The organism is Kribbella sindirgiensis (genome assembly GCF_004331435.1).
GTDB lineage: Bacteria > Actinomycetota > Actinomycetes > Propionibacteriales > Kribbellaceae > Kribbella > Kribbella sindirgiensis.
In genome coordinates, this window is sequence record NZ_SJKA01000016.1 from 57672 (window position 1) to 115342 (window position 57671).

Annotated in this window: 48 protein-coding genes (2 of these 48 cut by a window edge); 28 read left to right on the forward strand and 20 right to left on the reverse strand. The window is 69.6% G+C overall.

From position 1 onward, the window contains the following. Positions 1-1101 carry the start of an error-prone DNA polymerase gene (locus tag E0H50_RS33365; RefSeq protein WP_131294986.1) on the reverse strand. Its footprint begins 2322 nt before the window's first position, so the window shows 1101 of its 3423 coding nt (coding positions 1-1101); its start codon is at positions 1099-1101; its stop codon lies off the left edge, out of view. A 596-nt stretch (positions 1102-1697) separates the two neighbouring features. On the opposite strand from E0H50_RS33365, the gene E0H50_RS33370 reads away from it, so the two are divergent. The 3 genes from E0H50_RS33370 (at position 1698) to E0H50_RS33380 (ending at position 3105) form a co-directional block, all read left to right on the forward strand. Further along, the gene (locus E0H50_RS33370) at positions 1698-2474 is read left to right on the forward strand and encodes a GNAT family N-acetyltransferase (RefSeq protein WP_131294987.1); all 777 of its coding nucleotides are present in this window, start codon (positions 1698-1700) and stop codon (positions 2472-2474) included. 1 nt (position 2475) lies between these two features. Beyond that, on the forward strand, positions 2476-2700 hold the full coding sequence (gene infA / locus E0H50_RS33375; protein ID WP_131294988.1) for a translation initiation factor IF-1: 225 nt from the start codon (positions 2476-2478) through the stop codon (positions 2698-2700). A 69-nt stretch (positions 2701-2769) separates the two neighbouring features. Next, a complete protein-coding gene (locus E0H50_RS33380) occupies positions 2770-3105 on the forward strand; it encodes a hypothetical protein (RefSeq protein ID WP_131294989.1) in 336 nt (111 codons plus the stop codon). Between the two features lie 213 nt (positions 3106-3318). Here the strand turns inward: E0H50_RS33380 and E0H50_RS33385 are convergent, their stop codons facing one another. Together E0H50_RS33385 and E0H50_RS33390 are read right to left on the reverse strand one after the other, a co-directional pair. Beyond that, entirely contained in the window at positions 3319-5445 is a 2127-nt protein-coding gene (locus E0H50_RS33385; protein WP_131294990.1) for a transglycosylase domain-containing protein, read from the reverse strand. A gap of 21 nt (positions 5446-5466) precedes the next feature. Continuing rightward, on the reverse strand, positions 5467-10974 hold the full coding sequence (locus E0H50_RS33390; protein ID WP_131294991.1) for an ATP-binding protein: 5508 nt from the start codon (positions 10972-10974) through the stop codon (positions 5467-5469). A gap of 194 nt (positions 10975-11168) precedes the next feature. Between E0H50_RS33390 and E0H50_RS33395 the strand changes: the two genes are divergently transcribed. After that, positions 11169-12548: an FAD-binding oxidoreductase gene (locus E0H50_RS33395; protein WP_238151542.1), complete on the forward strand. Its 1380-nt coding sequence runs from the start codon at positions 11169-11171 to the stop codon at positions 12546-12548. Here the strand turns inward: E0H50_RS33395 and E0H50_RS33400 are convergent. After that, positions 12491-13366: an NAD-dependent epimerase/dehydratase family protein gene (locus tag E0H50_RS33400; protein WP_131294993.1), complete on the reverse strand. Its 876-nt coding sequence runs from the start codon at positions 13364-13366 to the stop codon at positions 12491-12493. The genes E0H50_RS33395 and E0H50_RS33400 overlap by 58 nt on opposite strands. Positions 13367-13398: 32 nt before the next feature. Between E0H50_RS33400 and E0H50_RS33405 the strand changes: the two genes are divergently transcribed. Both E0H50_RS33405 and E0H50_RS33410 read left to right on the forward strand, forming a co-directional pair. Further along, complete coding sequence (locus tag E0H50_RS33405; protein WP_202868443.1) at positions 13399-14562, forward strand: pyridoxal phosphate-dependent aminotransferase; 1164 nt, start codon at positions 13399-13401, stop codon at positions 14560-14562. Further along, positions 14559-15290 (forward strand): alanyl-tRNA editing protein, encoded by a 732-nt coding sequence (locus E0H50_RS33410; RefSeq protein ID WP_131294994.1) that lies wholly within the window; start codon positions 14559-14561, stop codon positions 15288-15290. The genes E0H50_RS33405 and E0H50_RS33410 overlap by 4 nt, the downstream gene beginning before the upstream one ends. Before the next feature lie 3 nt (positions 15291-15293). On the opposite strand, the gene E0H50_RS33415 is transcribed toward E0H50_RS33410, so the two are convergent. Next, positions 15294-15680 (reverse strand): DUF5997 family protein, encoded by a 387-nt coding sequence (locus tag E0H50_RS33415; protein ID WP_131294995.1) that lies wholly within the window; start codon positions 15678-15680, stop codon positions 15294-15296. 33 nt (positions 15681-15713) lie between these two features. On the opposite strand from E0H50_RS33415, the gene E0H50_RS33420 reads away from it, so the two are divergent. Both E0H50_RS33420 and E0H50_RS33425 read left to right on the forward strand, forming a co-directional pair. Further along, positions 15714-16376: a LysR family substrate-binding domain-containing protein gene (locus E0H50_RS33420; protein WP_131294996.1), complete on the forward strand. Its 663-nt coding sequence runs from the start codon at positions 15714-15716 to the stop codon at positions 16374-16376. Positions 16377-16701: 325 nt separating this feature from the next. Further along, a complete protein-coding gene (locus E0H50_RS33425; RefSeq protein ID WP_131294997.1) occupies positions 16702-17217 on the forward strand; it encodes a VOC family protein in 516 nt (171 codons plus the stop codon). A gap of 196 nt (positions 17218-17413) precedes the next feature. On the opposite strand, the gene E0H50_RS33430 is transcribed toward E0H50_RS33425, so the two are convergent. Next, on the reverse strand, positions 17414-19360 hold the full coding sequence (locus E0H50_RS33430) for a GMC family oxidoreductase (protein ID WP_202868444.1): 1947 nt from the start codon (positions 19358-19360) through the stop codon (positions 17414-17416). Between the two features lie 66 nt (positions 19361-19426). Between E0H50_RS33430 and E0H50_RS33435 the strand changes: the two genes are divergently transcribed. After that, positions 19427-20524 (forward strand): aldo/keto reductase, encoded by a 1098-nt coding sequence (locus tag E0H50_RS33435; RefSeq protein ID WP_131294999.1) that lies wholly within the window; start codon positions 19427-19429, stop codon positions 20522-20524. On the opposite strand, the gene E0H50_RS33440 is transcribed toward E0H50_RS33435, so the two are convergent. The 4 genes from E0H50_RS33440 to E0H50_RS33455 form a co-directional block, all read right to left on the reverse strand. After that, on the reverse strand, positions 20511-21095 hold the full coding sequence (locus E0H50_RS33440; protein WP_131295000.1) for a TetR/AcrR family transcriptional regulator: 585 nt from the start codon (positions 21093-21095) through the stop codon (positions 20511-20513). The genes E0H50_RS33435 and E0H50_RS33440 overlap by 14 nt on opposite strands. Positions 21096-21117: 22 nt before the next feature. Then, entirely contained in the window at positions 21118-21492 is a 375-nt protein-coding gene (locus tag E0H50_RS33445) for a DoxX family protein (RefSeq protein WP_131295001.1), read from the reverse strand. An 82-nt stretch (positions 21493-21574) separates the two neighbouring features. Then, a complete protein-coding gene (gene cpt / locus E0H50_RS33450; RefSeq protein WP_202868445.1) occupies positions 21575-22102 on the reverse strand; it encodes a chloramphenicol phosphotransferase CPT in 528 nt (175 codons plus the stop codon). After that, complete coding sequence (locus tag E0H50_RS33455) at positions 22099-23346, reverse strand: MFS transporter (RefSeq protein ID WP_131295002.1); 1248 nt, start codon at positions 23344-23346, stop codon at positions 22099-22101. The genes cpt and E0H50_RS33455 overlap by 4 nt, the downstream gene beginning before the upstream one ends. A gap of 76 nt (positions 23347-23422) precedes the next feature. Between E0H50_RS33455 and E0H50_RS33460 the strand changes: the two genes are divergently transcribed. From E0H50_RS33460 to E0H50_RS33475, 4 genes are read left to right on the forward strand one after another with little or no spacing between them, the layout of a single operon-like run. Beyond that, positions 23423-25396 carry a potassium transporter Kup gene (locus tag E0H50_RS33460; RefSeq protein ID WP_131295003.1) on the forward strand — a complete coding sequence of 658 codons (1974 nt, stop codon included), beginning with the start codon at positions 23423-23425 and terminating at the stop codon, positions 25394-25396. Continuing rightward, positions 25396-26244, forward strand: coding sequence for a helix-turn-helix domain-containing protein (locus tag E0H50_RS33465; RefSeq protein WP_131295004.1), 849 nt, complete (start codon positions 25396-25398; stop codon positions 26242-26244). Before E0H50_RS33460 ends, E0H50_RS33465 begins: the two co-directional genes overlap by 1 nt. Further along, complete coding sequence (locus tag E0H50_RS33470; protein WP_131295005.1) at positions 26225-27445, forward strand: FAD-binding oxidoreductase; 1221 nt, start codon at positions 26225-26227, stop codon at positions 27443-27445. The genes E0H50_RS33465 and E0H50_RS33470 overlap by 20 nt, the downstream gene beginning before the upstream one ends. Further along, a complete protein-coding gene (locus tag E0H50_RS33475; RefSeq protein WP_131295006.1) occupies positions 27442-27996 on the forward strand; it encodes a dihydrofolate reductase family protein in 555 nt (184 codons plus the stop codon). Before E0H50_RS33470 ends, E0H50_RS33475 begins: the two co-directional genes overlap by 4 nt. A 182-nt stretch (positions 27997-28178) precedes the next feature. Here the strand turns inward: E0H50_RS33475 and E0H50_RS33480 are convergent, their stop codons facing one another. Then, entirely contained in the window at positions 28179-28793 is a 615-nt protein-coding gene (locus tag E0H50_RS33480) for a maleylpyruvate isomerase family mycothiol-dependent enzyme (RefSeq protein WP_131295007.1), read from the reverse strand. A gap of 85 nt (positions 28794-28878) precedes the next feature. On the opposite strand from E0H50_RS33480, the gene E0H50_RS33485 reads away from it, so the two are divergent. From E0H50_RS33485 to E0H50_RS33510, 6 genes are all read left to right on the forward strand, one after another. After that, positions 28879-30093: a helix-turn-helix domain-containing protein gene (locus E0H50_RS33485; protein WP_131295008.1), complete on the forward strand. Its 1215-nt coding sequence runs from the start codon at positions 28879-28881 to the stop codon at positions 30091-30093. Positions 30094-30238: 145 nt separating this feature from the next. Further along, positions 30239-32119, forward strand: a complete 1881-nt coding sequence (locus E0H50_RS33490; protein WP_131295009.1) for an outer membrane protein assembly factor BamB family protein — start codon at positions 30239-30241, stop codon at positions 32117-32119. Further along, complete coding sequence (locus tag E0H50_RS33495) at positions 32116-34062, forward strand: NHL repeat-containing protein (RefSeq protein WP_131295010.1); 1947 nt, start codon at positions 32116-32118, stop codon at positions 34060-34062. Before E0H50_RS33490 ends, E0H50_RS33495 begins: the two co-directional genes overlap by 4 nt. A 14-nt stretch (positions 34063-34076) precedes the next feature. Then, positions 34077-35309, forward strand: a complete 1233-nt coding sequence (locus tag E0H50_RS33500; RefSeq protein WP_131295011.1) for a DegT/DnrJ/EryC1/StrS family aminotransferase — start codon at positions 34077-34079, stop codon at positions 35307-35309. After that, positions 35306-36034 carry an amidohydrolase family protein gene (locus E0H50_RS33505; RefSeq protein ID WP_131295012.1) on the forward strand — a complete coding sequence of 243 codons (729 nt, stop codon included), beginning with the start codon at positions 35306-35308 and terminating at the stop codon, positions 36032-36034. Before E0H50_RS33500 ends, E0H50_RS33505 begins: the two co-directional genes overlap by 4 nt. Next, the gene (locus E0H50_RS33510; RefSeq protein WP_131295013.1) at positions 36028-36759 is read left to right on the forward strand and encodes an amidohydrolase family protein; all 732 of its coding nucleotides are present in this window, start codon (positions 36028-36030) and stop codon (positions 36757-36759) included. The genes E0H50_RS33505 and E0H50_RS33510 overlap by 7 nt, the downstream gene beginning before the upstream one ends. Before the next feature lie 16 nt (positions 36760-36775). On the opposite strand, the gene E0H50_RS33515 is transcribed toward E0H50_RS33510, so the two are convergent. The 5 genes from E0H50_RS33515 to E0H50_RS33535 all read right to left on the reverse strand — a co-directional run bounded on the left by E0H50_RS33515 (position 36776) and on the right by E0H50_RS33535 (position 40501). Then, a complete protein-coding gene (locus tag E0H50_RS33515; protein WP_131295014.1) occupies positions 36776-37297 on the reverse strand; it encodes a GNAT family N-acetyltransferase in 522 nt (173 codons plus the stop codon). A gap of 47 nt (positions 37298-37344) precedes the next feature. Continuing rightward, positions 37345-37698, reverse strand: a complete 354-nt coding sequence (locus E0H50_RS33520; RefSeq protein WP_131295015.1) for a hypothetical protein — start codon at positions 37696-37698, stop codon at positions 37345-37347. A gap of 70 nt (positions 37699-37768) precedes the next feature. After that, positions 37769-38557: a CPBP family intramembrane glutamic endopeptidase gene (locus E0H50_RS33525; RefSeq protein ID WP_131295016.1), complete on the reverse strand. Its 789-nt coding sequence runs from the start codon at positions 38555-38557 to the stop codon at positions 37769-37771. A 22-nt stretch (positions 38558-38579) separates the two neighbouring features. Then, positions 38580-39896 (reverse strand): DUF1266 domain-containing protein, encoded by a 1317-nt coding sequence (locus E0H50_RS33530; protein WP_131295017.1) that lies wholly within the window; start codon positions 39894-39896, stop codon positions 38580-38582. Positions 39897-39922: 26 nt separating this feature from the next. Continuing rightward, on the reverse strand, positions 39923-40501 hold the full coding sequence (locus tag E0H50_RS33535) for a TetR/AcrR family transcriptional regulator (protein WP_131295018.1): 579 nt from the start codon (positions 40499-40501) through the stop codon (positions 39923-39925). 46 nt (positions 40502-40547) lie between these two features. On the opposite strand from E0H50_RS33535, the gene E0H50_RS33540 reads away from it, so the two are divergent. Further along, entirely contained in the window at positions 40548-42962 is a 2415-nt protein-coding gene (locus E0H50_RS33540; protein ID WP_131295019.1) for a beta-glucosidase H, read from the forward strand. Positions 42963-42980: 18 nt separating this feature from the next. Here E0H50_RS33540 and E0H50_RS33545 read toward each other — a convergent pair whose 3' ends face one another. Beyond that, positions 42981-43952 carry an ArsR/SmtB family transcription factor gene (locus E0H50_RS33545; RefSeq protein WP_131295020.1) on the reverse strand — a complete coding sequence of 324 codons (972 nt, stop codon included), beginning with the start codon at positions 43950-43952 and terminating at the stop codon, positions 42981-42983. Positions 43953-44011: 59 nt separating this feature from the next. Here E0H50_RS33545 and E0H50_RS33550 point away from each other — a divergent pair, with 59 nt between their 5' ends. The 3 genes from E0H50_RS33550 to E0H50_RS33560 are packed head-to-tail and all read left to right on the forward strand — an operon-like array spanning position 44012 to position 46645. Then, complete coding sequence (locus E0H50_RS33550) at positions 44012-45238, forward strand: MFS transporter (protein WP_165547390.1); 1227 nt, start codon at positions 44012-44014, stop codon at positions 45236-45238. After that, positions 45177-45992, forward strand: coding sequence for an ABC transporter ATP-binding protein (locus E0H50_RS33555; RefSeq protein WP_131295022.1), 816 nt, complete (start codon positions 45177-45179; stop codon positions 45990-45992). The genes E0H50_RS33550 and E0H50_RS33555 overlap by 62 nt, the downstream gene beginning before the upstream one ends. After that, entirely contained in the window at positions 45989-46645 is a 657-nt protein-coding gene (locus E0H50_RS33560) for a hypothetical protein (protein ID WP_131295023.1), read from the forward strand. Before E0H50_RS33555 ends, E0H50_RS33560 begins: the two co-directional genes overlap by 4 nt. Positions 46646-46663: 18 nt before the next feature. Here the strand turns inward: E0H50_RS33560 and E0H50_RS33565 are convergent, their stop codons facing one another. Continuing rightward, positions 46664-47722 (reverse strand): LacI family DNA-binding transcriptional regulator, encoded by a 1059-nt coding sequence (locus E0H50_RS33565; RefSeq protein ID WP_131295024.1) that lies wholly within the window; start codon positions 47720-47722, stop codon positions 46664-46666. Positions 47723-47729: 7 nt separating this feature from the next. Then, on the reverse strand, positions 47730-50087 hold the full coding sequence (locus E0H50_RS33570; RefSeq protein ID WP_238151543.1) for a glycoside hydrolase family 3 N-terminal domain-containing protein: 2358 nt from the start codon (positions 50085-50087) through the stop codon (positions 47730-47732). A gap of 267 nt (positions 50088-50354) precedes the next feature. On the opposite strand from E0H50_RS33570, the gene E0H50_RS33575 reads away from it, so the two are divergent. From E0H50_RS33575 to E0H50_RS33590, 4 genes are all read left to right on the forward strand, one after another. After that, positions 50355-51716: an extracellular solute-binding protein gene (locus E0H50_RS33575; protein ID WP_131295025.1), complete on the forward strand. Its 1362-nt coding sequence runs from the start codon at positions 50355-50357 to the stop codon at positions 51714-51716. Beyond that, entirely contained in the window at positions 51713-52639 is a 927-nt protein-coding gene (locus E0H50_RS33580) for a carbohydrate ABC transporter permease (RefSeq protein WP_238151544.1), read from the forward strand. Before E0H50_RS33575 ends, E0H50_RS33580 begins: the two co-directional genes overlap by 4 nt. 1 nt (position 52640) lies before the next feature. Then, positions 52641-53543 carry a carbohydrate ABC transporter permease gene (locus E0H50_RS33585; RefSeq protein WP_131295026.1) on the forward strand — a complete coding sequence of 301 codons (903 nt, stop codon included), beginning with the start codon at positions 52641-52643 and terminating at the stop codon, positions 53541-53543. A 425-nt stretch (positions 53544-53968) separates the two neighbouring features. Beyond that, positions 53969-56173 (forward strand): HelD family protein, encoded by a 2205-nt coding sequence (locus E0H50_RS33590; protein ID WP_131295070.1) that lies wholly within the window; start codon positions 53969-53971, stop codon positions 56171-56173. Here the strand turns inward: E0H50_RS33590 and E0H50_RS33595 are convergent. Further along, entirely contained in the window at positions 56157-56627 is a 471-nt protein-coding gene (locus E0H50_RS33595) for a hypothetical protein (protein WP_131295027.1), read from the reverse strand. The genes E0H50_RS33590 and E0H50_RS33595 overlap by 17 nt on opposite strands. Before the next feature lie 204 nt (positions 56628-56831). On the opposite strand from E0H50_RS33595, the gene E0H50_RS33600 reads away from it, so the two are divergent. Beyond that, on the forward strand, positions 56832-57671 hold the start of the coding sequence (locus E0H50_RS33600; RefSeq protein ID WP_131295028.1) for a transglycosylase domain-containing protein. Its footprint extends 1566 nt past the window's final position; only the first 840 of its 2406 coding nucleotides appear in the window; the start codon lies at positions 56832-56834; its stop codon lies off the right edge, out of view.

Genomic DNA, 57671 nt, shown 5'->3' on the forward strand with positions numbered 1-57671 from the left:
GGCGCCCTCGAAGGTCAGGTGCCGCAACCACGACATCGGGGTGTGCCCGTCGGGTACGTCGCGCAACGGCAGCTTCGGTTTCGCGCGGGCGAGGTCGAACGCGAGCTGGTCCGCCAGCGTCACCGAGCGCGCCACCGCCCCGTCGTACCGCTGGAAGCGGGCGGTCATCTCCGCGCCGGAGCGCACGAACGCCATCCCGCTCGACGGCAGCCAGCCGTCCATCGCGTCCAGGTCGCGACGGGCCCGTACGGCGGCCAGCGCGGCCGCCAGCTTGTGCTGGGCCGGGGTCGCGTAATGAACGTTGTTCGTGGCAACTACCGGGAGGCCGCGGTCGGCGGCCAGGCCGGCCAGGACCCGGTTCCGCGTGGTGTCGGCGGGGACGTGGTGGTCGATCAGCTCGACCACCACCCGGTCCTTGCCGAACAGCGCGGTCAGCCGGTCCAGCTCGCGGCCGGCCGCCGCCGGACCGTCGGCATGCCCGCCGAGCTCCAGCGCCTGCCGGACCAGCCCCTTGCGGCAACCGGTCAGGATCACCCAGTCGCGACCGACCGAGGCCAACTCCTCCAAGACGTAGACCGGCTTCCCCTTTTCTCCGCCGGCAAGCTGCGCCTCGGTGATGGCGCCGGCCAAGGCGTGATACCCCTCCTGCCCCTCGGCCAGCACCAGCAGGTGACTGCCCTCAGGGTCGGCCACCCCGTTCTGCGGACCGGTCAGCCCCAGCGACAGCTCCGCCCCGAACACGGTCGGCATCGAGTACGCCGCGGCGGCCTCGGCGAACCGCGCCGCGCCGTAGAACCCGTCGTGATCGGTCAGCGCCAGCGCGTGCAGCCCTTGCCGGACAGCGGCCTCGACCAGATCCTCCGGCTGCGAGGCGCCGTCCAGGAAGGAGAAGTTCGAGTGGACGTGGAGCTCGGCGTACGGCACCGAATGCTCCGGCCGGGCAGCCTTCGAAGCCACATACGGCCCCCGATGCTGCGACCACGCCGGACTGTCCCCACCGTCCCCCGTCACCGGCCGCCCACCGTGACTACCCGGCCGCGACCGATCCGAGAGCCGACGCTCCAACTCGGACCACTTGATCGGCGGGTTGTTGTACCCCATGACCACATATTAGAACAAGTGTTCGACGGCCGCAAAACCTGAGGCCTGACACTCCACCCCACTCCATCCACTCCAACCTCCGAGCAGAAGACCGGCTCTCCCCTCATGGGGGTTCTCTGCTCATACACGAGGGGAGAACCCTGTACGCGAGGGGTTACCCGGCTCTCCTGCTCGATGTGTGGGCGGTGGCTGGTATGCGGAGGGCAGGGTCGGGGTTCGCGGGGGCTTGAACAGGTTATTGGGTATCTCCTGTCACCAGTTCCTGTCCGTGGCCACCAGTTCCTGTCTCCCCTGATCGGGCTGTGTTCTGAACGGGCGGAAACCCTCCCCACACACCTCAGCCCGCTCCACCCCACACACGGCAACCGCTCAGAAACCCACGACTCGCCGGACACCGGCACCTGCGGTACCCCGTAAATGCCTGGGCGGGCCGGCAACCGGACTGATACCGTGCCGTGGTCCGTGACATTCGCGCTTGGAGGTGAGGCCCCGATGAACGCTGTAGCGCTGTGGGTGCTCCCCTCCCCGTGGTCACGGGCGGGCGATTGACGTAGGTGTCGTCGGGAGCGCCACGAGACTCCCGAAAGGAAACACCTATGCACACTGTGCGTTTCACGATCTCTCGTGTTGCCGACAACCAATGGCACGCGATCGAGAACGATCTGGTCGTCGGCCGCGGTCATGCGACGCGGCGGCTCGACGGGCGGACCTTCCTCAGCATCGACACCTGGCGTGATGCCGTCTTCCACCGGCTCGCCGCCGCCATGGTGGCCGACCAGCCCCACGACCAGGTCCAGTACACAGTGGTCGACGAGACCGACCGTGACCTGCTGACCAATTGGGTACTCGCGGGATTCGCGACCTGGCGCCGTGAAGCCGAGTTCGCCGTACCCACCGGACCTTCCCGTGCGACTGTGCGATCGGGGCCGTCGGGGGTGGTCATCACGACCGCCGACGAGGCACCGCTGCGTGAGCTGGACCGGGCGATTCGCGGCGAGGTCGAAGCCGCTGCCGGCTGGCACACGATGCCCCCGGAGGTGCTGCCCTGGCAGGGCGGCACGAGACCGATCGATCCGTCGCAGTACACGATCGCCGTCCGGGATGGCCGGTACGTCGGACTGGTCCGGGTCGCCACGATGACCCGGCGCCCACGCATCGGGCTGGTCGCCGTACTCGCGGCCGAGCAACGGCACGGCATCGGCCGAGCGCTGCTCGATCACGTGCTGGACGGTCTGCACGGCTGCGGATTCGAAGCCGCCACGGCGGAGGTCGACGAGACCAACACTGCCGCGCTGGCGCTGTTCGAGGGGCTCGGCGCGCGCCGTACGGGCACCACTCTGGAATTGATCCGCCGGCCGGGAAAGGCGGTCTGACATGCCCAGAGCAGCAGGCGGTATCGAGGTCGAGGGCATCGTCGTCGAGTGTCTCCGGAACGCCAGCTTCCGGGTCGAACTCAGCAACGGCCACAAGGTCCTCGCCCACATCAGCGGCAAGATCCGCAAGAACTACATCAAGATCGTCCTCGAGGACCGCGTCCTGGTCGAACTCAGCCCGTACGACCTGGACCGGGGCCGGATCATCTTCCGCTACCGGAACTGACTCGTCGCACACACCACCTCACCCGATCAAGACTAGAACATCTGTTCGAAGACGCGGTAATCTGAACCCATGCTTGGTCGGTTCACGGTTCGCCCGTCCGACGACGGATCCAACAGGTTCGGCGTCTGGGACGGTGCGGTCAACGGGTGGCGCGCAACAGGTATCGACGACGAGCGGAAGGCCCGGGAGCTGGCAGCCGATCTCGACGTGCAGTACGACGCCCACGGGCCGCGTGCGGCGGACGCCGTACGGCACGTCGATCCTTCCCAGCGGGTGCAGCGCGCGACCTGGTCGACCGGTGAGCTGGACGTCTGGATCCGCGACAACGGCGTCTGGCTGGGCCGGTTCCGGGACCAGGACGGCGAGATCGTCTGGGTCCCGGGATCGGACCTCAGACCCCTCTAGCGTCGTGCGCCGCGAGTTCGCGTCGTAAGTCGATCCTGATGCGATCGCAGCTCAACCAACAGCCTCCGCAGCCCCCCAAACCGGTTTGGGGAGGTCCGTGGACGGAACCGGGGAGTGCTACAGCCCATTTCGGGAGGGTAAACCTCCCCAAAGCACCTCGCACAGTCTTTGCTTCGGGCGTGGGCTCAGCACACGAACGTCCGGCTCGGGACACTAACGGGGCTTGGGCTTGGGCTTCGGATCGGGTTTCTTCTCGGGGTCGGCCGGCTTCGGGTTCGGGTCGCCGATCAGCTTCTTCGGCGGTGCGACGAACCGTTCGACCGGGAGGCCGCGGAGGGCGCCCTGCATCGCGGTCTGCCAGAGCGGGCCGGCGGTACCGGAGCCGGTCGGGTCGGCGATGTCCTTACCGTCCAGGGTGTGCCGGTACATCAGGTTGGTGTACGGCAGGTTCGCGTCCGCGACCACCGAGGCCGCGGCCAGGTTCGGCGTGTAACCGGCGTACCAGACGGCCAGGTTGTCCTGGATCGTTCCGGTCTTGCCGGCCATGTCGCGGGTGCCGAAGCGCAGCCGGCCGCCGGTCCCGCCCGGCATCATCACCGCGCTCAGCACCCGGTTCACGCCGTCCGCGACCGCCCGCGGGAGGACCTGCTTGCAGTTGAAGCCGGGACCGGGGATCGGACGCCCCGCCTTGTCCCGCACCGATGTGACGACCAGCGTCTCGCAGTACTTCCCGCGCGCCGCGAACGTCGCGTAGGCGTTCGACAGCATCAGCGGCGTCACGTACCCGACCCCGAGCGTCATCGAGATCACCTGGTCGAGCGGCTTCAGCGTCTGCGCGTTGTACATCCCGAGCTTGGCCGCGATCGTCGCGATCGAGCACAGCCCGGTCCGCTGCGACAGCTGCAGGAAGTAGGTGTTGGTCGAGTACCGCGCGGCCTCGACCATCGTCACGTTGCCGCCGCGCGTCGAGTTCTGCGGCTGGTACGTCGGGTCGCGCGTCCAGCCCTTGCAGGTCCGGAACTTCTTGGTGCGCAGGTCGATCTGCTCCGGCGAGTTGATCCGGGTGTCCATCGGGATGCCCTTGGACAGCGCGGCCGCGATCGTGAACGCCTTCATCGTCGAGCCGTTCTGGAACCCGCCGTACCCGCCGGCGTACGACTTCTCGACGTTGTAGTTGTAGTTCGTGTGGAAGCTCCCGTTGCCGTACGGGCGGCTCTGCACCATCGCCTTCACCAGGCCGGTGCCGGGCTCGACGATGCTGATCGCGGCGATCGCGGAGTCGGTGCGCTTGGTGTGCGCGTCGATCGACGCCTGCGCCGCGGCCTGGATCTTCGGGTCGATCGAGGTCCGGATCAGCAGGCCGCCGGTCTTCAGGTAGTGGTCGCGGTCCTTGACGGTCGCACCGAGTGCCGGGTTGGCGAGCAGCTTGGAGACCACGTAGTCGCAGTAGAACGGGTACCGCGAGTTGGCGCACCCGTTCGGCACCGGCTCGACCTTCGCCAGGTCGATCACCGGCGTCCGCAGCGCCCGGTTCGCCTGTCCCACCGTGATCACGCCGAGTTCGAGCATCCGCTTGATCACCACGTCCCGGCGGGCCTTGGAACGGGTGAGGTCGTTGGTCGGGTCGTAGCCCGACGGGTTCTTCACCAGTCCGGCCAGCAGCGCGGCCTGCGGGAGCGTGAGCTTGTCGGCGGTGGTCCGGAAGTAGTGCTGGGCCGCGGTCTGGATGCCGTACGTGCCGTCGCCGAAGTTCGCCAGGTTCAGGTACCGCTCGAGGATCTCGTCCTTGGACAGCTCGCTCTCGACCGCGATCGCGTACCGCAGCTCGGCGATTTTGCGTTCGTACGAGACCTCGGTGGCCTGCTGCCGCTCGGCCGCGGTCCGCGCCTTCTCGACCAGGCTCATCTTCACGTACTGCTGGGTGATGCTCGACCCGCCCTGCTGCACCTCACCCTCGGTCTGGTTGCGCACCATCGCGCGCAGCGTGCCCTTCAGGTCGAGCGCGCCGTGGTCGTAGAACCGGGAGTCCTCGATCGCCACGATCGCCTTGCGCATGATCGGGCTGACCGTGGACAACGGCACCGGCACCCGGTTCTGCTCGTACAGGGTCGCGAGCAGGGTGCCGTCCGCGGCCAGGATGCGGCTGCGAACGGCCACCGGATCGATCTCGAGTTCCCGCGGCAAGCTCTGAACGGAGTCCGCGACCTCAGCTGCGCCACGCCCGGCGAAGCCGGCGAACGGGACCGCGAGCCCCGCCGCCAGCGCACCAGAAAGCGCGCTCACGCCGATGAACGTGATCAACGACCGAGCCCAACTGCGACCGCCCCTGTCGGTACGCACCCGTCCAGGGTAGGCGAGAGATCAAACTCCCGGTACCCCGGAATTGATTGCCTCGATCAACTTCGGCCGCAGTTCCCGGGCATTGATCACGGCGTCGACGGACCCGACCTCGCGGGCCCGCTCGATACTGTGCACCCGGTCGAACTCGGTCGCGACCTCGCCCAGTTTCTCTGCCCGTACGACGGTTCGGACGTCCGCGAGCTCCGTGGCCAGTGCCGCCCGCTCCGCGCCGGCGGCCTCGCCGACCCGCTCGGCCAGTGCCGCGACCCGCGGGTCCGCGGCGGTCCGCGCGTCCACTTCGGCCGCGAACACCACCGCGGCGGCCGGCGCGCCGCCGAGCACCGAGGCGAACGATCCCTCCACCGCGAGCACCGTCATCGACGGGTTCAGCGACTTCGAGAACACCACGAACGCGCCGCCGTGGTACCGCGAGACGACGCAGAACACGATCGGCCCGCGGAAGTTCACGATCGCGCGCCCGATCTCGGCGCCGTACTCGAGTTGCAGGTTCCGCATCGAGTCCGGTGATCCGTCGAACCCGGACAGGTTCGCCAGCACGACCAGCGGCCGGTTCCCGCTGGCCGAGTTGATCGCCCGCGCGACCTTCTTCGACGACCGCGGGAACAGCGTGCCCGCGGTGTACGTGTCCGGACCGTCGGTGGGCGGGAAACCGCGCCGCGGCACCGAGCGCGACTCGATCCCGACCAGGCAGACCGGGAACCCGCCGAGCCGCGCGTCCTGCACGACCGCGGTGTCGGCGTCGGCCATCCCGGCCCAGCGCTCCAGCACCGGGTGGTCCTGGTCGGTGACGGCCCGCATCAACGTGCGGATGTCGAACGCCTTCTTCCGGTCCGGGTTCGTCGCCGCCGAGAAGATCTCGCCGATCGTCTTGAAGTCGCTGCCCTCGACGTCGTGCGGGTACGGCGTCACGTCCCGGTCGGCCGGGTCGTTCGTGACCGCCCGCCGGGGACCGCTCTCCCCCGCCGCGACGTACGTGTGGTCGTAGTGCGTCATCAGCACGTCGCGGGCGCCCTTCAGGTCCGGGGCCCAGTACTGCGCCTGCCCGTTCGGGCCCATCACCCGGTCGTAACCGCCGATGCCGAAGTTGTCCTCGGCCGAGACGCTGCCGGAGAAGTCCAGCGTCTGCTTGCCGGTCAGCACCATCGCGCTGTCCGGCGTCATCACCAGGATGCCCTTGGTGTGCATCAGCATGGTCGCCTCGGCGTTCCAGTACGGCTGCGCGCCGACGTTGATGCCCGCGACCACGACGTTGATCTCGCCGCCGGCCTGGGTGAACTCGACGATCCGCTTCAGCGCCTTCGCGACCCAGTCCATGTTCTCGGTGCCGGAGTCCATCGAGATCCGGGCGCCGGCCGACAGCGAGTACCACTCGACCGGCACTGACATTTGCTCGGCCAGGTCAAGTGCCGCGATGATCCGCGAGCACTCCGCCTCGGCGACCGCGCCGAGCGCCATGGTCGGGTCGCCGCTCATCGCGACCCGGGTGACGCCCTCGGGGTACCGGGTCGTCGGCGTGGTGACGATGCCGACGATGATGCCGGCCTTGTTCAGGCCCTTCGCCCGGTCCACCGGGACCAGACGGCCGCCGTCGTCGAGGTCGTGCTCGACGAACGAGCCGCCCTGGCCGGCGACCATACCGCTGACCTCGTACGGGTAGATCGTGTTCCGCCGCCGGGACCGCTGCACCTTCTGCGCGTAGTCGTCGAGCGGCAGCAACCGCCCGGTCGGCGGCTGCTCGATCGACGTGACGACGCCGGCGCCGTGCTGGTAGTAGAACCGCGCGGCGACCGGGTTGACCGAGCCGTCCGGCGCCGCGACGTCGCCCTGGACCAGAACCTCCTCGATCCCGGCGCCCGCGGTCATCGGGGCGATGTTGCGCTGCAGCGCGGTCACCTCGTCGACCTGGACGTCGACCACCGGCCAGATCTGCACCCAGACGTGGTTCATGTCGAGCTTCGCGCCCGCCGCACCGCGCGCGGAGCGGGCCCGGCGGATCGCCTCGAGGCAGTTCGAGATCGCGCGCTCCGCGTGCGGCAGCGACGTGACCTGCCCGTCCTCGTCCCGGACCACGGCGAACTGGCGGACCTGTGCCAGCGCGACCAGCCGCCGGTCCGCCTCGTTGTCGCGGGCGACGCAGTAGTAGAGCAGTACGTCTTCCGGCGCGTCGAGGCGGGTGATGCGGAAGTCGCGCAGCCGCCAGAGGTTCAGGCGGCGGCCGACCATCGGGTGGACGCCGCGGACGTTGTCGTCCTCGGCCATCGATCCGCCGGCCGGGCGGTACGTGAAGTACGAGACCGGCCGTCCCTGTCCCGGCGCGATGGCGACCGAGATCCGGCGTACCCGCTGGGCGACCGGCAGGTCGGCGACCATCCGGCGGTACAGGTCCGAGGCGTCCTGCTGTGAGTCGGGCAGGTCCGGGCCGTACAGGTAGAGCTCGACGACGGCCTCGTGGCCCGCCGTCCGGGCCTCGATCCGATCGGTCAGCGCGCGCACCAGGCCGCTGTCGCGATCGGCCAGCTCGGCGACCGTGCCGACCGTCGTGACCAGGTGGCTCGGGCGGTCGTCGATCGAGTAGTCGGCGGTCGCGAACGGCCGTCCGTCGACGGCGAACGCGCGCAGGTCGTGCAGCTCGTACTCGCGGTAGTGCCGCCGGACGAGCACCTCGAGCATCGGCTCGCGCTCCCCCCAGCCGCCCTCCAGCCGCTGGGCGAGGAACCGGACGATCGGCTCGGGGATCGCGGCCAGCGCGTCGATCCGCCGCTGCCGCTCCGGCGAGTCCGGGAGCGTCGCCAGGTCGGCGACCTCGTCCCCGACGCCCGCGATGATCGACGCCCGCTCGGCGTCGACCTGCGGCTGGTCGAACCACCGGAACCGCACGCTCCGGGCCAGGTCGCCCACGACCGGGAACCGCAGCTGCGTGGCCAGCACCAGCCGGTCCAGCAGCTCGTGCACGCACTCGTCCAGCGGCGCCTCCGGCAGCGGCTCGGCGATCCACCGCTGCAGCACGGACGTCACCAGCAGTACGTCGGGACTCGACCGCTGCTGCGCCAGGAAGATCCGGAAGACCGCCTCCTCCAGCTCGGGGCTCCGCTCCAGACCGGTCACCCCGTAGTGGCTCAGCACCCGGGTCAACCGGGCCTGGAACTCGCCCGGCAGGCCGCCGCGATCCGGGTCCAGGCTCTGCAGGTACGTGTAGAAGTACTCGCGCGGGCTGTGCACCCGGTTCTCGAGCGTGGTGTCCGTCCCGGCCGGCCGGTTGCGGCTCAGCTCGGCGAAGTCCGCGAACACCGTCAGCAGCTCGATCTCCGGACCGATCGGCGGCCCGGAGCGCTGGTGGGCGAGCTCGGACCGGGCGGCGAGGTAGTCGGCCAGCATGCCGCCCTCGTCCTGCGGGTCGATGTCGAACCCGAGCAGCATGCTCCGCAGGTCGTCCAGCCCGCGCTCCAGCCGCTCGGCCGCGGACTTCTCCCCGCTCCCGTTCGGCAGATCCAGCTGTACGCCGTTCTGCACCGGAGCAGCAACCTCCGCGGTCTCGTCCGCGACGGGCTCCAGCCGGAGCAGGGGCGCGCCCGTCTCCACCTGGCTGCCCGTGGAGACCAGCAGTTCGCGAACGGTCGCCTTGAACGGCGCGTACAGCACCGTCTCCATCTTCATGCTCTCGAGCACCAGCACCGGGGCGCCGGCCTCGATCTCGGCGCCGGTCTGCACCGGCGTCGCCACCACGAGCGCCGGAGCGGGCGAACGCAGTACGCCGCCCTCGTCGCGACTCACGCGGTGGGTGACGCCGTCGACCTCGACGAGATGCACCGGGCCATGGGTCGCGGTCACCAGGCGGAACCGTTGCCCGCCGACGACCAGTCGGCTCGTGTACTCGTCGAGCCGCTCCAGCTCGGCGTCCACGACTTTCAGCTGCCCGTTGCCGACCCCGACCCGGAACCGCTCGGGCCCGATCCGCGCCACGGTGACCTGGTAGCTCGCGCCGCGCAGCTTCAGGTCGATCGCGCGACCGACCTCGTGCTGCACCTGCGGGCGGCCGCCGTGCGCGGTCTCGTACAACCGGGTGCGCTCGACCTGCTCGGCGTCCTCGTACCCCTCGATCGCGGCCGCGACCAGGGCGATGCCGGAGTGCCGGTGCGAGACCAGGCGGCCCTCACCGCGGACCCGGTCGATCCAGCCGGTGTCGGCGCTGCCGTCGATCACCTCGGGCTGGTCGAGCAGCTCGAGGATGAAGCTCTTGTTGGTCGCGCCGCCCTCGATCAGCACGGTCGTGGCCTGCATCGCGCGCCGCAGCCGCGCGAGCGCCTCCTCGCGGGTCCGTCCGTACCCGATGATCTTCGCGATCATCGAGTCGAAGTCCGCCGGGATGCTGTCGCCGGCGCTGACACCGGTGTCGACCCGGATGCCGGGGCCGGCGGGCAGGTCGAGGACGGCGATCCGCCCGGGCGACGGCGCGAAGTCCCGGTCCGGGTCCTCGGCGTTCAGGCGGGCCTCGACCGCGTGCCCGCTCTCGACCGGCCGCACGCCGTCCAGCCGGCCGCCGGACGCGACGTGCAACTGGGCCTTCACCAGGTCGAACCCGGTGGTCAGCTCGGTGATCGGGTGCTCGACCTGCAGCCGGGTGTTGACCTCGAGGAACGCGAACGACTTCTCCCCCGGGTGGTACAGGAACTCGACCGTCGCGGCGCCCCGGTACCCGACCGCGATCGCCAGCCGCTCGGCCGACGCCTTCAGGTCGTCGACCTGGGACGCCGACAGCAGCGGCGACGCGGACTCCTCGATCACCTTCTGGTTGCGGCGCTGCACCGAGCAGTCCCGGACGCCGAGCGCCCACGCCGTACCCTCGCCGTCCGCGATCACCTGGACCTCGACGTGCCGCGCGCCGGTGACGAGGCGCTCCAGGAACACCACGCCGCTGCCGAACGCACGGGCCGCCTCGTCACTGGTCCGCGCGTACGCCTCGGACAGCTCGTCGGCGGAACGGACCACCCGGATGCCGCGGCCACCGCCGCCGGCCGTTGCCTTGAGCATCAACGGGTACCCGATCCGCTCGGCCGCCGCGAGCGCCGCGTCCAGCGACTCGACCGCTCCGCGGCTCCACGGCGCGACCGGTACGCCGACCTCCTCGGCGATCAGCTTCGAGCCGATCTTGTCGCCGAGCTTGCGCATCGCCTCGGCCGACGGGCCGATGAAGGTCACGCCGATCCGGTCGCACAGCTCCGCGAACGCCGGGTCCTCGGCGACGAAGCCCCAGCCGACCCAGGCGGCGTCCGCCCCGGTCTCGCGGAGCGCCCGCTCCAGGACCTCCAGGTCCAGGTACGGCCGGGCCGACGCCGGCCCGAGCGGGTACGTGATGTCCGCCGCACGCACGAAGGTCGCCGTCCGCTCGCCGTCGGTGAACAAGGCCACGGTCTCGATCGGGTCACCGCCTTCGGCGTTGACTTCGCGGACCGCGTTGATGAGCCGCATCGCGGCTTCACCCCGGTTCACTATTGCGATACGCTTGAACATCGACCGCCTCCGTGTCTCACCCTGAGCTGTGCGGACAGACCTCTCCCCTGGATCGCAGCGGACAGGTGTCGCTGGCACAGGCTTTCAGCCCAGGGCCGTTACCGTCGAGTCGGCCCCCCGATCAGGCGTGTTTCCACCCTGACCCCAGGGTGTGGAAACCTCCAGGGCAGGGCTTCTGGGAGGGGATGAAGGACGTGACCGACGCGTTGATCGACCGGCTGCGGGGCGAGGTCGCCGGACCGGTGCTGGCACCGGGTGACAAGGGGTACGACGAGGAACTGGCCGGGTTCAACCTGGCCGTGACGCACACGCCGGACGTGGTGGTCGGGCTGATGTCCGAGGACGACGCCGTCGCGGTGGTCCGCGCTGCGGCCGAGACCGGTACGCCGGTCCGCGTGCTCGCGACCGGCCACGGCATCCCGAACCCGATGCAGGGCGGGATCGTGGTGACCACGCGGCGGATGACCGGCGTGAGCGTGGACGCCGACGAACAGGTCGCGCACATCACCGCGGGCACCCAATGGGCCGAGGTGATCGCGGCCGCCGCACCGTACGGGCTGGCGCCGATCACCGGCGCGTCCGACGCGGTCGGCTGCATCGGGTACACCCTCGGCGGCGGCCTCGGCCCGCTCGCCCGGACGTACGGCTTCTCGTCCGACTGGGCGCGGGCGTTCCGCGTCGTGACGGCGGCCGGTGACGTGGTGACCGCGAGCGAGACCGAGCACCCGGACCTGTTCTGGGCGTTGCGCGGCGGCAAGGGCGGTTTCGGCATCGTCACCGCGATGGACTTCGGGCTGGTCGAACTGCGCACCCTGTACGGCGGTTCGGTGTTCTTCGACGCCGAACACATCGCGTCCGCGCTGACCAGCTGGGCCGAGTGGACGCGGTCGCTGCCGGAGAGCGCGAACTCGTCGGTCGTGATCCTGCGGTTGCCGCCGCTCGAGTTCATCCCCGAACCGCTGCGCGGCAAGACCGTACTGAGCGTGCGGTTCGCGTACGTCGGTGACGCGGCCGACGGCAAGCGGCTCTTCCAGCCGATCCGCGACGCCGGCCCGACGCTGATCGACGCCGTCGGCGAGATGCCGGCGAGCGACATCGCGCTGATCCACAACGACCCGAAGGACCCGACCCCGTCGTGGGACCGCGGGATGCTGCTGGACGAACTGGACGCGGAGTTCGTCGCGGCGTTCCTGGAGGTGGCCGGCCCGGAGCAGCAGATCCCGCTGGTCGCGGTCGAGCTCCGGTACCTCGGCGGCGCGACGGAACGCGACGTCCCCGAAGGCAGCGCGGTCGGCGGCCGCAGCGGGGCGTGCACGCTGACGCTGATCGGCGTACCGGATCCGAACCTGTTCGACAAGGTGCTTCCGGCAACGGTCGACGGGATCCTCGGGCGGCTCGAGCCGTGGGTGTGCGAGGAGACCACGGTGAACTTCGCCGGCGGTTTCGCGCTCCCGGGGTCGTACGAGAAGTCGTGGCCGGCCGACACGTTCGCGCGGCTGGCCGAGGTACGGGCGGCCTACGACCCGGACTCGCTCTTCCCGTTCGGGCCCCGCCAGGAGAACTCCGGCTCGTAACCGAGCAGGCGGCGCGCCTTCTCGATCGACAGCAGCGTCTCGTTCGGGCCGAACGGGTGCTTCACGGGTACGCCGGGGAACACCTCGGCGAGGAGCTCCTCGTTCGGCCGGGACATCACCGTGTCGGCGTTCGCGACGATGAAGACGTCCGTCCCGGTCACGCCGTACTCGAGTGCCTTGCGGACGGCCTGCGCGCCGTCGCGCGCGTCGATGTAGCCCCAGAGGTTCCACTTGCGGGCGTGCGCGTCCGCGTCGAACGCCGGGAACCGCGCGTAGTCCTCGGGGTACATCACGTTGGAGAAGCGGAGCCCGATCAGCTTCAGGTCCGGATGCCACCGACAGAGCTGGCGGGCCAGCTCCTCCTCGAGCGTCTTGACCAGCGAGTACGTGCTGTTCGGCCGCGGCGGATAGTCCTCGTCGACCGGCACGTACGGCGGGAACTCGTCGAACGGCAGGCCGAGCACGGTCTCGCTCGACGCCCACACGATGTTCCGGACACCGGCCCGCAGCGCGGCGGAGAACACGTTGTAGGTGACGGTCATGTTGTTGTGGAACGTCGCCGCGTTCGGCCGCAGGCCAGGCGCCGGGATCGCGGCCAGATGCACCACCGCGTCGACGCCGTCGTGCCGGTCGTCGATCCCGGCGATCGCCTCGTAGGTCTGGCCGAAATCGGTCAGATCCAGCCGCGTCGACGTGACGTCCGCCCGCGCCGGTGCGGCCTGGTCGAGCGCGACCACTTCCCACCCGTGGTCCGCCAGATGATCGACGACGGCCTTGCCCAGCTTTCCGCTGCTTCCGGTAACCGCTACCCGTGCCACGTAGCAATCCTCGCAGAACTAGGGTGGTTGCCGTGAAACTTGCTCAACGGATGGACCGCTTGGGGACCGAATCGGCGTTCGAGGTGCTCGCGAAGGCGAAGGCCCTGGAGGCCCAGGGCCGCGAGATCGTGCATCTCGAGATCGGCGAACCGGACTTCGACACGCCGCCGCACGTGATCGCGGCCGCGCAGCAGGCCCTGGACAAGGGCTACACGCACTACGTGCCGGCGCCCGGTATCCCCGAGCTGCGGACCGCGGTCGCGGACTTCCTCGACCGCACCGGCCGGCTGCGCACGACACCCGACCGGGTGCTGATCACGCCGGGCGCGAAGCCGATCATGTTCTTCACGATCCTCGCGCTCTGCGAGGAGGGCGACGAGGTCCTCTACCCGGACCCCGGGTTCCCGATGTACGCGTCGATCGCGGCGTTCGCCGGCGCGCAGCCGGTGCCGGTGCCGCTGCGCGAGGAGAACGGGTTCGTCATCGACCCCGCCGAGCTGCGCTCGCTGGTCACCGAGCGAACCAAGCTGCTGATCCTCAACTCACCGCACAACCCGTGCGGCAGCGCCTCCACGCCCGAGCAGCTGGCCGAGATCGGCGAGATCGCGATCGAGCACGACCTGGTCGTGCTCAGCGACGAGGTCTACTGGGCGCTGCGGTACGACGGGGAGCACCACAGCGTGCTCGACCTGGACGGGATGGCGTCGCGGACCGTCCTCCTCGACGGCTGGTCGAAGACGTTCGCGATGACGGGTTGGCGGCTGGGCTTCGGGGTGTTCCCGGAGCCGCTGGTGGAGCCGGTGACGCGGCTGATGATCAACTCGGTGTCGTGTACGTCGGCGTTCAGCCAGCACGCCGCGATCGCCGCCCTCGAAGGGCCGTGGGACGACGTCGACCGGATGCTCGAGGCGTTCCGCGAACGGCGCGAGGTGATCGTCTCCGGGCTGAACGCCGTACCGGGCGTCTCGTGTGTGGAACCGGGCGGCGCGTTCTACGCCTTCCCGAACATCAGCGAACTCGGCGTATCGGCGGCGACCCTGTCGGACCGGTTGCTGGACGAGGCCGGGGTCGCCTGCCTGCCCGGTACGTCGTTCGGCGCGTACGGCGAGGGCCACCTGCGCTTCTCGTACGCGAACTCGGTCGAGAACATCCGCCACGCCCTCGACGCCTTCACCGACCTGGTGCAGCGGTCATGAGCGAGCAGCACGGGCACACGCATCGGCTCGATCTCGACGACGCCTCGGTGCGGGAGTGGGACGCGACGGTCGTCGGCGTGGATCCGGAGCGCGGGATCGTGCTCGACCGGTCCGCGTTCTACCCGGGCGGCGGCGGGCAGCCGCCGGACCAGGGCGTGCTGCTGTGGGGCGGCGTCCGGACCCGGATCGTTGGGACGACCAAGGGCGACGACCTGTACCTGACGCCGCACGAGGGCGACCCGGTGCCGCCGGCCGGGACCGCGGTCCGCGGTGCGCTCGACGACGAACGGCGTACGCAGCTGATGCGGACGCACTCCGGGCTGCATGTGCTGACCGGCGTGGTGTTCCGCGACTTCGGCGCGCTCGTCACCGGCGGGAACATGGAGCCGCTGTCGGCGCGGATGGACTTCGATCTGGCCGACGTACCGCCGGACTTCAAGGACCGGGTCGCCGAGGCGGTCAACGCGGAGATCCGCACCGACCGCCGGATCACCGTGAGCAACCTGCCGCGCGACGAGGCGTTCGCGATCCCGGACATCATCCGGACCGCGACCAATCTGCTCCCGCCGGACATCGAGGTCGTCCGGATCGTCGACATCGCCGGCCTCGACACCCAGGCCGACGGCGGCACGCACGTCGCGTCCACCGCGCTGATCGGGCGGATGGAGGTCGTGAAGATGGAGAGCAAGGGCAGAGGCTTCCGGCGCCTCCGCGTCCGGATCACCTGACGACTACCGGCGCGGCTTCTTCTTCTGCTCGGCCTCTTGCCGGCGGACCTCCGCCAGGGTGGCGCGTTCGTGCTCGAGCCAGTCCGGGTTCTCGTCGCGGATGGCCTCGATGTCCTCGGTGGTCAGCGCCTCGGTGATCCCGGCCCGGGCCAGGCCGCTGATCGACACACCGAGCCGGGCCGCCACGACCGAGCGCGGGTGCGGCCCGTTCCGGCGGAGTTCGCGGAGCCACTCCGGCGGGTCCGCCTGCAGCGCGTCGAGTTCCTCGCGCGAGACCACGCCGTCCTGGAACTCCGCGGGCGTCGCCTGGAGGTACACCTCAAGCTTCTTCGCCGCCGTCGCGGGCTTCATGGTCTGCGTAGTTTTCTGGGGAGACTTACGCGCTGTCATGGCAGCAGCGTAACGCCCGGTAACCTCAGAACCGTGACCGGATTCCGGCTGGGCTGCGTCCCCGGCGTAACCCCCGCCAAATGGGTTCGGATCTGGACGGAGCGACTCCCCCGCGTCCCGCTCGAACTCGTCCAGGTCTCCGCCGCCGAGGCCCCCGATCTGGTACGCCGTGCCGAGGTCGACGCCGTCCTCCTGCGCCTCCCGATCGACCGCACCGGATTGCACGCGATCCCGCTGTACGTCGAGCAGACCGTGGTCGTCGTACCCAAGGACCACCTGATGACGGCGGCCGAGGAGGTCACCGTCGACGACCTCGCCGACGAGCTGATGCTGTACCCGCAGGACGACGTACTGGATTGGGACCGACCGCCGGGGCGGCTGATCGACGAACGCCCGGCGCAGACCGGCGACGCGATCGAGCTGGTTGCCATGGGCACCGGGCTGCTGGTGGTACCGCAGTCGCTGGCCCGGCTACACCACCGCAAGGACCTGACCTACCGCCCGCTGACCGGCGTACCGGAGTCGCAGGTCGCACTCAGCTGGCCCGAGGACGAGACCACCGAACTGGTCGAACACTTCATCGGCATCGTCCGCGGCCGCACCGCGAACAGCACCCGCGGACCGGCGACCCCGAAGAAGGTCGCCAAGAAGCCCCGCCCAACCACGCCGCAGAAGAAACCCCGCCGCCGCCGCTAACACCCGCCTTCCGCCCCTCCGCCCCTCCGCCCCTCCGCCCGAGGAACGGATAACCGGCTCTTCTGCCGTAGGTGTGGGGAGTTGCGGGGGCTTGAGACAGGTTGTGGTGGGCGGGGACCTGGTATTTCTTGTCCGCGCGTCCCAGATCCTGTCTCCCGTCCCCGGCGGTCTGTCGGTGTGGTCCCCAGGCTGGGGACTGCTGCGCACCTGCAAAGACCTGCCGGACTCCCCAACTCCAGGCCTGGCCGCGCGGGCTCGGCTCGCCGTCCGGCGTTGGTGGGCGCGGGCACTGGTGTTCAGTTGAGCTTTCAACTATTATGGGTGTATGGCGATCTTCCGGTTGAACCACGCGGTCCTGTACGTGCGCGACGTCGCGGCGAGCGTCGCGTTCTACCGAGACGTCCTCGGCTTCGGGTACACCGAGACCGGCGACGCCATCCCCGGCGCGGCGTTCCTGCGGGCGCCCGGGTCGAGCAACGACCACGACCTCGGCCTGTTCCAGATCGGGCCGCAGGCGGGCCCGTCGGGCGCCGGACGGACGACGGTCGGGCTCTACCACCTCGCGTGGGAGGTGGACACCCTCGGCGATCTCGAGGACCTGGCCGGCGCGCTGAGCGAGCACGACGCCCTGGTCGGCGCCTCCGACCACGGGACCACGAAGTCGCTCTACGGCAAGGACCCCGACGGGCTCGAGTTCGAGATCGTCTGGATCATCCCGGCCGACCTTCTCACCGACGACGACCGCAACAAGACCGGCATCTCCCGCCTCGACCTCCCCGCCGAAATCACCAAGTACGGCCGCGAGGCCCGCAGCGGCGTAGGCATCTCCCGCGTCGCCTGATCGAGCGCCGGCGCGAAGGGTGCTTTGGGGAGTTCTACCCTCCCGAAACGGGCAGTAGCACTCCCCAGTCCCGTCCACCAACCTCCCCAAAGTGGTTTGGGGAGGTTGGTGGACGGGACTGGGGATCCGGGCAGGTTCGTGGCGGGCTCGGGCGGACGACGGCATGTACGTGGAGGTCTACGTCGTTACGGCACCTTCAGCCACGCACGAGGTGGTCTGCGATCCGGAGGGCTCCGGCGAGGACGGTGAGGACGGGGTTGACGCCGCCGTTGGTGACGTGGACGGAGGCGTCGGTGATCCAGACGTTGTCGTGACCCCAGACCTGGCCGTGGGGGTTGGTGACCGATCGGGCCGGGTCGTCGCCCATCCGGCACGTCCCGGCCTGGTGCTGGCCGGTGCTGGCGGAGCCGACGGTGCCGATCTGGCCGACGGACGTGCGGATCGCGCCTGCTTCCTCGAGCCAGGCCTTGGCCTTGGCGCTCATGAAGTGGTGGGCCCGGAGGTCCTCAGGATGGATCGACCCGCTCGTCACCACCACCGGATTGCCGAACCGGTCGACGACGGACGGATCGACGCGGACGCGTGAGTCCGCCGACGTGACCTCCTGGATCGGGCCGACCACCCGGAGCATCCGCCGCACCTCGCGCCGCATCGCCCGCACGCTCTCCGCACCGGCCGCCGGAATCAGCCCGGCCCCGGTCAGGTAGTCGTACACCGACGCGGGCGTCGGCACGAACTCGTTCGCGAGCATGCCGCCGCCGACGATCCCGGCGTTCCCGTGCCGGAAGTCGCAGGTCGCGATCGAGACGCCGGGCCCGACGAGATCGACCACCTCGTCCTCGAACAGCCCGACCGCACCGGCGTAGACATGCGCCTGCAGATGCCGCCCGACCTGATCCCGGTTGTTGCCGATCCCGTGCGGCTCGCCGTCGTGCGCACTGTTCAGCAGCAGCCGTGGCGTCTCCGAAGCACCTGCCGCGACCACGACCTCGTCACAGGAAACGGTCCGGCGCCAGATCCCGCCGTACCCGTCGCTCGCGACCAGCGCGACGCCGACGACCCGGCCGGTCGGATCGGTGACGAGTCGCTCGGCTGTCGTCTCGGTGACCAGCGTGCAGTTCCCGGTCGCGAGCGCGGCGGGCAGTGCGGTGTTGTGCGTACCGCCCTTCGCCTCCACCGGGCACGCGAACCCCACGCACAGGCCGCACCGCACGCACCCGGAGCGCCCTTGGTAGTCGACCGAGTTGATCAGCAGCGGTACGTCGAGAGTTCCCCAACCGAGCCGCTCGGCGGCTCCCGCCAACAGGTCGGCCGGCCCTGTCCGCGGCAGCGGCGGCATCGGCAGCGGGATCGACCGTGGCCCGTGCCACGGGTCCAATCCACCGCCACTCACCCCGAATCGTTGCTCCGCCAGCGAGTAGTAGGGCTCCAGTTCGTCGTACGAGATCGGCCAGTCAGCGAGCGCGCTTCCCTCCGGTACGCCGTACGTCGTGGCCATCCGGAAGTCCTGCGGTACGAACCGCCACGCCTGCGCGCCGTACACCCGCGTGCCGCCGCCGACCGTGAACGCGTTGTTCCCCCAACCACCGTCCGGGGGCAGCACCTCGCTCCGCACACCGTCCACCACCGACACCCGCGGCCGCCCCGCCGGGTCCGGATCCGTCACCGCCGGCAGACCCGCCACCGATCGCGGGTTGCGCAGGTGATCGCGCGCCAACGACTCCGTCGACGGGTAGCTGCCCAGCTCGACGACCAGCACCGACCGCCCCGACTCCGCCAGCACCTGAGCCGCCGCACCCCCACCAGCACCCGAGCCGACGACCAATACGTCGTACTGCTCTCCCAGCTCGTCCCGAGGCGTCACCCGCAACTCGGTGTGCACCGGCGCAATCTCCGCACTCCGCCACCCGACCGACTCCCAGCTCGCCGGCTCCGCGTAGTACCCCTGCGCGATCAACCGCACCAACCAGGCCCGGTCCGCATCTCCCGAGCCCGCCAGCGCACGCTCGATCCGTCTGGCCCAGTCCGGCCGATCCTCGGTCAGCACCCGCTCGACAAACGGCGTCGCCGCCCATCCCTCCCCCGGCAGCACGTACTCCGCCAACCGCTCCAGCTCACTCCGCTGCTCCTCAGACAAGCGCACGCCCAAATCCTTTCACGCCCATACTTTGTACTTGCCGGTCCATTTTTCCCGAGCAACGCTGTCGGCATGGCACTTGACGACTACTACCTGCTCGGGCGATCGGGGCTGCGCGTCAGCCGGCTCGCCCTGGGCACCATGAACTTCGGGCAGTCCGGTTTCCACGCGCCGTACGGCAAGACCGAGGACGAGGCCCGGGCGATCTTCCGGACCTATGTCGAGGCCGGCGGCAACTTCATCGACACCGCCGACTTCTACACCGCGGGTGAGAGTGAACGGATCCTCGGCCGGCTGATCGCCGAGGCCGGTCTCCGGGAGCGGATGGTGCTCACCACGAAGGCGACCAACAGCGTCGACTCCGGCGACCCGAACGCGGGCGGCAACAGCCGCAAGCACCTGATCCGCGCGCTGGACGAGTCCCTGCGCCGCCTCGGCACGGACTACGTCGACCTGTTCCTGCTCCACACCTGGGACCGCATCACCCCCGTCGACGAGGTACTGCGAACCCTCGACGACCTCGCCCGCGCAGGCAAGATCAGGTACGCCGGACTGTCCGACGTCCCCGCCTGGTACGCCGCTCGCGCGCAGACTCTCGCCGACGCGCACTCGCTGACCCCGATGGTCAGCCTGCAACTGCCGTACTCGCTGATCGAGCGGACGATCGAGACCGAGCACGTACCGGTCGCGCAGCAACTCGGCCTGGGCGTCACCGCCTGGAGCCCGCTCGGCGGCGGGTTCCTGACCGGGAAGTACCAGCGCGACGATGCCCGGGAGCTGGCCGGCGAAGGCCGTCTGACCGGTGACGGCGCCACCGGTCGGACTTGGACCGACCGGGACTGGGACCTGCTGACGACCGTTCGCGACGTGGCCGAAAAGCTCGGCGTGACGATGGCGCAGGTAGCGGTCAACTGGGCCGCCACGCAACCCGGCGTCGCGTCCGCGATCGTCGGCGCGAGCCGCCCGGAGCAGTTGGAGTCGAGCATCGCGGCGCTCGGTTTCGAGATCCCGGACGAGTTGCGGGCCACGCTCGACCAGGCAAGCGCCGTACCGCCGTCGTCGGTGTACCGGATGTTCACGCCGGAGTACCAGGGCTGGTTGGTCAACCCGGGGGCGAAGGTGGCGGACAAGCCGGTCGGGTACCAACCGTCGGTGCTCAACTGGCGCTGAGGTAGTCCAGACACAGGTCGAGCGCGTACTCCAGATGCGTCGACGTTCCCGACGACATCAGGATCGCGACGCCGCCCTGGATCGCGGCGATGAGGGCGGCCGAGGCGCGGGCGGGATCCACAGCGGCACGGATCTCGCCCGCGGCCTTCATCTCCTCGATGCCGAGCTCGAGCCGGTGCTGCCACTGCGCGAGCAGCTGTGCGGTCACAGCCTGCGCGGCGGGAGTGTGCCGGCCGATCTCGGTGATCAGTACGCCGAGCGGGCAGTGCACGCCCTGCCGCCGGTACTTCTCGACGACCGCGTCCCGCCAGTCGTGCCACGCCTCCCAGCTGGTCAGCTGCCCGAGGTGCGGCTCCTGATCCTCGAGCACCTGCTCGGCCTCGCGCTCGGCGACCGCGAGCAGCAACTGCTCCTTGCCGTCGGGGAAGTAGTGGAAGAGCTGACTCTTGCCCGTCCGGCTGCGCCGGCCGATGTCGTCCAGCTTCACCGAACTGATTCCGCGCTCGCGGATCTCGGCCGCGGCCGCCGCCACGATCCGCTCCCGCGTCGCCGCACCCTTCGCTGTCAGCACGCCCTCAAATGTACCCGCAGGTTCACTTGACGGGTCTGCGGAACCAGGCCACTGCTCCGGCGACCGCCAGGTAGGTCAGCGGGATCGCTGGGGATGCGCCGAACAGGAAGATGTTGGTGGCACTGGCCCCGATCATCAGGGCAACCAGGCCGAGGGCGGCGGGGCGGCAGAGGCGCGGGACCAGGAGGCCGACGGCGCCGGCGAGTTCCAGGACGCCGACGGCGTACCGCAACCACTGGCCGACGCCGATCGCGGCGAACATGTCGACCATCACCGGGTCGCCGGTGAGCTTCGGCAGCGCGGCCATCACGAACAGCGCCGCCAGCAGCGCCTGCACCACCCAGAGCACCACCGTGCCCGCCCGGACCGTCCTGCGCGTCGAGACCGACGTACTCATGACTTCCTCCTTCGTCGTTTGCTGGTACGACGAAGGTCCCGCGAACCGCCCGCAGCAGGCATCCGTGGCGGCTACTGATCCGCTACGGAGTCAGGTAGGTGGCGATCGTCCGGGCGCAGTCGACGGATTCCGCGCGCGAGCTGTCCACCTCGACGTCGTACGTGACGCCCTCGTGGACGACGTACGCCTGCTGCTCGGCCATGCCGCGGGCGCGATCGCCGCGCGCGAGTTCGCGACCCGCTGCGACCTTCGGATCGCAGTGGACGCCGACGAAGAGAGTCTCGAGGTCCCCGGCCGCGTCCAGCCAGCGCTGCTGCGAACCGGCGCCGCCGAGGAACACGTCGTCGACGATCACCCGCCCGCCGGCCCGGCACATCGCCACGATCCCGGCGGTCCAGGCCGCGTCCAGCTCCCGGAACGCGGGCCCGACCGACACCTCGCCGCCGGGCCCGATCTCGATCCCGCCGTCCATCACGGCGGGCAGCGCGTCCACGAAGTCGTCCACACTGAACCCGAGCCAGGGTTCCGGCAGCACCGCCTGCAGACACCGCACGATCCCGGTCTTCCCGGAACTGGACCCACCGTTGATGATGATCAGTCGAGCCTTCACGCCCGCAAGGCTAGGGCCTCGCCTGCCGGGTCCTCGACAGATTTCCGCCGGGCCAGCCCGAGGAACGGCACGGCCAGCACCTGGATCCCCGCCGCCACCAAGTACGCCGGTCCGTACCCCCAGACGTCAGCGGATCGACCGAGCGCCGGCTGGATCACGACTCCACCGGCCGAGCCCAGCAGGCTGTCGCACGACAGTACCGTCGCCCGCTGCGCCGACGGGATGTGACTGTTCAGGTACGCCTGCCGCACCGGCGACATCGCCGCGAACAGCGTGCCCCACACCATCAGCAGCACCAGCGCCACCCCGAACGACGTCACCACACCCATCACCGCGATCACCGTCCCGGACGCGACGATCGCTCCGATCAGGATCCCGATCCGGTCGTGGACCAGCCGGGAGACGTACGACGCGGACGCGCCGCCGGCGATCTGCGCACCCGCGACGATCCCGGCCGACAAGCCGGCGATCGCGTACGAGCCGGTGTGGCCGTACAGCTGCAGCAGATACGGCTGCGCGGCGTAGAAACCGTAGACGCTGACCCCGGCCGTGAACGGCCCGGCCAGCATCACCCAGCGGACCCGCCGGTTCAGCAGCCCGTGCCGGAGCGACGCCCGGACGATCCCGGCCATCTCGCCCCGCACCGACGTCCGCGGTGCAGGAGCGAATCCGATGTCGCGCATCGACCGCCACGCGACCAAGAAGGTGGCCGTCAGCAACAACGCGCGAGCGACGTACGGCGTGCCAAGGTTCGTCAGCTGGGCCAGCACTCCCCCGCCGATCGAGCCGGCCATCATCGCGATCCCGTTCACCACCTGCCCCTTCGCGAACGCCGCGTCCAGCGAACCGTCGTACCCGGTCGCGTGCAGTCCGTCGACGAGCCAGGCCTCGGTCGCGCCGCTGAAGAACGTGAACCCGAGACCGAGCAGCATCGACACCACCGCCCAGAGCACGAACGGCGCGTGTGTCCGCCACAGCACCAGGTAGAGCAGCGTGGTCCCGATCAGGGTGGCCGTGCCGAGGAGGTACGACGTACGCCGCCCGACCGTGTCCGCGACGACACCGGTCGGCACCTCGAACAGCACCATGCCGGCGGTGAAGAACGCGTTCGCGGCGAAGGTCTTCCCGATGCTCAGTCCGGCGTCGAGCAGGAACAGCGTGTTGATGCCCCAGATCATCGACGACGCACCCGTCGACACCGCGACCAGGGTGAGATAGGTCCGCAGTACTCGCTCGGCTGTCATACCCGGTACGTCGGAGCCGCCGTGGACGGCTCGACATGCACAGCGCTAGCTCCCTGGACGGGTATCGTGCCAGGACGTGACGGAACAGAAGGCGGAGACGGTCGGGCCGCAAGGCGACCGGCCCACCGCCCACAGCACGGCCCACGACACGGCGCTCCACACCGCGAAGCTCGCAGTGGTGGTCGGCGCGCTCGGGGTCGTTTTCGGTGACATCGGCACCAGCCCGATCTACACCCTGCAGACGGTCTTCAACCCCGAGGACCCGCACCCGGTGCCGCTCAGCGACCACAACGTGTACGGCGTGGTGTCGCTGATCTTCTGGTCGGTGATGATCATCGTCACTGTCACGTACATCCTGCTCACGATGCGCGCGGACAACAACGGCGAGGGCGGCGTGGTCGCGCTGATCACGCTGCTCCGCAAGTGGCGCCGTACGCATCCGAGCCGGAAGGCCGCCGCGCTGCTGGCGACGGTCGGCCTGTTCGGCGCGTCGCTGTTCTTCGGCGACGGCATGATCACGCCGGCGATCTCGGTGCTGTCCGCGGTCGAGGGACTCAAAACCGTGGAGCCGTCCCTGGGCGAGTACGTGGTCCCGATCACCGCGGTGATCATCGTCGGGCTGTTCATGGTCCAGCGCCGCGGGACCGAGTCCATCGGCCGGGCGTTCGGGCCGGTGATGATCCTGTGGTTCGCCGTGATCGGCGCGGCCGGGATCGGCGGCATCCTCGAGCACACCGCGATCCTCAAGGCGCTCTCCCCGACGTACGCGATCAGCTTCCTGGCCGGGCATTTCCACATCGCGTTCTTCGCGCTGGCGGCGGTCGTGCTGTCGATCACCGGCGCCGAGGCGCTGTACGCCGACATGGGGCACTTCGGCCGGAAGGCGATCAGCCGCGGCTGGCTGTTCCTGGTGCTGCCGGCTCTCACGCTCAGTTACCTGGGCCAGGGCGCGCTGATCCTGAAGAACCACGAGAACATCAGCAGCCCGTTCTTCCTGCTGGTGCCGGGCTGGGGCCGGTTGCCGCTGGTACTGCTCGCGACCGCGGCGACCGTGATCGCGTCCCAGGCCGTGATCACCGGGGCCTATTCGGTGATGGCCCAGGCCGCCCGGCTGGGGTACCTGCCCAGGCTCCGGGTGACGCACACCTCGGCGACGACGATCGGCCAGATCTACGTGCCGTTCGTGAACTGGCTGCTGTTCGTGTCGGTCCTGACGCTGATCTTCGCGTTCCGCAGTTCGGCCGCGCTGGCGTACGCGTACGGCATGACCGTGACCGGGACGATCACCATCACCACACTGCTGTTCTTCTACGTCGCGCACTACCGCTGGAACGTGCCGCGGTGGCTGATCCTGGCCGGCGCCGTACCGCTGCTGCTGATCGACGGGCTGTTCATCGCGGCCAACCTGACGAAGCTGCTGCACGGCGCGTGGCTGCCGCTGCTGATTGCGCTCACCTCGTTCACGGTGATGACGACCTGGCAGCGCGGCCGGGAGGTCGTCACCCGGGAGCGGGAGCGCGCCGAGGGTTCGCTGCAGGAGTTCATCGACGAGCTGAGGTCCGGCAAGCTGCCGGTCCGTACGGTCCCCGGTACGGCGATCTTCCTCAACCGCGGCGGCTCCAGCGCACCGCTCGCGCTCCGGGCGAACGTCGAGCACAACCAGGTCCGGCACGAGCACGTCGTGATCGTCGCGATCGAGACCGAGCCGGTCCCGCGGGTGCCGGACGACCAGCGGGTCACCGTGAACGACCTCGGGTACGGCGACGACGGGATCACGCACGTCACGATCAGGTTCGGGTACATGGAGTCGCCCAACGTCCCCACTGCCCTCGCACGGCTCGAACCGGACGAGTCGGAAGGCCCGCTCGACCTCGAAAAGGCGTCGTACTTCCTGTCGAAGATCGAGCTCCGGCGGGGCAAGGAGCCGACGATGGCGGGGTGGCGCAAGCAGTTGTTCCTCGCCACGTCGCACATCACCGCGGACGCGGCCGAGCACTTCGGGCTGCCGCAGGACCGGACCGTGATCATCGGCTCGCACATCGAGCTCTGATGGACCAGACGTACGACGAGAGCGCGCCGGTGCCCGCACTGGCCGGTCTCGTCCGTACGGTCTGGATCCAGCGCACCGGATCGCAGCCCTACCCGCAACGGGATCTGCCGACGGGCGGGGTCGAACTGCACTGCCCGATCGGCGGCGTACCGCGGCTGATCGGGCCGCTGACCCGGGCGCAGCTGCAGGTGATCCCGCCGCGGACGACGATCGTCGGCGTGCGGTTCATGCCCGGCGCGGGGACCCCGATGCTCGGCGTACCGGCGGACGAGCTGGTCGATTGCGCCGTGGAGCTCTGGGGTCCGGCGGCGGACGCGCTCGGGTCCGCGGTGGCTGAGGCGGCTGATCCGCAGGCGGCGTTGCTCGCGGTGCAGAGGTACCTGACCGCGCAGCCGCTACGGCCGGATCCGGTGGTGGCGGAGATGGTGCGGCGGTTGATGCCGTGGGAGCCGACTGGGATTGCGCCGCTGGCGGACTCGTTGGCATTGTCGGAGAGCCAGCTGCGGCGGCGGTGCCTGGCGGCGACCGGGGTGGGGCCGAAGACCTTGCAGCGGACACTGCGGTTCCAGGGGTATCTCGCGCTGGCACAGGCCGGATTCGGGAGCGGGTTGTCGGACCTCGCGGCCGAGACCGGGTACGCCGACCACGCGCACCTGACCCGGGAATGCGTACGGCTGACCGGCTTGACACCGCGCGAGTTGCTCGGCGACAAGGCGGACCGCTGCGACTGCGGTCACGACCATTCGGCGTCGTACCGGCCGTTCCTCGCCGAGTGGTACGCCCGTTTCGTTCAAGCGCGACCCGATCGCCGCGTCCTAACGTCGGCCCATGGACCTGCTCGGGCCTGACCACCCGCTGTACGACGTACTCCGGAAGCCGGCGCTACCGCAGTACGACGACATCCGCCCCGCGGCGATCGCACAGTGCTCCTCCACGGCCGACGTGATCGAGGCGCTCTCGTACGCCCGCTCCGCCGGTCTCCCGGTCACCCCACGCGGCGGCGGCCACTGCTTCGCCGGCCGCTCCTCCACCACCGGCCTGATGCTCGACCTGTCCCCGCTGTCGTCCGTCTCAGTCACCGGGGCGTCGGCGACAATCGGGGCGGGAGCTCGGCTTGCCGCGGTGTACCGGGGGTTGCACGAGTACGGGCTGACGATTCCGGCCGGATGTGGGCCGACGGTCGGGATCGCGGGGTTGACCTTGGGCGGCGGGCTCGGGCTGCTCGGGCGCCGGTACGGGCTGACCTGCGATCGCCTCGTCGCCGCCACTGTCGTCCTCGCGGACGGCAACGTCCTCACGTGTGACGCGGACCGGAACCCCGACCTGTTCTGGGCCCTCCGCGGCTCCGGCGGCGGCCAGTTCGGCGTGGTCACCTCCCTGACCTTCGCCGCCGTACCGTCGCCCACCGCGACCCGCTTCAAACTCACCTGGCCACGCAGTCACGCCGCGGAGGTGATCGCGGCCTGGCAGCTCTGGGTCCCCGACGCACCTGACGACCTCACCGCGAGCCTGACCGTCAACGCCGCCGAGGTGCAGATCTTCGGCGCCACCCTCGCCACCTTCGATCCGGGCCCTCTCGCCGCCCCCGAGATCGACCTGCGTACCGATCTCTCCTGGCCTGCGCTCAAGGCCAGCCTCTCCGAAGGCGATCCGGACACCCGCATCATCCACAGCAAGTCCGAGTTCTTCCGCACCCCGCTACCGCCGGACGCGATCACCGAGCTCCTCGGCACCGGCTGCGACCTCAACTTCACCCCGATGGGCGGCGCCTACAACCGCGTCCCCGTCGACGCAACGGCCTTCGCGCACCGCACAGAGCGCTTTCTCCTCGAACACGCGGGCCCCGACCGGAACGCCGTACGCCGCTCCTGGTCCATTGCCCACCCGTACGCCTCCGGGGCCGTCTACCCCAACTTCCCGGACCCCGACCTGACCGACTGGCACACCGCCTACCACGGGCCGAACTATCCCCGCCTCCGCGACCTCAAGGCCGAGTACGACCCCGCCGGCGTGTTCCAGTTCCCCCAATCCTTAGGAGGTTCCAGATGATCCGCCTCTACATGTCCATGTCGCTCGACGGCTTCGTGGTCGGTCCCGACGACAGTCCTGAGAACCCGATGGGAGTCGGCGGGTTCCGCCTGTTCAACTGGCTCGACGACCGCAACTCCGACGGACCGAGCGGGCAGGTGGTCCGCGAGTCGCTGGCCACCGGTGCGCTGATCGCGGGTCGCCGTACGTACGAGCACGCCGGCCGCTGGAACGGCGACCACCACGACGGCGTCCCGATGTTCATTCTCACCCACCACGTCGACGACGAACCGCCGGGCAGCGCCGTCTACGTGACCGACGTCGCCGACTGCGCCGCCCGGGCGCTGGCCGCCGCCGGCGACCGCGACGTGATGGTCCACGGCGCCGGCGCCGGCCAGGCCCTCCTCCGCGCCGGTCTCCTCGACGAGCTCGAACTGCACGTCGTCAACGTGCTCCTCGGCCAGGGCCGTCGCCTCTTCGACAACCTCCCAGCCGAGTACATCGAGCTCGAACAAGTCCGCCAGCTCCCCGCCCGCGACGTCACCCACCTCCGCTACCGCGTCGTGAAATGACCCCCGAGAAAGCCCAGCTGCTCGAGGTAGCCGCCCGTCTTGATGGTGGAGGCGGGAGTTGGTTCCGCCCAAGCACCTCCGCCGCACTGCCTGTCGTCGTGTGTCGTCTTTGTGCACGGCTCGACCACGAAACCGGCCCGGGAATGGTTGGTGGGTGCACAAAGATGCCTTCGGCAGACCGGTTAGAGCCAGGCCGGAAGAGGCTCTGCGGGCTCGCCGTCCGGTCCCGTGACGTCAGCGTACGAACGGCCGGCCAGGTAGGCGGCGATCTCGGAGACCGGGCCGTGGACCTCTGGTACGTCGCCGCGCTGCGTGCGGATGTCTGCGCACAGCGCCTCGAGGAAGTCGGCCGGGAGATCGGCGAACGTGATCCCCGCGCCGAAGTCGACGGCGTGGATGAGAACCTCGCGAGACCGCATCCACCGGATCTCGGACGCCGGGATCGGGGCGCCGCGCGAGGTCCGGACCTGCGTCCGCCACTGCTCGTCCGTCAACGTCGCCATCGCCGCCGCGAGCCCGGCCGCCGACTCGTCGAACCAGTCCCGCAGCTCGCCTGCCGGTCGCGCGGTGGCCTGCTCGATATCCGCGTTCCGCGCCTCGGCGGACGGATACATCGGCCGTTCCTCGCCGGTGCGGGCCCAGTGCACCAGGTTCCCCAGCGCCTCGGCGTTCAGCGACAGGTGGGCCGCAACATGCCGCCGCGACCAGCCCGGCAGCGACGACGGCGCCTCCAGGTCACCGAGTGCTCCGCGGCACAGCGCCGTACCTTCGTCGATCCACTCCAGAACGCGCTCCATGAGGCGAACGTAGCCGACCACGGCGCGGGTTCTTGCAGCGGTGCGGTGTTGTGGTGAGACTGACCCCCATGGAGGGGACCCGCGCGTGGTGACGACGATCGGAGTAGTAGGACCGTCGGACCTGGTCACCTCCACCAGCCGCATCATCAAGGGACTGCGCGGCGTCGAGGTGGTCCCGCTGCGGTACCGCCGGGAGACCGACACGCCCAAGGTGATGGCCGACGCGCCGGGCAGCGTCGACGCGTGGCTGTTCACCGGCGTCGTCCCGTACCAGATCGCCGCCGCGCAGGACCTCCTGGACCGCCCGGCCGCGCACGTCGAGTACACCGGCGCGACGCTGATGCGCGCCCTGGTCCAACTGCTCCGCGAGGGTCACGACGTGACGTCGCTCAGCATCGACGTACTCGACGAGGCCGATGTCCGGGAGACGTTCGACGAGGTCGGGCTCCCGATGCGCGGTGTCCGTGTCCTGCCGTACCGGCCGGGTCTCAGCCTCGACGAGATCGTCGAGTTCCACCACGAGGCCGGCGCGACCGTCGCGATCACCTGTCTGCGGTCGGCGTACGAGAAGCTCCGGACCGAGCAGACCACGCTGCGTCTCGCTCCGTCGGTGCACTCGGTACGGGCCGCGGTCAACAGGTTGCTCCTGGTTCACGACGCTTTGCGCAGTGACGATGCGCAGATCGCGCTCGGCCTGGTCGAGATGTCGCCGGACGCAGAGAGCGCTCTCCAGCGCGAAGCGGGCTCACTCGGCGGCAGCGTCATCCGGTACGACGACAAGCGGTGGCTCGTGGTGGCCACCCGCGGACCGCTCGAACAAGCAACCGCGGCGTTCACGGAACTCGGCATGCTGACCCGGTTGAAGGAGCAGTTCGGGCCGGTCCGGATCGGGTTCGGCATCGGCGGGTCCGGGACCGAGACCGAGGCGCTGGCCCGCCGGGCACTCGGCCGCGCGAAGACCGCCGGACGGACGGCGGCCGTCGTGTCGCTGCGCAACGACATCGATCTCGTGCTGGTCGGCGGCGCGCCGCCACGCGCCCAGCAGCGCTCGAAACTACAGCTGCTCGCGCAACGCGCCGGCCTCTCGAAGGCAACGCTCGAACGGCTCCAGGAGCTGGTCCGCGCCACTCCCGAGGACGGTTTGACCACGCGCTCCGTGGCCGATTACCTCGGCATCCAGCCGCGGACCGCGCGCCGCGTCCTGAACCGCCTCGAGCGCGCCGGACTGGCCGATGCCACCGGCACCCAGCTCGGCACCGGCAGCGGCCGCCCGCTCGTCGTTTATCGCGTTCATCTCTGATTGTTTCCCGAACGGTTGACGCACTGACGCACGTCCGGCTAATTTCAGCCATGACCGTAATTCGGTGCGTACTGTCCCGGGAGGCCTTGTGGACAAGCGATTCGCACGGGGATTGATCGTTGCTCTGGTCATCTGCGCAGGTTTGGTGAGCGTTTCTGCTCCGGCCGACGCCACTATTCCGGTCGGGACCGAAACTCCGACCGTCACCAGCCTCGGTCCGGCGTCCGCCGTGACCTCGACCAGCGTCGCCGAGCAGGTCGGTGACCGGATCTGGACCATCACCTCCGGCGTCGCACCCGTCCAGGTCGGCGCGTTCGACCCGGTCGGCAAGACCGTCGACCGCAAGTTCTCCCTGCCGACCGGCGCCGGGGCGTGGGCGATGACCCATATCGGCACCGACCTGTACATCGGCCTCTACACCCCCGGTGACGTCTACAAGGTCGACACGACGACCGGCACCGCGGCCAAGGTCGCGCAGTTCGGCTCGTTCGTCTGGTCGATCGCCGCCACCCCGGACGGCAAGATCGTCGCCGGGACCTATCCGGACGGCGCGGTGCACGAATACGACCCGGCCACCGGCGCCACGAGGTCGTACGGCGCCGCCATCGCCGGCGAGCAGTACGTCCGCAGCATCGCCGCCGACGCCACCACGATCTACGCCGGCGTCGGCACGAAGGCGCACCTGATCGCCATCGACCGCGCGACCGGCGACCGGCGCGACGTGCTGCCCGCCAAGTACGCGGACCGTACGTTCGTCGCCACGCTCGCGCTCGACGGGACGAAACTCGCCGCGGGCCTCTCCCCCACCGGCACGATGCTCGTCTTCGACACCACGGACCTGAGCAACCCGGTCGAGGTACAGACACCCGGCGGCGACCAGTACGTCACCGCGATCACCTTGAGCGGCGCTGACGTCTACCTCGGCACACGCCCGTCCGGCACGCTCTACCGGTACCGCGACAACGCGCTGACGCGCCTCGGTTCGCCGTACGACGGTGCGTACTTCAACCGGATCTTCGTCGAGGGTTCGACCATACGGGCCGAGCTGACCAGCCAGGTCGTCGACTTCGACGAGGCGAGCGGGACGTTCAGCGGCACCGACCTGGGTCAGGCCGGGCTGCCACCTGCGCCCGAGCAGCCGATGGCGATCGCCGCGACGCCCACGTCCGTGCTGGTCAGTGGCAAGGCGGGCATCCAGGTCCATGACCTCGCGACCGGCGCCAGCACCCGGACCTTCCTGCCCGGCGAGGCCAAGACCATGACGCCGGTCGGCCGGCAGGTGTACCTCGGTGTGTACACGCTGGCCCGTCTCTGGCAGATGGAACCGGACGGCACCGGCCTGCACGAATTCGGCCGGATCGGCAACGAGCAGACCCGCCCGACCGACGCCGCGTACGACGCCCGCTCACAAACGTGGCTGCTCTCCACCGAGCCCGACTACGGCAAGTACGACGGCACGCTCGTCGAGCAACACCTCGACACCGGTCAGCTCGAGGTGCACCGCGGCGTCCTCCCGCACCAGTCGGTCCGTTCGGTGACGACCGCGGACGGAATCGCGTACCTCGGCGGCGCGACCCGGAACAGCCTCGGCACCGACCCGATTCTGCCCGAGGCGACCGTTGTCGCGTTCGACCAGCGCCGCAACCAGGTGTTGTGGGAGACCGCCGCGCTTGCCGGAGCACAGAGTTACAGCGCCGTCGCGCAGTACCGCGGCCGTCTGTACGTGACCACCGACGACGGCCGCCTCGCAGTCCTCGACCCGCGCACCGGCACCCTCGTCGCCGGCGCCACGCTCGGCACCAGTCAGAGTCGACTGACAATCGCACGCTCCGGCCTGTACGGGACGGACAGCAAACGTGTCTTCAAGATCACGCCGACCACCACCGGAGCCCCGACCGTGAGCACCGTGGTCGACGGGCTCGCCTCGCAGATCTACGGCTACCCGCTCATCACCACGTCGCACGACGGCGCGGCGCTCTACACGATCAAGGGCCGCGACCTCGTCCGCATCGGAGGGCTCCGATGATCATCTCCCGCCGTACCGCTCTCGCCGGCGCCCTGGCCACCGGCGCGCTGACTGCTCTCCCCACCACTGCTCACGCGGAGGACGGACCCATCGACGGTTCAACCCTGCCCACTTCCGGCCCCGCGGTCGTGACGGCCGCCGTCGTTGCGATGGCGGTGCTCGACGGTCATGCGTACGTGATCAGCCGCGGCATCGTGCCGCCCCGGCTGACCGAGGTCGATCTGACCACCCGCCGCGTGACCAGGACGGTCGAGCTGCCGACCGGCGAAGGCGGCTGGGGCATCACGGTTGCCGCCGGCAAGGTCTACTGCGGGCTCTATCCGACCGCCGACGTCTACTGCTTCGACCCGGCCGACGGATCCGTGGTCCACGTCGGAGCGCTCGCCGGTCCCGGCGGATTTGTCTGGGACATGACGACGGCACCCGACGGCCAGGTGTTCGCGGTCAGCTACCCGAACGGCGCGGTCTGGCAGATCGATCCCGCGACCAACGCGGCCACACGGCTCGGAGCCCCGGTCGCCGGAGCGCAGTACGGCCGCTATGTCGGGGCCGCAGGCAACTACGTGTACGCCGGGATCTACACGCCGGCGCAGGTGGTCGGGTACGACCGGAGTACCGGGGTCTTCCGCGACCTCACGCCCGAGACGTCCCGTGGACAGAACTTCGGCCCGTTCGCGGGCGCCGGCGACCGGATCTACGTCGGCAGCAGCCGCGCGTTGCTGAACATGGCGCTCGACGGCAGCGACGTACGGGCTGTGCCGCTACCCGAGGGCCAGTCCAGCGTCGACGCGATCACGGTCGCCGCGGACGGTACGGCGTACCTGACGACCCGGACGTCGGGGACGGTTTGGTCGTGCGGACCGGAGGACACCAGCCTCACCGCGGTGGCGACGCCCGCGCCGTCGGACGAGCATCGCCGTCTCGTGATGCTCGACGCGAGCACGCTGCTCGGCGCGACCGGGTCCGGCGTCCTGTGGTGGCTCGACGTCGCGACCGGTGAGTTCGAACTGCTCGATCTCGTCGACGCCGGGTTCACGCCCGCGCCGGACAAGCCGCAGTCGATCGTGATCGGCGACCCGCATCTGTACGTCGGCGGGCACTGGGTGGTCACCGAGCACGCGATCGACACCGGCGTCACGCGCCGCCTCCGCGTCGCGGGTGAGGCCAAGACGCTGAACTGGGTACGGGGCGAGCTGTACTCCGCCCTGTACCCGAGCACCGAGGTGGTCCGGATCAACCCGCGCACCAAAGAGGTGCACAGCTTCGGCAAGATCGGTCACGAGCAGATCCGGCCGTGGCAGGCCGCGTACGACCCGAAGTCGAAGCTGCTCGCGATCGCGTCCGCACCAGGCACCGGGAAGCTGACCGGCGCACTGACCTTGCTCGACGTACGCACCGGTGAACTCGACGTGCGTTTCGGCGTGCTCCCCGATCAGGGCCTGCTGTCGGTCTCGATCGTCGACGGCATCGCGTACGTCGGCGGGGACGTGGTGGGCGGCGGTGGCGTCCCGCCGACCCGCACCTCGGCCTCGATCGCGGCATTCGACCTGTGCCGTCGCGAACTGCTCTGGACCGCGGAGCCGCTCGCCGGGGAGCGCTCCATCCAGAGCGTCGCCGTCCACGACGGCATCCTGTACGGCGTCCTGAAGCGCACCAGCGGCGGCTGGTTCACGTACGACCTGCGCACGGGCGCCGTCGTCCGCGGCGCGAACAAGCTGTCCGGGTACGGCCAGATCCACACTGACCGCACCGGCGTCTACTGTGAAACGAACTTCGGCGGGAACCTGTACCAGCTGGGCCCGGGCCTCAGCAGTGCGAAGCTGCTCGTGAACAAGCTCGGCGACGGGTGGTACACCGTGCCGCAGCTGACCCCGGTGCCTGGCGTCCGGCACAGCGTCTGGGGCCTGGCCGACCGCGATCTCGTCCAACTGCCGTTGCCCTAAGCAAAGGATTCCTGATGGAGAACAGTCAGCTCGCCCGTGACGGCGGGACGCCGGTCCGCACGGAGCCGCTGCCGTCGGTGATGAACGCCAGCGGCCGGCGCTTCGGCGACGACGAGGTCAAGGCGGTCGAGCGAGTGCTGCGCAGCGGCATGCTCTCGGCCACCTGGGGAACGGAGGTTCCCGCGCTCGAGCTGGAGTTCGCGTCGCTGCTCGGCGCCGGGCACGCGGTCGCCTGCAGTTCGGGAACGGCGGCGCTGCACCTGGCCGTCGCCGCCGTGAACCCGGATCCCGGCGACGAGATCATCACCACGCCGATCAGCGACATGGGTACCGTGTTCCCGATCCTCATGCAGAACGCCGTACCGGTGTTCGCGGACGTCGACCCGATCACCGGAAACCTGACGCCCGAGACCGTGGCCGCCGCGATCACCCCGCGCACGAAGGCCGTCATCGTCGTACACCTGTTCGGGAAGCCGGCCGCCGTCCGGGAGTTGCGCGCGCTCTGCGACCAGCACGGGATCCTGCTGATCGAGGACTGCGCGCAGGCATACCTCGCGCCGGTCGGCGACACGTACGTCGGCCGGATCGGCCACATCGGGTGCTTCAGCCTGCAACAGACCAAGCACATCAGCGCCGGCGACGGCGGTCTCGCGGTCACCGACGACGCGCAACGCGCCCGCCGGATGCGGTTGTTCGCGGACAAGGGCTGGCCGCGGGACACCGACGAGCGGACCTACCTGTTCCTCGCGCTCAACTACCGCATGACCGAACTCGTCGCCTCGGTCACGCGCGCGCAGCTCAACCGGCTGCGCGGCGTCGTCCAGGATCGTCGTACGGCGGCGCTCCGGGCAACCGCAGGGATCGCGGACCTGGCCGGGGTCACAGCCCCGCCGGACGGGCAGGACCACGTGTACTGGCAGTACCCGCTCATCATCTCCGAGGCGGCCGGCGACATGCGTGAATGGGCCGCGGCGCTGACCGCCGAGGGCATCCCGGCGAACGGCGGCTACCTGACCAGCCCGCTGTACGCCGCACCTGCGGTCCGCGAGCGGATCACCTACGGCCAGTCCGGGTTCCCGCTGCGGGACGTCTCGTACCCGGTCGGGTTGTGCCCGAACGCAGAGGAACTCATCGACCGGAAGCTGCTCGTCCTCGCCTGGAACGAGAACTACACCGAGTCCGACGTCGACGACATCGTCGCCGCGATCCGCAAGGTCCACAACGCCCTGTCCCGGAAGGCATCATGACCGATACTCCCCTGCTGCTCGACTGCGACATCCTGGTCGGGCACGACGTGACAACGGGGCGCTGGGGCCGGCCCGAGAACGTCGCGAAGGTGTTCGCGGAGAGCGGGATCTCGGGCGGCGTCGTGTCCGGGCTGCGGGCGGTGCACTTCGACGTACGGTCCGGGAACGACGAGGCGCGGCAGGTTGCCGATGGCAACGGCTGGACGACGTGCCCGGTGCTCGACCTGCGCGATCCGCTCGGCGCGGAGAAGGAACTGGAGCGGCAGCTGGCCGGCGACACGCCGCCGCGGGCCGTCCGGCTGGCGCCCACCGCGCAAAGCGTCGAACCGACGTACCCGGCTTTCGGTCATGTGGTGCAACTGCTCGTCGACGCCGGGCTGACGATCTTCACCGAGGGCGACGTCCGCAAGGTCGGCCCGGCGCTGCGCGGGCTCGGCGCGCGCGTGGTGTTCCTCGACACGCATTTCTACTACCTCGGGGACTTCGTGCTGCTGGCCCGGTCCGAGCCTGGGTTCCACACCTCCACCCGGATGCTCACCGGACCGGACGCGCTGGAGATCGTGGCCGCGGAGGTCGGCGCCGAGCGGCTCGTGCTCGGGTGCCGGACGCCGTTCCACGAGACCCGCTCGGTGATCCGCCGGCTGCTCTCGTCGAAGCTCAGCGCGGACGAGATCGCCCAGGCCGGAAGCCGCAGCCTCACGACCTTGCTGGAGCCCGCATGCTGATCGACGTACACGCCCACTGGGGACCGTGGTTCTTCTCGATGGACGTCGCGAGCATCGACACCAACATCGACGGACTCGACCGGTTCGGCATCGACCTCCAACTGGTCTCCGCGATCGAGGCCATCGTGTACGACGCCCCGCTCGGCAACCGCTCGCTCGCGGAGCAGCTTCCGGCCGATCCGCGGCTGCGCGGGATGATCGTCGTCGACCCGCGCCGCCTCGACGAGGCCCGCACGGATCTCGACGAGTTCCTCGCCGGCGACGGGCGGACGCGGTGGGTCGGCGCGAAGATCCACACCGAGTACAGCCGGACGCCGATGACGTCGCCCGCGATGCAGGCGGCGATCGAGCTCACCACGGAGTACGGGCTGCCCACCCTCGTACACACCTGGGGCGACACCGTCGTCGATCTCGCCGACGTCGCCGCCCGGGTCCCGGGGGCGCAGGTGCTCGCCGGTCACATGGGCGCGAACGGCTGGCCCCGGGTCCCCGAGGCGGCGGACCGCTGCGACCGGATCTGGTTCGAGCCGTGCTGGTCCGCGCCCGAGGCCAACCGGATCCGCTGGATCCTGGACCGGATCGGTCCCAGCCGGATGATGTTCGGCACCGACGCCACGCTGATCGACCCGTCGATCGCCCTCGGCGCCCTCGAAGCCGCCGACCTAACCCCCGCCGAACACGAGGCCGTCACCCACCGCAACGCCCTCGAACTGTTCGGCCTCTGAACCTCCGCATCCACCGTCAGGGGGTGACGAAGACCACGATGTCGGTTTCGGGGCCGCGGACCTCGGGCTCCTGCCAGCCGAGGTGCCGGTAGAACGCGAGCGCATCGTGGTTCTGGTTCCAGGCGAGGAGCCAGGCTCGCTGGTGCTCTTGGGCGGCCGTTTCGAGGAGGCGGCGGGCCAGACCGGTGCCGCGGGCCTGCGCGAGGACGCCGAGCTCGTCGACCTCGTACGCGCCGATCAGCAGCTCCTCGACCTGCTCCCTGCCGAGCCGGTCGAGAACGCTCCCGTACGCCCGGTCGGTCCGGAACGGCGCCGGCGTCGTCCACCCGGTCAGGAACCCGGCGATCCGCCCGTCCTCCGACCGCTCGATCCACGCCTGGAACCCGTCGCGCTCGACGTCCGTCTCGAGCCGTTTCCGGAACGCGATCCGGGTCTCCTCACGATCGCGCTGCTCGAAGGGCGGCGCCGTGAACACCTCGACGTACGCCGTGGTCAGTTCGTCCGCGATCTCCAGAAGGTCCCGCCCATACGTGTGCACCGCTCCAACCTACCGATGGAACGGTGCGTGCTGCTGGTGCCGCGGCCTCAGCTGGTCGAGGCGGCCGCCGACTGGAGATCCGGCGCAGCGCTCTCCGAGTCCTCCGGAGCCCCGGCAGAAGACCTGGTCGCGGCACCGGGCGCTCCCGGCGTCGCCGCGATCGTCTCCAGTTCGGCGCGGAACTGCGGAAGCATCCAGCGCAGCGGCTGGTCCAGAACACGTGCGATGGCCGCCTCGTCGACCTTCAGCAGGCCGCCGATCCGGGCGAGCGCGTCCGGCTCGTCGGTGGCGGCGTACAGCAGGTGGACGACCTCGTGCCGGTGCGCGAACACGGCGAGTGCCGCGGCCGCGAGACCGGCGTCGATCTCCGGCGGATTCGTGATTTCCCCGTTGACTGTCACGTCATCCTCAACCCGTCCGGGGGCCGATCGGTTACGTGTCAGTCTTTACAGTTGCCCAAACTCTCGCCTGCTAGCTCGGCAGCCAGGACACCTTGCCGAGCAGGTACGTCGCCCCGATCAGCGCGGCCGTGTCGATCAGGGTGTGCGCGACGACGAGCGGCATGATCCGGCCCCACCGCCGGTACAGGTAGCCGAAGATCACGCCCATGATCACGTTTCCCGCGAACCCGCCGAGCCCCTGGTAGAGGTGGTACGAGCCGCGCAGCAACGAACTGGTCCCGATCGAGCGGCGGACCGACCAGCCGAGCTGGTCGAGCCGGTGGTTCAGGTACCCGAGCACGATGACTTCCTCGAGTACGGCGTTCTGCACCGAGACCGCGATCAGGATCGGGATCCGCCACCAGTCGTCGGGCAGCTGGGACGGGTCGACGGTCAGGTTCACGCCGGTCGCGTGTGCACCGATGTAGAACAGCAGCCCCGCTCCCCCGACGGCGGCAGCGATCGCCGTACCGCGCCCGAGGTCGCGGAACCTGTCGCGCAGGTCGAACCCGATCGTCCGGAACGACTCCTTGCCCCGCGCGAGCAGATGACCGACCAGCGCGACCGGCACCAGGGCGGTGACCACCGCGAAGATCTGCCAGGCCAGATCCAGCCACGGCCGGCCCGGCGCGCGCGAACCGACGATCACCGCGGTCTGCCCGCTGATCGGCTTGGACGAGGTCAGCACTCCCGTGAACGAGATGATCGCCGCCACCCCGGACGCCCCGAGCGACAGCGCCAGCACGAGCCAGATCTCCTTGGTCAGCACACGCCGATCCACACCTACCTCGAGTTCGGGCAGGTCAGCAGGCTTCGTCATGGTTCAACTATCTCGCAAGGCCCTAGCGGAACGGCACGGTGCGCCAAGGGCTCTGCTCGACGCTGAGGAGCTGCTCGTGGATGCCGCGGGCCTCGGTGTACCAGTTGCGCGAGTCGTCATCGTCGAACTGGATGCAGCGGCCGAGGATGTAGCCGACGCCGAACTCCTCCCAGGAGGTGTAGCGCCGCTGGGCCTCCTGACTCAGCGCGCGGAGGGCGTCGAACATCTCGGCCTGGGTGCAGAAACGGGTGCTCCGGCCCCAGCGGGCCATGGCGGAGGCGCGGCCCAGGTCCCACGCGGCGGTCGAGCGTACGTAGCCGCCGTCCGGGAGCAGGCGGTCCTCTCGGAAGCGCTCCTCGTAGCGCAGGATCCGGGTAATCAGCTCACCGCGGGCCGCGACGACGGCGTCGAGCTCGGGGTTCGCGCCCGGCTGGGCGGGAGCGCCGGTCTGCGCGACGTACTGGCGGAACCCGGACTCGTCGTACTGCTGCCACTGGGCGGCGTCGACCGGTCCACCGAAGTGGTCGACCAGCCGGTTCCGCGTTCGCAGTACGTCGTCCCACGCCGATGAGCCGACGCCGCGGTCGAGCAGCCGCTGCTGGATCTCCAGCCAGTCCTCGCGGACCTTGACGTCCCACCATCTCTCGATCAGTGCGAGTTCCGCGCTGTAGCCGTTGCCATGGTGCTCCGTCGTGTTCCAGGCGTAGCCGTTCGTGACGCAGAGCTGTGCGCCACAGGCCAGACCGTGCAGGAGGGCGCCCGGCTCAGTGGCGTTGCTCTGACGGGTGATGATGCGGCCGGAGAAGTAGCCCGGCTCCCAGTACTCGTCGTGCAGCTCGAGCATCAGCTGGGTCATCTTGTCACCGAGTTGCAGGGCGTTCTGGCACGGCGTCTCCGGGTTGACGAGCAGGACGTCGACGTCGCCGAGCAGCTGGACCAGGCCGCGCAGCGTGGTGAACTCGTAGACGACTTTCGGGTGCGGGCGAGGCAGCACATCCGCGGTGTAGACCGACATCGCCCGGAGTTCGTCGCCGAGGTCGGCGATGATCGGCTGCCGCTTCGCCGGCTCGTGGTGGGCATGCGTGATCGCCACCGGGTGGTAGACACCGGCGGTCGCGAGAATCGACAGGTACGCGGAGACATCCGGGTCGTCCTTGTCCCGGTAGAGCAGTCGCTCGACCGAGGTCGGCGGTACCCACGCGCCGTCCGCCGGCTCTTCGATCCTCGGGAGCACCTCGTCGTGGTCGTCCGCCTCGCCGACGGCATACCCGGAATCGACCAGGTCGTTGACGATGTCGAAGTCGTCGAAGGGGCCCGGGCCGTCGTCACTCGTGGTCATACCGCAAACCTAGGCGGTGGAGCAGGTCACGCCTCGACGCCGGCCAGAAGGTCGAGCAGGTGGCTGAAGAGGGCGGCGGTGTCGGCCTGCAGTTCGTACTGCGACTGGACCTGGAGGCCGTCGGAGAGGGCGATCAGCAGGGTCGCGATCGTTTCCGGGTCGGCCGCCGGGGTCAGTGTCCCGGCTGCCTGGCGGACGCGGACCGCGTCGGCGAGCGCCTCCCGAATCGCGGCGTACCGCTCCACGAAGTACTCGTGCGAGCCGTGCTCCGGATCGCCGGCCTCGGCGGAGAACGTCGAGTACAACTGCACGAGACCCGGCACCGACCCGTTGTGGCGGATGATCGCGGTCAGGTTGTCGATCGGGTCACCGGCCTCGAACCGGGCCCTGTCCGCCTCGTCGCGGGCCCGCAGCACCGCCTCGAACAGCTGCTCCTTCGAGCCGAAGTAGTGCAGCATCCCGGCCTCGCTGAGCCCGGCCGCGGCGGCGAGCTCGCGCGTCGACGTCTTCCGGTACCCGTGCCGCGCGATCACCTCGAGCGCGGCCCGCAGGATCTCGGCGCGCTTGGCGACACCCTTCGCATAAGGACCCCGGGAACTAGCCATACCCAAAACCTAGCATCACTTGGTTTTCGGACGTACAGTTTTCGCCATGAACTTCGACGACCTGCTCGGCCGCCTCTCCCTGGAGGAGAAGGTCCGGATCCTGACCGGCCAGGATTTCTGGTCCACCCACCCGCTGCCCGCGATCGGGCTGCGTTCGATGGTGCTGTCCGACGGCCCGAGCGGCGTCCGCGGCGCGGTCTGGGACGAGCGCGACCCGTCCCTGAACCTCCCGTCGGCAACCGCCCTGTCGTCGTCCTGGGACGTCGGCATCGCTCATCGGTACGGCGTGGTGTCGGCGCTCGAGGCGCGCCGCAAGAACGTCGACGTGGTGCTCGGCCCGACGATCAACCTGCACCGCTCCCCGCTCGGCGGCCGGCACTTCGAGGCGTTCAGCGAGGACCCGGTGCTGACCGCGGACCTGGCCGCGGCGTACGTCGCCGGCGTGCAGGAGCTCGGCGTCGGCGCGACCCCGAAGCACTACGTGGCGAACGACTTCGAGACCGACCGCTTCACCGCGAACGTCGAGGTCGACGAGCGCACGCTGCGCGAGGTGTACCTGCTGGCCTTCGAGAAGGCGGTCACCGAGTCGAAGGCGTGGCTGGTGATGAGCGCCTACAACTCGATCAACGGCGCGACCGCGTCGGAGAACGACCTGCTCGAGACGCCGCTCAACACCGACTGGGGCTTCGACGGCGTGGTCGTCAGCGACTGGACCGCCGTCCGCAGCGTGGAGAGCGCCAAGCACGCGCAGGACCTGGCGATGCCCGGTCCGGTCGGCGCCTGGGGTGACGCGCTCGTCGAGGCCGTCCGGTCCGGTGAGGTCAAGGAAGACGCGATCGACCGCAAGGTACGCCGCATTCTGGCGCTCGCCGCGCGCGTCGGCGCGCTCGAAGGCACCGAGAAACCCATCGACCCACCGCAGATCGACGGAGTGGCCTTCGCCCGTACGGCAGCAGCCGAAGGCACCGTCCTGCTCCGCAACGAGAACGCGCTGCCCTGGAGCAGCGACGTACAGAAGCTGGCAGTCATCGGCCACAACGCGCGCGACGCGCGGACCCAGGGCGGCGGTAGCGCGACCGTCATCCCGGAGAAGGTCGTCTCGCCGCTCGACGGGCTGCGCGCGGCGCTCCCGGACGCGGAGATCACGTACTCGATCGGCGCGGTCGTCCAGGAAGGTGTCGCCGAGCTCCCGGCCGCCACGATGACGAACCCGCAGTCCGGTCAGCCGGGCGCCCGCGTCCGGTTCCTGAGCGCCGACGGTTCCGAACTGTTCGCCGAGGACCGGTTCTCCAGCGCGCTCGTGTACCTCGGCGGCAACGCGCCGATCGGCGAGTCAGCGGTCTTCGAGTTCCGCACCACCTGGACGCCGAGCGAGTCCGGCGCGATCCAGCTCGGTTTCGCGTCGGTCGGCCACGGCCGGATCTTTGCCGACGGCAAGCTCCTCCGCGAGGACACGGCGGTCCCGGTCGGCAACGACCTGGGCGCCGCGCTGCTCTCGCCGCCGTCGATCTCCGCGCCGCTCGAGGTCACGGCCGGAACGCCGGTCGACGTCCGCGTCGAGCTCGACCTGCCCAAGGTCGAGGGCGGGCTGAGCAACGCGCTCAGCATCACGGTCGGTGTCGAGCCGGGCAACGACGACCCGCAGGCCCTGATCGACGAGGCCGTCGCCGCGGCCCGGGCCGCCGACGTGGCGCTGGTCGTCGTCGGCACCAACTCGAAGGTCGAGTCCGAGGGGTACGACCGGACCTCGCTCGCGCTCCCGGGCCGGCAGGACGACCTGGTCCGTGCGGTCGCGGCCGCGAACCCGCGAACGGTCGTGGTCGTCAACGCCGGCTCCCCGGTGCTCCTCCCCTGGCGGGACGACGTCGCCGCGGTGCTCGCGACGTACTTCGGCGGTCAGGAGTACGGGGACGCGCTCTCCGACGTCCTCCTCGGCCGTACCGAGCCGGGCGGCCGTCTCCCGACCACGTGGCCGCGTACGCAGGAGGACGTCCCGGTCATCAACGTGACCCCGGAGAACGGCGTCGTACGGTACGACGAAGGCATCCATATCGGGTATCGCGCCTGGCTCAAGGCGGGCACCGAGCCGGCGTACGAGTTCGGTCACGGTCTCGGGTACACCACCTGGGAGCTGTCCGACCTGCGCGCGAACGACCCCTCGTCCGTCGCGCTGACCGTGCGCAACACCGGCGACCGGGCCGGCAAGCACGTCGTCCAGGTGTACGTCGAGCGTCCCGGCAGCGCCGTCGACCGCCCGGTGCGCTGGCTGGCCGGTTTCGCCGTCGTACGCCTCGACGCCGGTCAGGCCCGCGAGATCACCGTCAACCTGCACGAGCACGCCTTCGAGCACTGGGACACTGCCGAATCAACGGGCTGGACCACCGAACCCGGCGCCTTCACGATCCGAGCCGGCTCGTCGGTTTCGGACCTACCGCTCTCCACGGAGCTCCAGGTCCGTTAGCTGCCCGGCTGCACGAGCTCAACGGGGCTCGGGGCGGTTCGACGCCGGTCGCCGTACGACACGGCGGCCGGTGTCGGACTGCCAGTACAGCACCGACCGGCCGGAACGGCGGCGTTCGAGCAGTCCGGCGTCGGTCAGGACGCGCAGGTGGTCCGAGACGGTGGCGAGCGACAGACCGGTGGTTGCCACGAGCAACGTCGTGCTCACCGGCTCGGCGGCCTCGGCCAGGATGCGGGCGCGGTTGCGGCCGAGCAACTGCACCAGCGGTTCGTCCGGCGTTGTGGTGGTCGCGAAGATTCCGGTCACGGGGTAGGTCAGTGCATAGCGGTCCGGCAGCCGCCAGCTCACGTTCACACGTTGCGTGTGCGCGGCGAGGAACATCAGATCGCGGCCGCGGACGTCGGTCGGCGGGTAGTCCCAGCGGTTCACCTGGATGCGTCCGTCGCCGAGCCACCGCACATCGGGTCCGAGCCCGCGCAGTACGCCGGACCATCCCTGCTCGCTGAGCCGCGACGTCCGCGACACGACATCGGCCTGCAGTACCCGCAACCGCCGGCGCCAGTCCGGCTCGACCGTCACCCGCCACACCCACCGCAGCAACTCCGCCGCCGCCGCGGACAGCCCGGACGTTTCGCGGACGATGGCCGGCAACGGCGTCCGTACGACGCTGAGATCCGCGCGGATGTGGTCGTCGTCCAAGGATGTCAGGTACGCGAGCTCGGCCTCGATCGTGAGATCGGGCGCGAGCGGCGGAACGGTCAGGAAGTCCGCGGCCCAACTGTCACTGAAGGCGCTGTCGAGCAGCGCTGTCCAGAGCGGATCGGCCGCCAACGCCGCTTCGAACGAAGCCACGTGCGTGTCCTTCCACGGCCGGAACCATGGCTCGACCGGCCGGAGCAACAGCTTCAGCGCGGACACGGTCTCGGTGAGTTGCGACGTACCGAACCGTGCGTTCGCCAAGGTGTCGGCATCGACCATGAACTCGGACAACGTTTCGCCTCCACCCGAAACTGTAGGCGACGCCGGGCCGGCGGTCGATGCTGCCGACCATGAGCACGTACCGGGCGATCTTCGCCAACCCCGAATTCCGGAACCTGTGGATCAGCAGCGCGCTGGGCAACGCGTCCTCGACGATGACCAGCCTGACGCTCGCGATCCTGGTCGACGCCGCGACCGGATCCGCGTTACTCGCGGCGACCATCATGTTCGGACCGTCGCTGGCCCAGGTTCTCGGCGTCTCCACCCTGATGTCCGCTGCGGACACGGCCCGCCCCCGCCGGGTGCTCACGCTGCTCGCGGCGCTGTCGGCGGTCGCGGTCGGCGTCCAGGCTGCAGCCGACCTCTCCCCGGGTCTCCGACTGGTCCTGTCGCTGGCGGTCGCGTACGGGCTCTCGATCGGGGGCGGCGTTCGCTGGGGACTGCTCGGCGAGGTCGTGCAGCCGGACCAGTTCGTGCTCGGCCGATCGGCGATGAACCTGTCGGTCGGCGCGATGCAGATCGCCGGCTTCGGTGTCGCGGGCGTGCTCCTGCAGGCAGTGAGTCCGTCGACCGTGCTCTGGATCGCGACCGGATTCGCCGTACTCGCCATCCCGGTCATCCGCTTCGGCCTCCACGATCGCGCACCGCGCCGGGTCGCGCGCACCGGCCTCGCCGAGACGTGGCGCGGCAACCGCACGCTGCTCGCGCAACGCCGTACGCGCCCGCTGCTGCTCGCACTCACCCTCCCGAACGGCCTCATCGTGGGCTGCGAGGCGCTCTTCGTCCCGTACGCCGGTTCGCGCGCCGGCTGGCTACTCGCGGCCGGTGCCGCCGGGATGATGACCGGCGACCTCGTCGTCGGCCGCTACCTCACCCAGCAGCGCCGCCGTACCGTGGCCCGCTGGCTGCGGTTCCTGCTCGCCGTACCGTTCCTGGGTTTCGCGTTCGATCTCCCCCTGGCGGTGCTCTGCGTACTGGTCGCGGTCGGCAGCAGCGGGTACGCCGCGTCGCTCGCGCAGCAGGAGATCCTCGTCGACCTCACCGCCCCCGAGCTGCGCGGCCAGGTCCTCGGGCTGGAGTCCGCGCTCCGAATGACGACCTTCGGCGTGACCGCGATCCTCGCCGGTGCGATGGCCGACCTGACAGCCGCCGCTCCCACGATGACTGCCTTCGCAGCGGCGTCACTGCTGGTGTCCGTCGCCCTGAGTCGACCGCTTGCCCGGATAGGCTCGCCGCATGGAAGTGGTCCGGCTGCGAAAGGTCTCCAAACGGTTCGGGCGGCGGGAGATCCTGGCTGACGTCGACCTGCACCTGAACGCGGGTGAACTGCTGGCTCTCGTCGGCGCGAACGGTTCCGGCAAGTCGACCGTGCTGCGCTTGATGGTCGGCCTGTCGCGACCGTCAGCGGGAACGGTGCATCGCAACGCCGCCGTGGTGAGCTACGTGCCCGACGTGTTCACGTCCCACGACCGCCTGTCGGCGTCGGCGTACCTGCGGCACATGGGGCGGATCCGCGGACTCAGCACGAGAACGGCGCGCGACCGCTCCCTCGAGTTGCTGGACCGCCTCGCGCTCTCGGGCGGCGCGGACACCCCGATGCGCAAACTGTCGAAAGGCAACGCCCAGAAGGTCGCGCTCGCCCAGGCACTCCTCGATCCGCCGCAGCTGCTCGTCCTCGACGAGCCCTGGGCCGGCCTCGACGCGACCGCCCACTCGACCCTCCGCGAACTCCTCACCGAGACCGCGGAGCAAGGCGCCGCGGTCGCCTTCACCGAACACTCCGCCGAAGTCGTCCGCTCCACCGCAACCCGCGTCTGCGAACTCGACCGCGGCAAACTCACCTCACCGCGCCAGCAGACCGCTCTCACCGAGCTCCACCTGCTCCCCGGCGCCGACCTGGACTGGGACCACCACGCCGACGTCCTGGAGGTACGGCGTACCGAGGCCGGCGTGACCGTGCTGCTGCCGACCGGGACTCACGACGCCGCCCTGCTGACCGCCCTGAACCACGGCTGGTCGGTCGTCAGCGTGCGGCAGGTGAAACCCGAGTGAGCGCGCTCTACCGCTACCTGCTGACCAGCGTCCTGCTCTCCCAGCGGTACCTTCCGCCGACGCTGATCTTCCTCGCCGCGATGGCCGTCGGTACGACGTCGGACAACGGCCCGCTGCAGTCGTCGTACTCGTTCTGTGTGCTGGCGATGCTCGTCTGCACGACCTGGCTCACCGTCAGCATCGTCAACCACGAGGATCCGACCCAGCGGAAGATCACGCTGGTGATGATCGGGAGCTCCCTGCGCGTCCTGACGATGACGGTCGCCGTGGTCATCACCTGGTGCGTCCCGCTGCTGCTGATCGGTCTGGTCTACCCGATCGTCACCGGCAAACACGTCGTCACCGCAGGCGACCTCGCCGTCGGTGCGGCCGCGCAACTCGGCGCGGCGATGACCGGGGTCGCGATCGGCCTGCTCTGCTCACGGCTGGTGATCCCGCGGATCGGCGTCGCGATGCTCACCGCGGCCGCCGCGATCCTCGCCGTCCTCCTGCTCCGCTGGATCTCTCCGATCCGCCCGATCATGACCGTCCTGTCCGACGAGAAGACGGCCGGCGCGAACGCCGTACCGCTGACGCTCCTGGCCGTGCTCTCCGCGATCCTGCTGGCGGCCGCTGTCCTCGCGACAAAGCTCCTGGCCGACCGCAAGGAATGATCAGACTGCGCCCACTGATCAGGACGCCGCGACCGACGACAACCCGTGCGGGGCGGCCGAGCCGCGGATGATCAGCGTGGTGGCCAGCTCGACGTGATGCGAGGCGACCGGCTCCCCCGCGGCGAGCTGCAGCGCGGTCCGTACGGCGACTGCGCCCATCTCACGCAGCGGCTGCCGAACCGTGGTGAGCGGCGGCGAGGCGAGCCGTGCGACCTCGGTGTCGTCGAAACCGACCACGCTGAGATCCTCCGGCACCCGCAGGCCGCGCGCCCGCGCCGCCTCCAGGATCCCGAGCGCGACCTCGTCGCTGCCCGCGAAGATCGCGGTCGGCCGCTCCCGCAGGTCGAGCAGCTTGGTCCCTCCGGCCAGCCCGTCCTCGTACAGGAAGTCGCTCATCCAGACGTACTCGGCCGGGACGTCGGCGCCGACCGACTCCATCGCGCTGCGGTAGCCGCTCAGCCGGGCCTGGTTGCAGCCGGACGTCGGCGGACCCCCGACGTAGCCGATCCGGCGGTGGCCGAGGGACAACAGGTGCTGCGCGGCGGCCATCCCGCCGGCGAAGTTGGTCGAGCCCACGCTGATCACGTCGGGCTCCGGGGTGTGCGCGGGGTCGATGACCACCAGCGGCAACCTGGCGCGGGCCAGCGCGGCGAGGTCGGCGGCGGACAGCTCGCTGGTGACGCCGATCGCGGCCCGGCGCCCGGTGGCAGTCAGCTGCCGGATCCAGCCCGCCGCCCGGCCCGGGGTCGCGCCGCCGCCCGCCGTCGGCGGATGCTTCGGGTGCGAGGTCAGCACGACGTCGACGCCGGCCGCCTGACCAGCGTCGACCACGCCCTGGATCACCTCGACCGAGTAGGCGTTGACGACGCCCTGGTAGAACAGCTCGATCGTGTCCCGGTGCACCGTGTCCGGGCGGCGTCCGACGTACCCGTGCTTCTCGAGGACGTCCTGGACGCGGGCGCGGGTCGACGGCGAGACGTCGCTGCGCCCGTTCAGCACCTTGGAGACCGTGGCGACCGAGACGCCGGCCGATCCGGCCACGGTCGCCAGGGTCACGCGACCCTTCACCGGCGACATCTCATCATCACCCTCCTCCGCCAACCTCGCCGACCGTCACCGGAGTCGTCAGGACCCGGTCGTGTCCGACCACCCTCACATCCCCGGTGATCCGCAGCATGGCACGACACGGCAGGTCCAGTGACGACGTGCCCACCATCACCTCGACGTCGCCGGGCTCGACGATCCGGCGCAGGTCGGGCGCCGTGTACGCCGTGCGATCGGCGTGTACCCGGAACGTGACCTCGGCCGCCTGGCCGGGTTCGAGCGACACCCGGGCGAACCCGGTCAGCAGCGTCAACGGCCGCGCGACCTGGGCGACGACGTCGCGCAGGTACAGCTGCACGACCTCGTCGCCGCCCCGGTCGCCCGTGTTCGCCACCCGCACCGTGGCGGTGAACTCGCCGTCCGTGCCGATCTCCGGCACGCTCAACCGGAGATCGGCGATCGTGAAGTCCGTGTACGAGGCGCCGTACCCGAACGGATACAGCGGCCGGGTCTCGAGTCCGCTGATCCCCGCGCTCTCGACACTCCCGAGCGCCGGCTGCAGGTACGTACCGGGCTGCCCACCCACATGCCGCAGGATCTGCACCGGCAGCTTCCCGCTGGGCACGATCCGCCCACTCAGTACGCCGGCGATCGCCGCCGCGCCTTCCTGTCCGGGGATGAACGCCTGCACCAGCCCTGAGAGGCGCCCCGCATACTCGCCGAGCGCGTACGGCCGCCCCGATACCACCACCAGAACAACCGGCTTCCCGGTCTCCAGCAGCGCGTCGACCAGCTCCCCCTGCACCCCGGGCAGCCGCAGATCCTCCGCGTCACACCCTTCACCAGAGGTCCCGTGCCCGAACAACCCGGACAGGTCACCGACGAAAGCCACACAGACATCGGACTCCGCGGCCAAGGCCACTGCCTCGGCGAACCCGGAGCGGTCGTCCCCGGTGACCGCACACCCCTTGGCGTACGAGACCTCCGCCAACTCGTTGCGCAAGGCATCCAACGGCGAGGCGATCTCAACGCCGAGTCCACGCTCGGGATACCGCGGGAGCACGTGGTTCGGGAAGGCGTAACACCCCATCAGCGTGCGCGGGTCGTCGGCGCACGGACCGACCACGGCGACCTTGGCCTGCTTACTCAGTGGGAGAACGGAGCCGGCATCCAGGAGCACCACCGACTTCTCGGCCAGCTCGCGTGCGATCGCCCGGTTCTCCGCCGAATCCAGATCCACACCACCGGCCTGCACCGAGCCCTCGGGCGTCCAGTCCTCGTCGAGCAGGCCCAGCTCGACCTTCTGGAGCAGCACGCGGCGGGCCGCCCGGTCGATCAGGTCCTCGGAGAGCTCGCCCGCCTTCACCTTGTCCAGCAGGCCCGCGAACCCGATCGTGTCCGGCAGTTCCACGTCGGTCCCGGCCGTCAGCGCCAGCGCACCGGCGTCCGCGTCGTCCGCCGCCACCCGGTGCATCGACGCCAGGAACGGCACCGCCCAGTAGTCCGAGACGACCGTCCCCTCGAATCCCCAGTCGTCGCGCAGCACGTCGGTGAACAGCCACGGATCCGCGCTCGCGGGCAGCCCGTCGAGGTCGGCGTACGAGCTCATCACCGACCCGGCGCCGGCCGTGGCGATCGCGGTCTCGAAGGTCGGCAGGATGATGTCCAGCAACTCGCGACGACCCATCGACACCGGTCCGTGGTTGCGTCCGGCGCGCGACGCGGAGTACCCGGCGAAGTGCTTCAGCGTGGCGACGACGCCCGCGCTCTGCAGGCCGCGCACGTACGCCGACCCCAGAATCCCTACCAGATAAGGGTCTTCGCCCATCGTCTCCTCGACGCGGCCCCAGCGGTAGTCACGGACCACGTCGAGCACCGGCGACAGTCCTTGATGCACACCGACCGCCGCCATGTCCCGCCCGATCGCCGCCGCCATCCGCTCGACCAGCGCCGGATCGAACGTCGCACCCCACGCGATCGAGGCCGGATAGACCGTCGCGCCGTACGTCGTGAACCCGGTCAGGCACTCCTCGTGGACCAGCGCCGGCACACCGAGCCGCGACTCCTTCAGCACCACCTCGTGCTGCCGGATCACCTCGGCGACGCCCTGCTCGACCGTCTGCGGGTAACTGCCCCACACCCGGGTGAGATGACCGAGCCCGTCGCGACTCGCGTCCTCCAGGGACAGCGAACCGCCGACCGAGAACACGTCCTCCATCGGCGCCACATTGATCGTCTCGTCCTCGGGTCGTGCGGTGTCGGCCATGTCGTTGCCGGCCCAGCGGCTCCCGAGCTGGGCGATCTTCTCCTCCAGGGTCATCGCCGCCAGCAGCAGCCCGGCGCGCTCCGCAGCGGGCAGCGCGGGGTCGCGCCAGGGCCGGTCAGTCGAGATGGACAAGAAAATCTCCCTTGATGAACGTTCCAAACGGTGAGGAATTATCGAAAAGTTTTCGATGCTCTCCGTCGACCCGACCGTTCGGCCAGCGGTTCGTCATTCCCCTGTAGCAGCAGGCGATTACGTGACCTCACTGTGACCCCAAAGTGGGGTTAGTTCAAGTCTTGACAGCACCATTCACGAAATCTATGTTTCGAAAACAAGTCATATCGGCAGGTGCTTCCGCAACCTGTGGGGGCAGCACGGAGTACGGAGATCACTGTGGATCCCATGACGACATCCCGGCGTACCTTTCTAGGTTTCGTCGGTGGCGGTGCACTCGCGGCCGGCCTGGCCGCCTGCGGAAGTTCCGGCCCGTCGAGCACGCCCGGTTCGACCACCGGAGCCAGCGGCGCGGGCGGCGCCGGCAGCGGGGCGACGTACTGGTTCCTCACCGGACAGCCGCAGCAGGGCATCCGCGAGGCGCAGGTCAAGCGGTTCAACGACGCGAACCCGGACACCAAACTCAAGACCACCGAGTTCCAGAACGACGCGTTCAAGGCCAAGATCAAGACCGCCATCGGCGCCGGCCAGGGCCCGACCCTGATCTGGGGCTGGGGCGGCGGCGGCCTGAAGGCGTACGTCGAAGCCGGCCAGGTCGAGGACCTCACCGACTGGCTGAACAAGGACCAGGCCGACCTGAAGAACTCGATCTTCCCGTCCGCCTTCACGGCGGCGACCGTCAACGGCAAGATCTACGCGGTGCCGGGCGAGACTGTGACGCCGATCGTGCTGTTCTACGACAAGCGCGCGTTCGAGAAGATCGGCGCCGAGCCGCCGAAGTCCTGGCAGGACATCATGTCCCTGGTGCCCAAGTTCAACGAGAAGGGCATCGCGCCGTTCTCGCTCGGCGGCCAGTCGCGCTGGACCAACATGATGTGGCTGGAGTTCCTGTTCGATCGGATCGGCGGCGCCGAGGTCTTCCAGAACATCTTCGACGGCAAGAAGGACGGCTGGTCCGACCCGTCCGCGCTCAAGGCCCTCGAAGAGATGCAGAACCTGATCAAGGCGAACGGGTTCATCAAGGGCTTCTCCTCGATCACCGCCGACTCCAACGCCGACCAGGCGTTGCTCTACACCGGCAAGGCCGCGATGATGCTGCACGGCGCGTGGACCTACGGGAACATGAAGGCGTCTGGTGGCGACTTCGTGACCGGTGGGCACATGGGCTACATGAACTTCCCGCCGTACGACGGCGGCAAGGGCGACCCGAGCGACACGGTCGGCAACCCGGGTCAGTACATGTCGATCTCGTCCAAGGCGACCGACGGCGAGAAGGAGACCGCGAAGAAGTTCATCGCGAACAACACCCTCGACGACGCCACGGTCGAGGCGTGGGTGAAGTCCGGCAACATCCCGGTCGTGAAGAGCGCGAAGGACAAGCTCTCGTCGATCACCGACAAGAACGACTCCGCGTGGCTCAACTTCGTCTACGACACCGCGGCGAACGCCAAGAACTTCGCCCAGTCCTGGGACCAGGCACTCAGCCCGACCCAGGCCGAGACGCTGCTCGACAACATCGCCAAGCTCTTCCAGCTGTCGATCTCGCCCCAGCAGTTCGCAACGAACATGAACGCGGTGATCGGCCAGTGAGTGTCGCTCCGCCCGTACCGCCGGGCAGTCTGCGTAACAAGCCCGCGTCCGGCGTCGGGCGGAGCGGTCCGGTCGCCTGGATGGTGCTGCCCGCGCTCGTCCTGTTCACCGTGTTCGGGGTCGTCCCGCTGATCGGCGTACTCGTGCTGAGCTTCACCCAGTGGGACGGCCTCGGCGCGATCCACGCCGCCGGTCTGTCGAACTGGAAGTCGGTGCTGTCCGACTCCCAGTTGCCGCACAGCATCCTGGTGACCTTCGAGATCATGATCCTGTCGTGGCTGGTGCAGACCCCGATGAGTCTGCTGCTCGGCACGTTCCTCGCCGGGCGGCAGCGGTACCGCGCGTTCCTCGCCGTCCTGTACTTCATCCCGCTGCTGCTCAGCTCGGCCGCGATCGCGATCACCTACAAGGCCCTGCTCGACCCGAACTTCGGGCTCGGCCCGGGCCTGCAGCTGGGCTTCCTCACGCAGGACTGGCTCGGCAAGAGCAACCTGGCGCTCGGCGTGGTGATCTTCATCGTGTCGTGGCAGTTCATCCCGTTCCACTCGCTGATCTACCAAGGCGGCGTCCGCGCGATCCCGACCACGATGTACGAGGCCGCCGCGATCGACGGCGCCGGCCGGATCCGGCAGTTCTTCAGCATCACCGTGCCGCAGCTGAAGTACACGATCATCACGTCGTCGACGCTGATGGTGGTCGGATCGCTGACGTTCTTCGACCTGATCTTCGTCCTCACCGCGGGCGGTCCCGGCGACGCCACGCGCGTACTCGCTCTCGACATGTACAAGCGGGGCTTCATGTCCAACCAGATGGGTCCGGCCAGCGTGATCGCCGCCCTCATCGTGCTCCTCGGCCTGGCCCTCGCACTGCTGCTGCGCCGCCTGGGCGGCAGTACGACCGCAAGCCAGCAGGAAGGTGCGTGACATGGCCTCCGATCTGACCACGGCCACCAGCAGCTCAGGTACGGCGACCCGCCCGGCGCGCAACTCCTCGTTCAACGGCCGCAAACTGCTGCAGCTGAACTGGTTCGGCGGACTGGCCGGCTGGATCTGGCTGGCGATCGTGCTCGTCCCGCTCTACTGGATCGTCGTCACCAGCTTCAAGGACCAGAGCGCGTACTTCGCCCAGAACCCGTTCGCGTTGCCGTCCGCGCCGACGACGAACAACTACAAGCTGGTCATCGAGTCCGACTTCCCGCGGTACTTCCTGAACAGCGTCATCGTCACCATCGGCACGATCCTTCCCGCGGTCGCGATCGCGTTCATGGCGTCGTACGCGATCATCCGCGGCGCCGGCAGCAAGTTCCTTGCCGGGGTCAACGGTCTGTTCCTGATGGGGCTGGCGATCCCGCTGCAGGCCACCATCATCCCGGTCTACCTGCTGATCATCCGGATGCATCTGTACGACAGCCTGCTGGCGCTGATCCTGCCGTCGGTCGCGTTCGCGATCCCGCTGTCGGTGCTGGTGCTGTCGAACTTCATCCGCGACGTCCCGAAGGAACTCTTCGAGTCGATGCGGGTCGACGGCGCAACCGAGTGGGGCATGATGACCAAGCTCGCTCTGCCGCTCACTCGTCCCGCGCTCGTCACGGTCAGCATCTACAACGGCCTAGGCGTCTGGAACGGCTTCCTGCTCCCGCTGATCCTCACCCAGAGCCCCGACAAACGCACCCTCCCACTGGCCCTCTGGACCTTCCAAGGCCAGTACAGCGTCAACGTCCCCGCAGTCCTCGCCTCCGTAGTCCTGACCACCCTCCCCATCGTCATCCTCTACGCCGTAAGCCGCCGCCAACTCCTCAGCGGCCTAACCGCCGGCTTCAGCCGCTGACCACCCCACCCACGGTTCCTCGAGTCGTGGACTTGGGCGGTCAACCGCAGCCTCGATCCACGACTCAGCGTTCCCAGTCCCGTGCCGAACTGGTGGCCGTGGACAGGAACTGGTTGCTGGAGACACGCAATAACCTGTTCAATCCCCCGGGAACCCCGACCCCGCGCACCAATCACCGCCCACACATCGAGCAGGAGAGCCGCGAAAACCTGTTCTCAGACCCGGCGGGTGTGCTCAGTCCCGTTCTGAATCTCTTGCGGTGAAATGCCCCGGAAAGGTACTGTGGGGTGTTTGTGCCGTAAACGAAAAAGAAGCCCTCTTCGGGCTTCTAGGTTCAGATTATCAAACTCTTCGGGTTTGTGCAAGGGATCGGGGGCAGGGTGCTGGAGCAGGAGATCGCTGTAGAGCAAGGCGAAGTGACGGCTATGTACGAGCGGCTCGACGTGCTGCGGGAAAAGGCGCGCGGTGAACTGGGACGGGTGCAGGGCGAGGAAACCACCGGGACGGATCAGGCCTGGTCGGAGCGGGAGTCGTTCACGGATCTGTTCTCCGGGCGGTTCTCGCAATTGTCGTCGGTGGAACGCGGATTGTGTTTCGGGCGGATCGACGAGACCGCGGGCGAACGGTTCCACATCGGCCGGATCGGGTTGTTCGACGACGACTACAACCCACTGCTGATCGACTGGCGGACGCCGGTCGCGCAGGTGTTCTACCGGGCCACCGCCGCCCAGCCGCTCGGCGTCAAGCGCCGCCGGCACATCCGGCTGCACGGCCGCACGGTGATCGGGGTCGACGACGACCTTCTGGACGCCGCCGCGATCGACGACGGCGAACGCAGCACGCTGATCGGCGAGGCGGCGTTGCTCTCCTCGCTCAGTGCGAGCCGCACCGGCCGGATGAACGAGATCGTCGCGACGATCCAGTCCGAGCAGGACGAGATCATCCGGTCCGGCCTGCCCGGAGTGCTCGTGGTGCAGGGCGGCCCAGGTACCGGAAAGACCGTGGTCGCGCTGCACAGAGCGGCGTACCTGCTCTACACGCATCGCGAGCAACTCGGGCGGAGCGGCGTACTGGTCGTGGGCCCCAACAGCACGTTCCTGCGCTACATCGACCAGGTACTCCCCTCGCTCGGTGAGACCGACGTCGTGCTCGCGACGATCAGCGAGATGTTCCCCGGCGTCGCCGCGACGGCGCCCGAGCCGGCCGAGGCTGCGCGGATCAAGGGCAATCTGGCGATGGCCGACGTGATCGCGCAGGCGATCGCCGGCTTCCGGGTCGTCCCGGCCGAGCCGATCCGGCTGAAGGTCAACCAGGACGAGCTTGTGCTCCGGCCGGGCGCGATCCGCAAAGCACAGCAAGGCGCGCTCGCGGCACAGCCCCTGCACAACCGGGCTCGGCCGTTGTTCGTGCGGCGCATCCTCAAGACCCTCACCAAGCAGGTCGTCGACCGCATCGGCCGGCAGTACGTCGGGGACGCGGACATCGAGGACATCCAGCAGGAACTGTTCGACGACGACCGCGTCCTCGAACTCCTCGACCGGTTGTGGCCCGAGCTCACACCGCCGCTCCTCGTCTCGGTGCTGTTCTCCTCGGACGACCGGCTCGCCGCCGCCGCGCCGCATCTCAGCCCCTCCGAGCGTTCCGCCGTACTGCGTCCACTCACCGCGGACTGGGCTCCGTCGGACGTCGCGCTGCTCGACGAAGCGGCCGAACTGCTCGGTGAGACCGCGGACGTCGTCGTCGGCCGCAAGCGCCAGGCGGCCGCGGACGCTGCCGCCGAGGAGGCCGGACGGGAGTACGCGCACGGCATCGTCGACATCGAGCTGACCGCCGAGCGGATCACGATCGAGCCGTGGGAGATCGAGCAGTTCAAGGATCTGATCGCCCAGCGCACGCGCGTGTTCAACCGACCTGCTACTGGCGCCGAGAGCAAAGCCTACGACCGCGACTGGGTGTTCGGCCACGTCATCGTCGACGAGGCCCAGGAGCTGTCCGCGATGGACTGGCGGATGCTGATGCGCCGCTGCCCGCGCCGGTCGATGACGATCGTCGGCGACATCGCGCAGACGGGTTCGGCCGCCGGCGTCCGGTCCTGGGCCGAACTCCTCGACCGGTACGCCGCCCGCCGCTGGCGCACCGCCGAACTGACCGTCAACTACCGCACCCCGACCGAGATCATGACGGTCGCCGCCGACGTCCTCGCCGCCATCGACCCGGCCTTGAAACCGCCCACCTCGGTCCGCGAGACCGGCGTCGAACCGTTCATCGACCCGGTCCCGGCCGGCTGCCTGACCGACGCACTCCGGGAGGCGATCAAGTTCGAGCAGAACGCGATCGGCGACGGCCGCCTGGCCGTGATCGTCCCCGCCTCCCGGTACGACGAGTTCGCCGCCGTACTCCCAGAAGTTGCCCACAGCCACGACCCGTCCGTCCTCGACGGCACGGTAGCCCTCCTCGACGTACCCCAGTCCAAAGGCCTCGAATTCGACGCGGTGGTGATCGCCGACCCCGCCACGATCACCACCGAATCCGACCGAGGCCTCTCCGACCTCTACGTCGCCATCACCCGCGCCACCAAACGCCTCACCATCCTCGGCAACCTCCCGGACGTGCTCAGCCGGCGAGGGTGATGGAGGCGCTGGCCTTGTCGACGACCTTGGTGAGAAAGGTGCGGTCCTTGAGGCGGCCGCCTACTGTCATTTCGACGTTGGCGGATTTCAGGTTCCACATCGCGATGTAGCGGGTTGCGACCCAGCGGGTGGTGGAGCCGCTGCGGTAGGTGTAGACGAGGGTTGTCACGGTGAGGGGGCCTTGGCCGGAGGTCGACTTCATCGTGGTCGTTTTCCGGCTGAGGATCTTGAGGCCGCGGGTGCCCTTCAGCGCGGCCTGTTTGCGTTTCGCGGCGACTGCGGTGCTGGGGCCGTTGACGATGTTCATTCGGATCCGGATCATCCGCGGTGCGGTGCGGTCCGCGAAGCGGTACTCGTTCGTGCCCAGGCGGATCGCCCGCCAGGTCTTCGGCAGTACCGCCGTCGCGAAGCAGCCCTCGTCGTAGTAACAGTTGAAGTACCGCTTCACGAACACCGGCTGAGCCGTGGCGGCCGCGACAGACGCGGCTGTCCTGTCGACCTTCGCTTCCGCCGGCCCCGTGTGAGGTGCTGGTTGGGGGTGGCATGATCGTCGGGTAGTGAGGCTCCGATTACCGACGGTGAGATCGTTGAGCAAATGTGTAAATTCCGTAACGAGGAGACTCCCGGAAAGCACTCTCCTCACGTAATCTGCCCAACCATGCACAGAGGCGAGCGGCGGGCCAAGCGGCCCAATGTCGTGTGGTCAGTGTTCGTGTTCCTCGTGGTCAGCGCGCTCGCCGGCGCACTGACCGCCGGTCTGGCCCTACCCTTTGCCGGGCTGGCCGGAGTGACCACGGCCAAGGCCCACGACACCGTGCAGTTCCTGCCCCAGGACCTGCAGACGGCGCCGCTGGCGCAGAAGTCGATCATCCAGGCCGCGGACGGCAAGACCATCGCGACGCTGTACCAGCAGAACCGGACCCCGGTCTCGCTGAAGGCGATCAGCCCGGTGATGCTGAAGGCGATCGTCGCGATCGAGGACGACAGGTTCTACGAGCACGGCGCGCTGGACTTCAAGGGCACGCTGCGCGCGCTGCTGCGCAACCAGTCGTCCGGCGGGGTCTCCCAGGGCGGCTCGAGCATCACCCAGCAGTACGTGAAGCTGAGCCTGATCAACAAGGCCCGCACGCCGGAAGAGGTCAAAAGCGCCACCGCCGAGACGTACGAGCGGAAGATCGCCGAGCTGCGCTACGCGATCGCGGTCGAGAAGGAGACCCCGAAGTCCGAGATCCTGAACCGCTACCTGAACCTGGCCTTCTTCGGTGACCGTTCGTACGGCGTCGAGGCCGCCGCGATGCACTACTTCGGCGTGCACGCTGCCAAGCTGAACCTGCCGCAGGCCGCGATGCTGGCCGGCCTGGTGAAGAACCCGACCGGGTACGACCCGATCGACAGCCCCGTGCGCGCCAAGGCCCGTCGCGACGTCGTCCTGCGCCGGATGAACGAACTGAACATCATCACCGCCAAGCAGGCCCGGGACGCGATCAAGACCCCCGTG

Bases quoted from the DNA above. Each gene is read 5' to 3' on its own strand.
- infA (WP_131294988.1), top strand. From the start codon at position 2,476: ATGCCCAGAGCAGCAGGCGGTATCGAGGTCGAGGGCATCGTCGTCGAG.
- E0H50_RS33510 (WP_131295013.1), top strand. From the start codon at position 36,028: ATGCTGATCGACGTACACGCCCACTGGGGACCGTGGTTCTTCTCGATG.
- E0H50_RS33475 (WP_131295006.1), top strand. From the start codon at position 27,442: ATGATCCGCCTCTACATGTCCATGTCGCTCGACGGCTTCGTGGTCGGT.
- E0H50_RS33565 (WP_131295024.1), bottom strand. From the start codon at position 47,722: ATGTCGCCGGTGAAGGGTCGCGTGACCCTGGCGACCGTGGCCGGATCG.
- E0H50_RS33455 (WP_131295002.1), bottom strand. From the start codon at position 23,346: ATGACAGCCGAGCGAGTACTGCGGACCTATCTCACCCTGGTCGCGGTG.
- E0H50_RS33435 (WP_131294999.1), top strand. From the start codon at position 19,427: ATGGCACTTGACGACTACTACCTGCTCGGGCGATCGGGGCTGCGCGTC.
- E0H50_RS33550 (WP_165547390.1), top strand. From the start codon at position 44,012: ATGAGCACGTACCGGGCGATCTTCGCCAACCCCGAATTCCGGAACCTG.
- E0H50_RS33415 (WP_131294995.1), bottom strand. From the start codon at position 15,680: ATGACAGCGCGTAAGTCTCCCCAGAAAACTACGCAGACCATGAAGCCC.
- E0H50_RS33530 (WP_131295017.1), bottom strand. From the start codon at position 39,896: ATGACCACGAGTGACGACGGCCCGGGCCCCTTCGACGACTTCGACATC.
- E0H50_RS33370 (WP_131294987.1), top strand. From the start codon at position 1,698: ATGCACACTGTGCGTTTCACGATCTCTCGTGTTGCCGACAACCAATGG.
- E0H50_RS33380 (WP_131294989.1), top strand. From the start codon at position 2,770: ATGCTTGGTCGGTTCACGGTTCGCCCGTCCGACGACGGATCCAACAGG.
- E0H50_RS33480 (WP_131295007.1), bottom strand. From the start codon at position 28,793: ATGGAGCGCGTTCTGGAGTGGATCGACGAAGGTACGGCGCTGTGCCGC.
- E0H50_RS33500 (WP_131295011.1), top strand. From the start codon at position 34,077: ATGGAGAACAGTCAGCTCGCCCGTGACGGCGGGACGCCGGTCCGCACG.
- E0H50_RS33575 (WP_131295025.1), top strand. From the start codon at position 50,355: ATGACGACATCCCGGCGTACCTTTCTAGGTTTCGTCGGTGGCGGTGCA.
- E0H50_RS33525 (WP_131295016.1), bottom strand. From the start codon at position 38,557: ATGACGAAGCCTGCTGACCTGCCCGAACTCGAGGTAGGTGTGGATCGG.
- E0H50_RS33495 (WP_131295010.1), top strand. From the start codon at position 32,116: ATGATCATCTCCCGCCGTACCGCTCTCGCCGGCGCCCTGGCCACCGGC.
- E0H50_RS33505 (WP_131295012.1), top strand. From the start codon at position 35,306: ATGACCGATACTCCCCTGCTGCTCGACTGCGACATCCTGGTCGGGCAC.
- E0H50_RS33535 (WP_131295018.1), bottom strand. From the start codon at position 40,501: ATGGCTAGTTCCCGGGGTCCTTATGCGAAGGGTGTCGCCAAGCGCGCC.
- E0H50_RS33590 (WP_131295070.1), top strand. From the start codon at position 53,969: ATGTACGAGCGGCTCGACGTGCTGCGGGAAAAGGCGCGCGGTGAACTG.
- E0H50_RS33540 (WP_131295019.1), top strand. From the start codon at position 40,548: ATGAACTTCGACGACCTGCTCGGCCGCCTCTCCCTGGAGGAGAAGGTC.
- E0H50_RS33470 (WP_131295005.1), top strand. From the start codon at position 26,225: ATGGACCTGCTCGGGCCTGACCACCCGCTGTACGACGTACTCCGGAAG.
- E0H50_RS33445 (WP_131295001.1), bottom strand. From the start codon at position 21,492: ATGAGTACGTCGGTCTCGACGCGCAGGACGGTCCGGGCGGGCACGGTG.
- E0H50_RS33425 (WP_131294997.1), top strand. From the start codon at position 16,702: ATGGCGATCTTCCGGTTGAACCACGCGGTCCTGTACGTGCGCGACGTC.
- E0H50_RS33390 (WP_131294991.1), bottom strand. From the start codon at position 10,974: ATGTTCAAGCGTATCGCAATAGTGAACCGGGGTGAAGCCGCGATGCGG.
- E0H50_RS33585 (WP_131295026.1), top strand. From the start codon at position 52,641: ATGGCCTCCGATCTGACCACGGCCACCAGCAGCTCAGGTACGGCGACC.
- E0H50_RS33410 (WP_131294994.1), top strand. From the start codon at position 14,559: ATGAGCGAGCAGCACGGGCACACGCATCGGCTCGATCTCGACGACGCC.
- E0H50_RS33555 (WP_131295022.1), top strand. From the start codon at position 45,177: ATGGAAGTGGTCCGGCTGCGAAAGGTCTCCAAACGGTTCGGGCGGCGG.
- E0H50_RS33465 (WP_131295004.1), top strand. From the start codon at position 25,396: ATGGACCAGACGTACGACGAGAGCGCGCCGGTGCCCGCACTGGCCGGT.